Source organism: Levilactobacillus andaensis, from assembly GCF_016861695.1.
Taxonomy (GTDB): domain Bacteria; phylum Bacillota; class Bacilli; order Lactobacillales; family Lactobacillaceae; genus Levilactobacillus; species Levilactobacillus andaensis.
Genome location: NZ_BOLP01000013.1, coordinates 57,672 through 98,543 on the forward strand (window position 1 = coordinate 57,672; position 40,872 = coordinate 98,543).

The window sequence follows — 40,872 nt, forward strand, 5'->3', positions numbered from 1 at the left end:
TTTTGGCTTGGAAATGTAGTTGATGACATCCATCCGGAAACCGTCAACCCCCTTGGCCGCCCACCAATTCATCATGTCGTAGACCGAGTGCCGGACGTTGGGATTTTCCCAATTCAAGTCGGGTTGTTGTGGCGCGAACAAATGCAGGTAGTACTGACCGGTCTGCTCATCTAGCTTCCACGCGGAGCCCGTAAAGGAAGCCCCCCAGTTGTTGGGTGCATGACCGTCCTGACCATCACGCCAAATGTAGTAGTCCCGGTACGGATTATCCTTCCCCTGCCGTGACTGCTTGAACCATTTGTGCTCGTCGGACGTGTGGTTAACGACCAGATCCATCATGATCTTCAAGCCGAGGCTGTGCGCCTTGCTTAACAGCGCATCGAAATCGGCCATGTTGCCGAACTCCGGATTGATGGCGCGATAATCGGAAATATCGTAGCCATTATCGACCTGGGGAGACTGATAAATGGGACTCAGCCAAATAATGTCGGCACCGAGCTTCTTAATGTAGTCTAGACGCTGCGTAATCCCCGGCAAATCGCCGATTCCGTCGCCATTACTATCTTGATAACTCCGCGGATATACCTGATAAACAACTGCATTTTGCCACCATTTTTCCAAGATGAATTCACTCCTTCATGTCTAGTCGCCCTGTGGTCGTTAGCTGCGACCACCAGTCATTTGAATTCCATTTCATGAGTAGCCAGCCCCTAAACCTATTTAGGGACCATTCACTAAGCATATTGATTACACAAACGTTTGTGTGTCTTTAATGTAATCCCTTTCATTTTATTTGTCAACGCACATTACACCCCAATTTTTAACCAGTTAACGCCAAACTAAAAGGGACCCCAGTTACCTAAGGTCCCACGTTTGCTATTCAAGTTCGCCAGTTAAAATAAACTGTTTGATTTCCTTTAACGTTCGTTTAGATTCCGGCAGTTTGGACCACAGAATGTAGTCATGCAACATCGACTTCATTTGATGGGCGCGGAATGGCGTGCCATTTGCCATCTGGAATTTTTGCAACAGGCGCTCATCATCGGCGGCCAACAATTCATTGGTCCCATAATACAGTTGGACTGGCCCGAGGTCATCGAACGTCCCGTAAATTGGGCTCACCACGGGATCGGTCACGGGATGGTCACCGGCGTACTCGAAACCAATCTTCTTCAGTGTTGCCAACGTCAGGTACGGATCGTGTTTCGCCGCTGCCTGAAGGTCGGGATTCATCATACTGAGATCCGTCCACGGGGACACTAGAATGGTCCCGGCCGGTAACGGCTCCTGGTGCAACTTCAACTGTTGAAGCAAGGTCAAGGCCAAGCCGCCGCCAGCCGAATCGCCCATCAGAAAGAATTGGTCATCCGGATACTGCGCGCGCAAGTAACTATAGGCGCGCATCGCAAAGACCACCGTTTCGTCCACGGTCGCCTCGGGCACCAACGGATAATCTACGTAAGTTATCCGCAGATTGGCCTCGTTGATCAACGTTTCCATCAGTTGCCGGTGACTATCGATGCCCTGCATGGTATAAGCGCCGCCGTGAAATAACAACACGTGTTGCGGCAATGGCGCGCCAGAAGCGGCCGTCAATAAGCGGCCACCGAAAACTCGGCGTTCCTCAGTCACAATGTTCGCCGCAAACTTTTCGGGCACGACGGCACGGTTCTGCCGACTAGGCTGTAAAAATGCTTGCTGGATCTGTTGTTTGAGCTGACTGTGTTGGGTCTTGAAAAGTAACCATTTCCCACGCAAACTCACGACTATCACCCTATCTTTTTGCCTTCGTCAAATCCCTGTATTCTCTTAAGCCGCCCTGATTACATGTTTCAAAAGTCGAAACGTATAAAGACAGTATACAGCGTTTGGCGGCAAAACACCTCCCCCAGAATCAATTACTAGGTAATTTCTATGAAAACCGTTAGAATAGAAGACGTGACAGCTGATATTGAAAGGTGGATAAACTGATGACAAATAACCGAATTTTAAACGTGACTGGCGGCCGGAACTTCCGTGAGCTCGGTGGGTACCCAACAGTCGACGGCCACACGGTTAAGTGGCACAAGTTACTGCGGACCGCGGGACTCGCGGACCTCACCCCCACTGATCAACAAAAACTGACCGATTATGGCGTGGTGGCCGACGTAGATTTCCGTTCCAAAGATGAACAGAAACAAGCGCCCGACCGCGTACCAGCAGGGGCCACGTATCATTTCTTGCCAGTGTTCCCCGCTGACGACCAAACGGATGCTTCGGCGACCGAGGACGAACTGGAAAAACGCTTCTCGGCCAATGACCAAGCCGGTCACGACCACATGGTAGAGGTCTACCAACAAATGGTGACGCTACCGTCCGCGCAAAGTGCCTACCATGACTTCTTCGCAACGATGTTGGCGGCCGACCAGCCCGACCAAACGGTACTGTTCCATTGTACGGCCGGCAAAGACCGGACCGGGATGGGCGCCTTCTTTGCGCTGAGTGCGCTGGGCGTTGACCCCCAAGTCATTCGCAAGGACTACTTGCTGACTAACGAAACAACGGCTGATCACGTCAACCAGATCAGTGAGGATGCCCGGAAACAGGGGCATGGCGAAGCATTCGTCACCAACTTGCGGGCACTATATTCCGTGAGCGACGACTACTTTAACGCCGCAACAAAATTGATCAACACCCAGTTTGGTGGCGCACAAGATTACTTACACGATGTCTTGGGCTTATCTCATAGTGATTTAAATAACTTTAAACAACTCTATTTAGACTAACACCCATTGCCAGACTAACCGTTTTAGCGGGTAGCCTGGTTTTTCTAACCCACGAAAGGACCTGATGAGATGAAAAAGAAAACTCTGACTTGGACGCTACCCCTACTAGGAATCGCCGCAACGTCGTTAATTGCCAGCGAGCACCTGTTCAATTTTGCCTTTAAACGGGTCAACTACGTCCCGGAAACTTCCGCGGATAAACAAAAATACGCCGACGCCTATTACGCCTACGTCGACTGGTATCAAAAGATTAATAAGGAAAAATGGTATCTACACGAACACGACCCGAAGAATCGGATGGTGGCGGAATACATCCCTGCCGAAAAGCCGAGCAAGCAGACCGTCATTATTTCTCACGGCTACAAAGGAAACGGCGAAACGATGGCGAACTTTGCCCAGATGTATCATCGTCTAGGCTTCAACGTTCTTCTGCCCGACGACCGGGGCCACGGTGAAAGTGCCGGCAAGTACATCAGCTTCGGCTGGCTCGACCGGCTGGACTACCTGCAATGGATTCAGCAGACCATCGACCGGACCGGTGATGACGTGAAGATTCTAATGTTTGGTGTCAGCATGGGTGGGGCTACGATGGAGATGCTCTCCGGCGAAGACCTGCCATCTCAGGTCAAGGCGATCATTGCCGACTGCGGCTACTCCAGCATTGAGGCCGAACTGACCTACCTGTTGAAGCGTCAATTCCACCTGCCAAAATACCCGATTGAACCGCTGGTCAGCACTATTTCCAAGCGGCGACTTGGCTACTACCTCGGTGATGTGACCGCCACGGACCAACTCAAGAAAAACAAACGACCGATTCTCTTCATCCATGGGGAAAAGGACGTGTACGTCCCAGTTGGCATGGCCTACGAAAACTACGCGGCGACCCATGCGCCTAAACAACTGTGGATCGTGAAAAACGCCTCCCATGCCGAGAGTTTCTGGACGAATCCAGAGCGGTATCAAGCCCATGTGACGGAGTTTTTGCAGACTTACTTTGAATAGAACGTTAGCATAGAATGAAGGAATTAAAGTGAACAAGTTTAGACGGATCCTTTTAGCAATTTTTATCGCCCTCATTGGCTGCGGCTTATCGCTAACTTCGGCTCAGGCGACCAGCGTCAGCCACGAACAAACGGCCATTAAAAAGATTGCTAAACGGGATCTCAAGCCAATGGGCGGTCGCTGGTCCGTCAAAATCACCCGGTTAGGCCATTCACCAGTCAGCGTTCAAACCGGTAACGCTAAGGTTGGACGACAACGTGCCGCCAGTACGATCAAGGTTTATATCATGCTGACAATTTTCCAGCGGGCACAACTGAAGCAGCTCAAGCTTACCTCACAGGACCAGCGCGACTTAAAACTGATGATTCACAATTCAGATAATAACGCCGCTAACCGCTTGATTAAGCGCGCCGGTGGGATGAAGCATGTCAATCAGACCATCAAAGCATCTGGTTTCAAGCAAACGACGCTAAACCGCCATTTACTAGATACGCAGGCTCTACATGCGGGCCACGACAACTATACGTCGGTTCGAGATTTGACTACTTTTTTGACGCGTGTCTATCAGCATCGCTTGTTAGGAAAAAAATACGATCAAAAGATGCTGAACCTACTCAAGGGGTGCCGTAATCACAGTAAGTTGCCGCATCTTGTTAAGCAGGCGACGGTTTACAACAAGACTGGCGAATACCCCGATCTGGGTGTCCAAAACGATAGCGCCCTATTTAAGACCAAACATGGGGTCTACACCATTGTTGTCTTGGCCCAGAGTGGTCATCAGTATCAACAATATCGTGGCATGAATCGTTTAGGCCGAGATGTCGTCACTTATTTTAATCAACATCAATAATTAAAATCGCCGGTCCAGTTCAATTACTGTACCCGCGATTTTTTTAAACTCTGATTAGGTTTGTTGGATAGGAATTTTCGTCTGTCCAACGCGTAATTTCCAGCCGATTTATTCACCGTTTTTCACGAGGCGCCTGCCGGAAACGCCGTTTTATCAGCATTTTCCAACCACGTCTCCCCTTGTACGCCCAATCTTAACCTGACCTGAAATCCCAGGAATCTTCACACATTTAGATTTCCTTTAACAATTTGTCGCAAAGTCATCACAACTTTAGCCCTTTTCTGGTCACAATCTCCGGGTATAGTAATAATCATAGTAATTAGCCAATAACTGTTACTACTCAAATTCTATATCCAATCCCTTTTAGATTCTCTCCCCCTAAGAGAATCATTCCCTAGTTAGGTTCCCTCAAGCCTAACTACTCCTCTAATAATGAATTCACACCCCCTATGTGAATCCACTCCTCATGATAAAAATCGCGCCGCTCTCCTCCCCGAGAGTCGCGCGATTTTTTTGTTGTTCTAACTGCTAGTTAGGCAACCTAGTATGGCCTTCGCCTTACCGGCCGCCAGATATGGGCCGGAACGGCGCGGACACACCTTGAAGCCTCGAAGCCCACGAGTCTACAAGGTTGGTCTTCTGCTAAGCCGGCGGAAAACCACCACCAACTAAGCAGAACGACGCGCCTGAGCCCATATCTGGCGACCCCTCGGCTGACATAATAGTCCTCTGTCAGCTAAGAATATGATTGTAAAATCGTTATCCGTCAGGCCAAAAATGTCGAGTCTACAAAACTTTTAACATTTTTCGTGGCAAAACACAATCAAAGCCGGAGGAGGCCAGGGATGTAGCCAGCCGTGACAACGATGTTAGTCGGGGGATTTCCGACTTACATCGTGGACGAATTTGAAGACACGTGGTCTTCGTGGCTTCAAATCGAGCGAGAAGACTGGTGGTCTTCCAGTCTGAAGCGTCCCCACGGCAGGCGGAATCCCTGGCAGCCGGAGTGCGACCAATTTAACAATACGTTTTTCAAGCCTTAGCGATTGGGTTACATCAACCCTAACCGCTTAAAGATAAAGTCCACCCGCCGTAAATGGTAATGGTAGTCGAAGGCATCCGCAATCTGGTCTGGCGTCAGGCGACTCGTAATCTTGGCATTGGCTTCCACCAACGGCCGGAATTGAACCTGTTGATCCCAGGCTTGGGCCGTCAAGGGTTGGACCAAATCGTAAGCATCCTCGCGACTCAGACCCGCCTCGATCAACTTCAACAAGAGGCGTTGACTATAGATCAACCCGTACGTCCGGTTCATGTTGGCCTTCATCGTTTCTGGGAACACGTCCAGGTTCGTCAAAATCCGGTTGATGCGGTTCAACATGTAATCCAATAACGTCGTATCTTCCGGTAAAATCATCCGTTCCGCCGACGAATGGGAAATGTCGCGCTCATGCCACAAGCTGACGTCTTCGTACGCCGTGACCATGGTTCCTCGCAGGACACGGGCCAAGCCGGTCACGTTTTCCGAACCGATCGGATTACGCTTATGGGGCATCGCCGACGACCCCTTTTGGCCGGGATTGAAATGTTCTTCGACTTCATGAATTTCCGAGCGCTGTAGACCGCGAATCTCCGTGGCAATGTTTTCCACACTAGTCGCAATCAAAGCCAGCGTTGAAGTGTAGTCGGCATGTAAGTCGCGTGGCAAGACTTGCGTGGCGATTGGTTGGGCGCTGATGCCCAACTGATCACAGACAAAGGCTTCTACCTCTGGTGGCACGTTGGCAAAGGTCCCCACGGCGCCACTGATTTTACCCGTTTCCACTTCGGCAGCGGCCCGGTCAAAGCGATCGAGGTTGCGCTGCATTTCCGCGTAGAACCGCGCAATTTTTAGGCCAAAGGTCGTTGGTTCGGCCTGGACGCCGTGCGTCCGTCCAATCATCACGGTGTCCTTATATTGAAGGGCCATCTTTTTAAGCGTCGCAATCAAGGTTTCCAAGTCCGTCCGTAGAACTGCATTAGCTTGCTTCAAGCGGTAACCCTGCGCCGTATCCACGACATCGGTACTGGTCACGCCAAAGTGAATCCACTTGCGTTCGGCACCTAGCGATTCGGAAACGTTACGCGTGAAGGCCACCATGTCATGGTGAGTCACCGCCTCGATTTCGGCGATCCGGTCGACATCAAAGGTGGCATTGGCCCGAATCTTAGCTGCATCTTCGACGGGAACCTCCCCTAATTTAGCCCAAGCTTCATCAATAGCGATTTCCACAGCCAACCAAGATTGGTATTGATTCTCTAATGACCAAATCTGGCCCATCTCCGGTCGGGTATAGCGTTCTAACATGGCGATTTCCTCCTTGAAAGTCAGTAAAACACGAACATTATTTTAATATTTCGGAATTGCTTCACTATTTATCATAACATAGATTGTCCTAATTTTACTAGTCATTTCCGTGTCATGACGGGATTTATTAGTTGTGGGGCAACATTAAAAAGAACAATAATTAAGACAATTTGAAAAATAGTTCGCTTTTTAGTTGATTTCCATTCCCGAACTTGATACAATGATTCTTGCTGGGTGTTCGGCCTAGTAAAAAATAACGATGAGGTGTTTGCGATGTCATCAACAGTAGTAGTTGGTAGTCAATGGGGCGATGAAGGTAAAGGAAAGATCACGGATTTTCTAAGTGAGAAGGCTGATGTCATTGCCCGCTACCAAGGTGGTGACAACGCCGGCCACACCATTGTCTTCAATGGTCAAACGTTTAAATTACGGTTGATTCCATCCGGTATCTTTTATGCCGACAAGCTGAGTGTGATCGGTAACGGGGTCGTTGTGAACCCGAAGTCCTTGATTGAAGAACTCACTTACCTCCACGATAACGGCGTTTCCACGGATAACTTACGGATCTCCGACCGGGCCCACGTGATTCTGCCTTACCATATCTTATTGGACCAAGCCCAAGAAAAAGCTAAGGAAAACAAGATTGGCACCACGAACAAGGGTATCGGGCCGGCCTACATGGACAAAGCCGAACGAATCGGGATTCGTATCGCCGATTTGCTCGACCACGACATCTTTGCCGACAAGCTCCGGCAAAACTTAATTGAAAAGAATAACGTTTTAACCAAACTATATAATGTAGAACCACTCGATTTTGATACGATTTTCAACGACTACTATGCGCTTGGTCAACGGATCAAAGGCCACGTGACTGACACGTCCGTTGTCATCAACGACGCCATCGATGCCGGTAAGAACGTGCTGTTCGAAGGTGCCCAAGGCGTCATGCTCGACATCGACCACGGGACTTACCCCTTCGTCACGTCTTCTAACCCCGTTGCTGGTGGCGTAACCATCGGTGCCGGCGTTGGCCCAACCAAGATCGACCACGTTGTCGGCGTCTGCAAGGCCTACACATCACGGGTCGGCGATGGCCCATTCCCAACCGAACTCTTCGATGAGATTGGCGACACGATTCGCGAAACCGGCCACGAATACGGCACGGTAACCCATCGCCCTCGCCGAATCGGTTGGTTTGACAGTGTTGTTCTCCGCCACGCCAAGCGGGTTTCTGGACTGACAAGCCTCTCACTGAACTGTTTAGACGTTCTGACAGGCTTGGAGACCGTTAAGATCTGCAAGGCCTACGAACTAAACGGCGAGACCATTTACCACTATCCCGCTAGTCTGGTCGACTTGGACGCCTGCCAACCCGTTTACGACGAGCTGCCAGGTTGGACGGAAGATATTACCCACTGCCATTCCGTCGAAGAATTACCCGTTAACGCCCAAAATTATGTGAAACGTTTAGCCGAACTGGTTGGTGTGGAAATCGCCACACTTTCCGTCGGCCCCGACCGCGAACAGACGAACATTTTACACGACGTCTGGAACGCCTAACCTTAATAAGGAGTGACTGTCCATGCATCCTGCCGAAGTATTTGACTATGAAGATATTCAACTGATTCCTAACAAATGCGTGATTGAAAGCCGGAGCGAGGCCGATACCAGTGTTCAATTTGGCCCCCACCGCTTCAAGATTCCCGTGGTTCCCGCCAACATGGAAACCGTCATCAACGAACCGTTAGCCGTTTGGCTGGCAAAGCGCGACTATTTCTACGTGATGCACCGTTTCCAACCCGAAGAACGCCGGGGTTTCATCGAACGGATGCACGAGAAGTCACTCTTTGCTTCCATTAGTGTTGGCGTCAAGGCCGACGAGCACGCCTTCATTGACGAACTCGCGGCCGCTAACCTGGTTCCGGAATACATTACCATCGATATTGCCCACGGCCATAGCGAAGCGGTCATCCGAATGATCAAGCAGATCAAGGAAAAATTACCGGATAGTTTTGTCATTGCCGGTAACGTTGGGACGCCCGAAGCCGTTCGTGAACTGGAAAACGCCGGTGCGGACGCCACCAAGGTCGGTATCGGCCCAGGGAAGGCATGCATCACCAAGCTCAAGACTGGTTTTGGGACCGGCGGCTGGCAACTCGCTGCCGTGCGGCTCTGTGCCAAGGCAGCCCGGAAACCAATCATCGCTGACGGTGGGATTCGCTACAACGGCGACATTGCCAAGTCGATTCGTTTCGGCGCAACTATGGTCATGATCGGCTCCATGTTGGCCGGTCATGAGCAGTCCCCTGGTAGCCTGTTGACTATCGACGGGCGGACCTTCAAGCAATACTGGGGATCTGCCTCCGAGAAGCAAAAGGGGGCCTACCGTAACGTTGAGGGCAAGCAAATGCTGGTCCCTTACCGCGGCGATATTGCCAACACGCTGAACGCCATGGAAGAAGACTTACAATCCTCCATTTCGTACGCGGGTGGCCGCAACCTGATGGACATTCGCACGGTAGATTACGTCATCGTGAAGAGCTCCATTATGAATGGCGATAGTTACTAAACAGCTTAAATACACAAAACACGCAGGCTTCCATTGGAGGAGGTCTGCGTGTTTTGGTGTGTTTAAGTTCGGGATCACAATGCCCTTTTGATTTTTAAGTGACACTATCTTAGTTAATTAACGCCATCCATAAACGACTCAAATTCTAAACCGTTCCACAACTTCAGCACGCTTCGAACGCCGCAGCAAAATTAGGGCAACCACACCGTAAATGACCAACGGAATCAGCCCACTCCAAGCGGGGATATTTCCCTTGGATATGAGTCCACTCCGAGCCAGTACCTGCGTGTCAAACATAAAATGCAACAGGATTGGCCAAATCAAGCTTCCCGAACGCAAATAAGTTGCGCTTTGCAGGAGACCAAAGCCAAACGCCATCAATACTTGGCTAATGGTGATTGAAACCGACTGATGCGATAGATTAATCAAATGGCTCGCCGCAAACAACGTGCTACTCAGTAAAACCGCCAGCCACACAGAGTTTCCCCGACCAATTCGTTGGAGAAACCCAACTAGCAGGACTCCCCGGAAGAGAGATTCCTCAAAAATGGCTACTAACAGGGCCACTACAGCCATCACCAGCACGTGCTTCACGCTTTTTCCGTGTGCTAACTGTGCTTCCAAGAACGCCAATAGGAACACTACTAAAAATAACGAAAACGCATTGACCCTGAGTTGCGCGCCAAACGACAAGTCCGTTCGCAACTGAATGCGGACCTTCAGCCAGTAGTGATTCAGTAACCAAACCACCAACAGTACCGTAACCTCTTCTAAGAGCGCCGATACGGTAATTGAAAATCTCAACCGCTCAAATAGTGTCCCCACACCATTCATCACAGCCAATACCACAATCCACGCAACCACCAAATAATAGACTGGCTGTTGCTTTCCCCTATTGAAATCCACGAAAACTACCCCTTCGTATGTTTGACATGAATTTAGTATACCGCTAAATCACCTGCTGCCTCGCTAGTTTATGGGGCAAAGTTTCTTTGCGACCATGCTAGGCCACCAAACCAACAGAAAAGCCGGCTAATCTCTCAGCCGGCTTCCCCATTTTTTCACATGACATACAGGTCACTTTATATAGTAACAAATTTTTCGACTTCTGGCTTCTTTTCAGCCTCACCGAACGACCAGTACCGAGATGGGCGCGTACTTGGCCATGTAGGCGGCTTGACTGCCGAAGTGCCGACTGACGCCCTTCTTTGCGAGCGACCCCACCACCAACAGATCCGGGTGAACCTCTGGAATCACATCCTTCACGATAGTTTCGCCGGGTTCACCCTCGGTCACGATCGTCCGGACGTGTTCAACGCCAGCGGCTTGGGCCTTTTCCTGATACGTTTGGACGTGTGCGACCAAGTCATCGTATTCGCCGTGAACAAAATCCGTATTCATCACCTGATAGACGTTCATCGCCGCATTTTCCAAAACGGAGACAATGACCAACTCGGCATCATCGCGCTTAGCTTGTTCGATGGCGTAATCAAACGCCAACAGCGCATCCGCCGAATCGTCGACCCCTACCAGAATCCGTTTAAATGTTGTGGTCGTCATCTTAACGACCTCCTTCCGTCGTTTCTGCTGCCTTGGCTTCGGCGGCCCGAGCAATCGCTAGCCGCTTATTGCCGCGGTGTAATTCAACGATCGTCCATGCCAGCAAGGCCAAGACCGCAAAGATCAAAACGTAAGCAATATCATTGGCCAAGGCTAATTTAGCACCAGTCACGTTACTCCCGAAGAAGCCTTGGACTTGTCCTGGCATCCCCTCAAGGTTCAGCCCGGTCAGCGCGATTACAGAAATCCAGCCTAACACCTTGAGCCACCAGGAGTTTTTGAACCGTTCGCCCATTTCCAGCTTGCTGTCGGTCATCATCAACAGTGGCAACATGGAAAATGGCAGAGCAAACGCCAGGAAGACTTGCGAATTGTTCATCAAATCATTCAGGGCAACGTGTTCGTCAATGGCACTCTTGCCGCTGGTCAACATGACGCAGACCAGTACGGGAATGACGGACAGCACCCGGGTAACCAAGCGTCGCAGCCACAATGGCATCCGTAAATGAACGAAGCCTTCCATGACGACTTGCCCGGACAGCGTCCCGGTAATCGTCGAGTTTTGACCTGAAGCGAGTAAGGCAACGGCGAACAGCGTGGAGAGAATCCCCGTCCGCGCCACGCTACTCAACAGGCCATTGCTCATCGTCGACGTGTTAGATAAGGCTTGGAACAGGCCGAAGAATGAAGGGTCCTTGACGGCGCCGGTCTTGAAGACGGCCACCCCCATGATCAACAGCAACGCATTGACGAAAAAGGCAAACGTCAGTTGAATGTTGGAGTCCAAACCGGCAAATTTGACCGTCCGCGCCACATCTTCCTCATCGTTGTGGTCGATCGACCGTGTCTGGGCAATCGCCGAGTGGAGGTACAGGTTATGTGGCATGACCGTCGCCCCAATGATCCCCAGGGCACCATTTAACGGCGTCATCCCCGCAACGCTAGTTCCCGTCGAGAAGGTCTTGCTCGTTGGAATCAGGCCCTTGAACACGCCGACCCAATCGGGATTGGACAGTGCTACTTGGTAAACGAAGACCAATAGAATGACCATGATGAGGCAAACGACGATAGCTTCAATCTTCCGAAAGCCAACCTTGGTGAGTAATAAGAGCAGTAACACATCAAAAACCGTGATGAACACCGCAATGACTAACGGAATATGGAACAGGAGGAACAGTGCAATCGCCGCCCCAATGACTTCGGCAATGTCGGTCGCCATAATGGCCAATTCGGTCAACAGCCATAACACGATGCCTAGTGACTTGCTGGTCCGCGCGCGAATCGCTTGGGCCAGATCCATCTGACTCACGATGCCAAGTTTAGCTGCCATGTATTGCAATAACATCGCAATCAAACTTGACATCAAGATGACAGACATCAACAGGTACTGAAAGTTCTGACCACCGGTGATCGACGTCGACCAGTTGCCGGGATCCATGTACCCCACTGCGACCAACGCACCAGGCCCTGAGTAGGCGAAAAGTGTCCGCCAGAATCCGATATTCTTGGGAACCTTGACCGTCCCGTTGATTTCTTCCAACGAACGGCCGTTGGCATATTCAATCAACTTATGTTTCTTTTCCATGTTGCTCCCCTCCCTTTAGGATTAGGCCAAGTGTACGGCAAAATCGGCGTTAGCGACGCTTTTTTTAACCGTCCCTAAAAATAAATATGTAAGCGTTAACTTAAACTCAACAAAAAAGCCGGCCGTGTCGCATTAACGACACTTCCGGCTTGGGAAAGTTTACTTGACTATCTGACGACCATGACGGAAATTGGTGCGTGTTTCGCCATGTACGCCGCTTGACTCCCAAAGTAACGACTAACGCCTTTCTTGGCAATCGACCCAATCACTAACAGGTCCGGTTGCACGTGTGGAATCACACTCTTAACAATGGTCTCCCCCGGTTCGCCTTCTGCAATGACCATTCGGACATCGGCAACACCAGCGGCTTCCGCCTGTTGCTGATAACGTTGGACGTGTTCTTTCAGCTCATCACGTTCCCCGTGGACGTAATCGCTATCCAATGCCTGATAGACATTCATGTCATCGTGTTCCAGCACGGAAACAATGATCAGCTCCGCGGTATCCCGTTTAGCTTGATGAATGGCATAGTCAAATGCCAGTAAAGCATCAGCCGAGTCATCGACCCCAACTAGAATTCGTTTAAACGTTTTAGCCATGGTCTACGCCTCCTCATTATCGACAGATTTGTTTTCCTTGTCAGCAGCCAGCGTGGCAACCAATCGCTTGTTCCCTTTATGCAACTCAAGAATCATCCAGGCTAAGAGGATGACGATGGCGGCATCTAGAACGTAAGCAATCAAATTGGCTGTCTGTGTTTGGCTAGCGGTAATCGCGTTACCGTAGAAGCCTTGAATGGAAGCCGGCATGTTGATCAAGTTTAAATAGGTCAATGCCAATACGGAAATCCAGCCCAACCATTTGATCCACCAGGAGTTCTTGAACCGTTTTCCCATTTCAACCACGCTATCCGTCATCATCAACAACGGTAACATCGAAAATGGTAAGGCAAAGGCCAAGAAGACTTGTGAGTTGTTCATTAAATCGTTCAATGCCTCATGTTCGTCGATGGCACTCTTCCCACTGGTCAACATGACACAGATCAGAACAGGAATCACGGACAATAGCCGGGTTACCAAACGCCGCAACCACAGTGGCATCCGCATGTGAACAAAGCCTTCCATGATGACCTGCCCGGACAACGTCCCAGTAATCGTGGAATTTTGACCAGAAGCCAGTAAAGCCACCGCAAACAAAGTAGAGAGAATTCCAGTCCGTGCCACACCGGCCAACACACCGTTACTCATGGTGCTGGTATCGGATAAGGCTTGGAACAACCCGAAGAACGATGGGTCTTTGACGGAACCACTCTTGAAGACGGCAACCCCCATGATCAACAGCAAAGCGTTAACGAAGAACGCTAAGGTTAGTTGGATGTTGGAGTCCCAGCTGGTGAATTTCACCGTGCGGGCCACGTCTTCTTCATCGTTGTGGTCAATTTCCCGCGTCTGCGAAATCGCTGAATGCAGGTACAGGTTATGGGGCATGACCGTTGCTCCAATGATTCCCAAGGCCCCACTGATTGGCGTTTGACCACCAATTTTTGGTGTAGAGGCTACGGTCTTCATGCTAGGGACTAAACCGCCAAAGACACCGCCCCAATCAGGGTTGGATAAGGCGACTTCGTAAGCAAAGACCACCAAGATGACCAGAATCAAGCAGACCACAATGGCTTCGATCTTCCGGAAACCAATCTTGGTCAGTAACAGTAGCAGTAGCACATCAAGCACCGTAATGAACACGGCAATGACTAATGGGATGTGGAACAATAAGTACAACGCAATCGCCGCCCCAATAACTTCGGCAATATCCGTCGCCATAATAGCAAATTCAGTTAAAATCCATAACACGATGCCTAGTGACTTGCTGGTCCGGGCACGAATCGCCTGAGCTAAGTCCATTTGGCTCACGATACCAAGTTTAGCCGCCATGTATTGCAGTAACATCGCGATCAAACTTGAAATCAAGATAATCGACATCAATAAGTATTGGAAATTTTGACCACCGGTAATCGACGTTGACCAGTTACCAGGATCCATGTACCCCACTGCGACCAATGCACCAGGCCCGGAATACATGAACAATGTTTTCCAGAACCCTTTCCCCTTCGGTACTTTAACGGTACCGTTAATCTCTTCGAGCGACCGCCCATTGGCATATTCAATGAGTTTATGTTTCTTCGGTGTATCACTCAAAATCAAGACCCCCTTCTGTTTCCTACAAAACCCATTGTACCCTAAAATTTGATTAGTTCAATATCTTTTTTAGGGTCGCTTAACTTTATAATCTAAATTAGTTAATTAATTGTTATTGGTTGTATGCGGTTTCATTACTGGAAAACCGGGATATATTTTTACTGTTTTCCAGCAAACTTATAACGTTAAAATTTATTTATTTATTTTTATAAATGCCTATAATTGGGCATTTCATCAGTCATTTACAGTCTTTTCCCAGTCATCAGCTGATAAAAATTTGCAACATTTCCTATTGTCGGTTAAAATTTTAGTCGTTGAATATTATTTTTAGGGGAACATAAATTTTAGTAACTTTTCTAGCTGAATCGTCACCACTAGCTAGATTTACTTGGGGAGTGAGTCACGTGTTAAATCATCAAAACACTTATCTTAAGATCATCGCGGAGTGCAGCTTTGCCCGCCCCCGCGTCAGTAATAAGCAGATCATCCATTTTGCCAACGTTTCACCGGCCACGGTCACCGAAACGACCCGCATTTTACAGAAGAAGGGACTCGTGAATCGGCACCGCTATACCGGTGTGACCCTCACAGCACTGGGAGAACAGCTCGCCTGCCGGTTACTCTACAACTACCGGCTCTGCGAGGCCTTCTTGGCCGAACACCTGCGACTACCCTTAAATGCCGTGCCCGCTCAGGCCTGGGATGTCGCCGCCAACCTGACTCCAGCAACGGCGACGGCCCTAAATGACTACCTGGATCATCCCCAGCAGAGCCCATTTGGCGGTACCCTCGATCCGACCCAAATGCTGGCAGACACGGACGTCACGCGACTAAGCGATGTCACCGCACCCGCCACGATTACGCTCGCTAGCTACTTGGAAACGCCAGGCCTCATCGACTACCTCCAGCACCTCCAGTTGCCGCTCGGGGTCACTCTAAGCGTCCGCAAGCGGGATTCGGCCCTGAACCTGATCTACCTAGAAACGGCCCAGCAGCGAGAGATCACGGTCAACATGAGTGCTGCCGACTACATCTACACAACGCCCGCAGAAACACCAGTCATCGATTCGGTGGTCGCCAACCAAGCCATCGGCGAAAACTAGGCGCACAAAAAGCGTCAATGAACGTTCGCACCACCCTAGCCCACACTAGTCAGTTGGTACAACGTTCATTGACGCCTTTTGATTCTATTCAATTTAGAAATTAGAAATTTGAGTTTAAGTTGCCGATTACATTTGATTGGACAGCGTCAGCTTAAGCCAGCAAGTTCATCGAACACGCCACTGGCCAGTTCACGGCTCAGGTCCCTAAACGACCGTTGCCATCATGCACAATATGAGCCGAAGGAGGCCAGGGATGTAGCCAGCCGTGGTAATGACCTTGGCTGGCGTCCTTTGCTAGCCTAGGTCATGGGCGATTTGAAGACACACGGTTCAAAGTGTGGCTTCAAATCGAGCGAGAAGCCCGCCTTTTGGCTGAAGCGTCCCCACAGCAGGCGGAATCCCTGGCAGCCGCAGTGCGGCCATTTCCAGCACATATAACTACCGGCCGTTAGCAGCCATGGTAGCGGAGGTGGCGCTGCTGTCGTCCGTAGAAGGCAGGCGCTTCAACCCAATCCCGGTGAACCCACTGAGAATGGAGAAGACTGGTGAGAAGAGACTGAAGAAACAGAATGGCAGGTAAGCCAGCGTCGACACGCCCAGCGTGTTGGCAGCGAAGACGGCCGCAACCCCCCAAGGAACCAAGTAGTTGATGACAGTCCCACCATCTTCAAGGACCCGGCTCAAGGCCAAGTTGTCGAGACCTTTCTCGTTAAAGGTTTGCTTGAAGGCTTTCCCAGGCAGGATAACGGAGAGGTATTGTTCCCCAACGAAGATGTTGACGCCGATTCCGGAAAGAATAGCGGCAGTAACCAATGAACCATTGCCCTTAAGGCGCTTAGCCAAAGGCACCATGGCCGTTTGGATAATGTTAAATTTCATCAACAGACCACCTAACGTTAACGTCAGAATGATCAGGGAGACCGTCGCCATCATGGCGCTGATCCCACCACGACTCAGCAAGGCATCAACACTGCCGTTACCGGTCTTGGAAACGAAACCCGACTCGATCATCGTTGCCACACTGCTCAATGACGTTGAAGGCTTTTCGATAAAGAGCATCAGGATCCCCAACCCCACGTTTAACAGCAACGTTTCAATGGCTGGAATCTTCCGCCAAGCACAGACGAACATCACGATGATAGGTAAAGCGGCCCACCAAGTAATGGAGAAGTTGGCGTTTAACGTCGCGACCGTCGAATTGATTTTACCCATTGCATTGGCATCGGAAGAACCGGTACCCAGGATGAAGTAGAGGACGAGGGAAACCACGAAGGCCGGAATCGTCGACCACATTAAGTTTTTAATATGCGCAAATAATTCGGATTCAGCAATCGCAGACGCCAGGTTGGTCGAGTCGGACAGTGGTGACGTCTTGTCGCCGAAGATGGCCCCGGAGATGATGGCCCCAGCAACTAAGGCTGGGTTGAAGCCCATCGTGGTTCCCATCCCGAACAAGGCGATCCCAATCGTGGAGATGATGGTGAACGCACTCCCGATGGAGGTCCCGACGATGGCGCAGACCAGGAAGACGGATGGCACGAACCACTGAGCAGAGATCAAATGGAACCCGAAGACCATCATGGATGGAATGATCCCAGCGGCGATCCAGACACTGATCAACGCTCCAATCAGTAGGAAGATGAAGATGGGAATGATCCCGGTCTTAATCCCCTCAACAATCCCTTCATGAATCGTGTCCCAGTCGGCCCCACGAACCTTGGCCCACAGAATGACCAACGCGATGACCAACAACACTGGGGTAGTTGGGGATAAGCCAAACTTGATGACCCCGGTACCCATAATAATTAACATTAACAGTAAAACAATAATTGCTTCGCCAAATTTAACTGGCTTGATCGCTTTCTCTTCATTTTTCATGTGAATCGCTCCTCTTTTATGCCAAAATTTATGTAGAAAAAAATCGTCCCCGTTGCATGTTCTGCAACAGGGACGATTTGATTTAAACCGTGGTACCACCCAGCTTGAGCCACTGGTTCTAGACCCAGTCACTCCACTCACTAGAAGGTAACGGCTCTAGTTATTCTCCGCCTGGCGTACCAGGACGTTCCACTGTATTTCGACGTGATCACCCTGATCGGTTCGCAGCAACCACCGACTTTCTGACACACAGATGACACGCTACTTGGTAATGGAATTTAGCGTTCGTTATTCGATTGACATTGATAATAGCACGATGAGAAAATGCCGTCAACCTCTAATTTAATTTTTATTATTCAGTTATTCTGACCGCTCTTCCGTAAAATCACCGGTGCGACGGCATTAATAGCCCCATCACCAAACGCAATTAACGGTCAAAAAAATTAATTGGCATGGAATGCGCTGGGATATTCAATCATCCCACCAACGTTGGCTAAGGCACCAGGCGTCAACGGTTTGATCAGGTTACTCCCCATCGGGATCGGCAGGCTATTATGAATGGCGAAGTCTTCGGCCATCACATAGCCCCGCGCGCCGTAGAAGTTCATGTCGCCAACAACACTGATGGCGGAGAAGCCGGCTAACCGGGCGCGGGTTTCTAACTCGCTCAACAGCTCGCTGCCCACACCCTTGCCTTGCCAATCGGGCGCAACGGCCAACGGTGCTAAGGCTAAAATCGTAGTGGTGTGACGATTACCGCGAATCGTGACCGGCGTTAACAGCCCGTAGCCAATGACTTCGGCTTCCGTGTGCTTCGCAACGACTTCCAAACTGGGTTGGTAATCGTACGTCTTCCGGAGGTCATGAATCAAAGGGACCTCATCGCCATGGCTCTCTTCGACGGGCGCAAAAGCTGCCGTAACCAGCGTGTCGACTTGGTAATAATCTGGTCGCTGAATCGTTTCAAAACTTAAACTCACTTCATTACCTCTCATTTCTCAAACCGTTAACTGTCTTGACCTTCATGGAACGATGGAACGATTGTTGTTACTGGCAAACGATTAGCTGATTGCCTACTTAGGCGGCTATTTGTTAGCTACCATTCAGATGATGATTACTAACCATTTTGTCAATAATGTTTATGCTACAAATATTCACAACTATTGGGGATTACTATGGAGCGGACATAACAACGATATTAGTGTTATATCAGGTCCGGTTGCTCACTAACAGCCACAATAATGGCCATCACGATTATCAACAAATCTTAGGTGATAGTCTATTTTAACGATTATTATGGCCGAACACCAATCGGAGCCGGAGGAGGCCAGGGACGGAGCCAGCCGTGATAATGGCATTGGCTGGCGTCCTTTGCTAGCCTAGGCCATGGGCGATTTGAAGACGCGTGAATTTTGCGGCTTCAAATCGAGCGAGAAGACTGGTGGTTTCCCAGGCTGAAGCGTCCCCACAGCAGGCGGAGTCCCTGGCAGCCGCAGCGCGGCCAGCTCACACTATTCTATACTTAATAATGTGTTATTATACACGACTGAAATCAGATTGCGAGAAATTGCTAGACCATTTTAAGAAATCGCTTGAATTTACCCCACGTAACCCCGTACACTAGTAACAACCTTACTACAGAATCGAGGGACTTCATTTGACGCATAAACAGCGTTGGGCCGCCATTTCAATCGCGATTTACGTGATCTTTGTTATCGCCGCCGTGGTGATTGGCTTCTTAGACCCCAGCCAGATTGGGCTGGAGTGGACCATCTTCTGGTACTTTGTCATGGCCGGATTGTGCTACTACTTTTACTTTAAGAATGTGAGTTACCGTGAAGTGGTCTATTACGCAAAACAACTAGGCCTTCATAAGGAAGACCTAGTTGCTTTAATACCACATTTAAAGGAGACCCAGGACGTTCCCGACCCGGATCGACCGAACTTTCTAAGTCCCTTTGCGAAGATCCCAATTTCTGTGGTCAATCAACTGACCGACCAACTGGAACCACGCGCAAAGGAACAGGACATCGCACCCTACCGCTAGATTACTTCTTGCGGCTAGTGTAACTTTGGGATTGTTTTAACCAGGCTTCATCGTCTGGATTAGGACCCACACGTTTGCCGGCGTCGAGGGCAGCAATGGCCTTCATCTCGTCTTCATCCAAACCAAAGGCAAAGATGTCGCGGTTTTGTTGGACACGAGCTTCGTGAATCGACTTTGGAATCACGATTTCTTCGCGTTGAACGTGCCAGCGTAAAATGATTTGGGCGGCACTCACGTCATGGGCTGCTGCTAATTCGCTGATGACGGGGTCGCTAAGCGCGTTGTTGTTGCCACCGCCAAGTGGACTCCAGGCTTCATGCAAGATTCCTTTGCTTTCCAAGTAGGCGTGCATCTCGTCTTGCTGGAAGTACGGATGCGTTTCGATTTGGTCAACAACGGGCTTAACCGTGCCGTGGGCCAAGACATCGTCCATCTGCTTTTGATTAAAGTTGGAGACACCGATGTTCTTGATCTTACCTTCCTTGTACAGGTCTTCCATGGCCCGCCAGCTTTCGAGGTACCCAGGTGCTGGCCAGTGGATCAGGTACATGTCAAGGTAGTCTAAACCGAGCTTGTCCAAAGTTTCTTGGAAGGCTGCCTTGGTTTCATCATAGCCCCGCACAGCGTTCCAGAGTTTGGAGGTCACGAAGATGTCTTCACGCTTAACGTCGCTCTCGCGGATGGCCTCGCCGACCCATTGTTCGTTGCCGTAATATGCGGCGGTGTCAATGTGGCGATAACCCGCAGCTAACGCCCATTTGATAGAGTTCTTCGTGTCTTCAGCGTTATCGACTTGGAACACACCGAGACCTAATTGGGGAATCCGGTTGCCATTGTTTAATGGTAAATCGGGAATATCATTATGCACTATAAAAACCACCTTTCAAACTTTGTTTCACCCTCTATCATACAATATCCAAGCGAATTTCGCGGTGCGAATGATTGAAAAATGGTCGAAATCAGTGTTAAAATTTTCTTCTACTAGCGTTTTGCGGTACTATGGAGAGTGTGGTAGTTTGTCGTCTTGGCGGCAAACTTGTTTTTTCACACCGTTCTGGACATGGAGGTTTTTCAGTTGAACAACCAAGAACCAAAATCACGCGTACAACGGTATAACTTTAATCAGGGTGATCAACCCACGCGACGCCAGCCAAAAAAGCCGCGTCGTTGGTGGCCGTGGATTATGACCCTATTAACGCTGGCCATCGCTATCTTGCTGGTCTTAGCCATTACGCATCACAACGATTCCGCTTCAAATACTGCCGCCTCATCGAGTACCAGCGCTTCCGTCGTCGCCAAATCATCGTCGGCCTCGGAACAAGCTGCCTACGATAGTTTTAAACAGCAGGTCGCTCAGGCCAATGATAACGGAATAACTGTCACGCAAAAACAAAAGCTACAAAATATCATTAACGATGAATCTAACGACGCCGTCCAAGACCGCGAACAAAAGCTACTGGATAAGACGCAAGTCAAGAAGAGCGCCACCACTAGCAGTAGTTCGTCTGCCGATAACACGAGCAACGCGTCAAACAGCACCTTTGCCAGCACCCACACCTTCTCGTCGGTCAACGACGCACAGAACTGGGCACAGGCTTCCAAACAACAGTGGTTGGCCGCGGGTTACACGACCTACACCATCACTTCGGACGGCCAGGGCAACTACACCCTGCAGTTCGTCCGGTAGTCCTTATACGCTAACGCATGGCCTTTCTGGCTGTGCGTTAGCGTTTTTTGTTCGGTTACATTGTTTATGAATGGCCGCGCTCCGGCTGCCAGGGATTCCGCCTGCTGTGGGGACGCTTCGGACTAAGGGGCGGTCCTCTCGCTCGCCTTTAAGCCGCGTGGGTCATGCGTCTTAAAAGTCGCCCATAGTGGTCGCTTACAGCGACCACTATTCCCACGGCTGGCTGCATCCCTGACCTCCTCCGGATCTGATTGATTGTTGCCATAACTTACGTTTGGGGACCGAAATTTTTAACGTTAGTCTACTGGCATACGTAGCTGCGGCAAAGTCTCGTGTTTTCTCCGTGCCAAATTGTCAGGTGGTGTCTCTAGCGACAACTTTATGCAGCCCAAATCACCAACTACCAATCCCAATGGCTTTCGTTTCCAATGACACTACCGTTTCGACGACCTCTTATTCAGCCGCTCGACCTGTTCCTGTAACTGGTCGACCTTACCCGTTAGCGTGTCGATTTTCGCCAAGAGTTCGCGGACGTTGGCTTGTTCCTGGGTGTCTTGTGGGGTGACTGCCTTTTCTGTCCGGTTGGTGATAAATCCGGTAATCGTACTGGTCAGCAAACCAATAAAGCCAATTCCACCGAACATGAGGACGCTGGCGATAATTTTACCGAAGGCGGTGTGCGGCGTCTCGTCCCCGTATCCCACCGTTGTTGCCGTGGTGACCGCCCACCACAGGGAGTTGGCGAGGCTTTGCTTTTCAGTCAGCGAAAAAAGAAATGCGCTGACCACGATAATCGCCACGCTGATTGAAAAGAGATAGATGAACCCTGTTTGGTAAATGAACCGATGATAGGCCTTGGTCCATTTGCCATCTAGTCCCAGCCGCCAGAAAATATGGTGAAACCGAATCAGGCGCGCTAACCGGGCCAGCCGGAAGAAGGCAAAGACTGGGTGAAGTGGGATGATGCCCAGCAGGTCAAACGCCGACTGAATCAGAAAGGTTTTGCGGTCTTTCGTGATAGCCAGTCGTACGAAATAGTCAATGGCAAAGAACGCGAGTAACCCGTTTGAAATCGCCATTTCTAGCGGGTGACTCCCCAGTTGTAATAACATTAAAATCACGTTTAGGACCGACCCCAACGTTAATAACGTCACGCCCCAATGGTAGCCGACCAATGCGCGTGGTACTCGCTCGTTTTGCATGATACTTCCCCCAAAAACCTATTTTTTAGATGGTGCCCGTCAATCAATTACTTATTAATATAATCAAATTCAACAAGATTACCAGAAATATCTGCGGATTTTAGTCTTTAGTAAGATTTACCCGTTGAATCTCTAACCACACCAAAAAGACCATGCGCGCCCAAAAAGGGGCCGCCATGGCCTTTTCTATAGCTAAATTTTTAATGACAAATCCAAACAATGTGATTCAGGCCAGGAAGTCTTACGATTTTACATCATTTTATATGCCTGCAACTGTTCAAAGAAGGCTGGGACCAAAGCTTCATAAAAGTCGATGGCCTTCAGGTATTCCTGGATGGAAATGTACTCATCGACCTGGTGCGACGTATTGCTGCCAGGACCGATTTCAATGCTGGTAAAGTCGGCCTTGGCCCGCAAAAATTCGGCGCCGTCGTTCGCCCCACCGGACCCGACGATTTTGGTGTCGTGACCACAGATCTTGTCGCTGATCTGCTTGGCTAATTGAACCAATGGCGCGTGCGGGTCACCCGGGATGGCCTCTTCCGGATAGCTGTAGGACAGCTTCAAATCAACGGTCGGTTCCTGATTCAATTTGGCAATCAGGGCCTCTAGTTCATCATAAATAACCTGGTTCGGATAGGCCGGAATCGTCCGCATGTTGGCCATCAACTCTGCGTGGGCGGGAATCGAATTGATCTGCTCGCCCCCGGAAATCAGGTCGACGTTATGCAGCAAGCCGCCCAGTACGGGATCGGTCTTCGTGTGCTGCGCCATGATTGGCCCGACCGCATTATAAAATTTCATCAAATTCGTAATTGCGTTGATGCCCTTTTCTGGACTGGCACTGTGACTCCCTTTGCCCGTGGACACGACCTTGTAGTCAATGACGCCCCGCGCGGTGTAGACCACATTGTCGAGGCCACTCGGTTCAGCGATGACCAAGCCGGCGAGTTCATCGGCATATCCAGCGTCGGTCAACGTGGCCGCACCGTATTCCCCGGTCTCCTCACCGACCGTGGCCAGCAACCGCACGCTGCCTTTTAGCGGCGTCCCTTGTTCGAGAAATTCCAGCATGGTGATGACGATAGCCGCCAAACCACTCTTCATATCCGACGCGCCCCGGCCAAAGAGTTGGTCGCCAACGATTGCCCCACCAAATGGGTCATGACTCCACGCGCTGTGGTCCCCGGGGTCAACAACGTCCATGTGCCCAGACAAACCGATTTGTGGGCCCTCCCCAATCGTTACGACCAGGTTATCCCGGTTCTCAGCAAACGGAACTTTTTCCACCTTGGCTTGAGGATAAGGGGCAAATAAACTCGCAATGTAGTCGGCAACGGCGGTCTCATTATCATTGACCGAAGGAATCTGAATAATGTGCTGTAAAATCTCAATTTTGGTTTGGGGCGTCATGGGCGTCATCCTTTCTCTAATCACTTTCTAATGTTATTAGCATACGCCCTTCTCTCCAAAAAGCAACCATTAATTGCAATTTTATTAGGTTATGTTTAATATATCGTATTTTTATACATTTATAATGAATATACGCGGAAGACGACTCTCCTGCGGTATAATAAAGGTGAACCAACTGACGCGCCAATTTGACAATCATTCATGGTCAAACCACCGGCTGCGCAGTTAATTTGAGGAGGGGTTTTATGCGTATCTTTGTGCCATCCGAAAACGGCTATTTAGCCGACGAATTCAGCAAGCACGCCACGGGCGACGATGTTTATGGCGGTCACCCCGTTAAGTCGTTCCCCATTAGTTTATCCAAAATTCCCAAGAAGACGCAGACACTGGCGCTTAACTTGATTGACTTTGACGCGGTGCCCGTCAGCGGTTTCCCCTGGATTCACTGGGTCGCCGCTAACTTCCCCGGAACGACCAGAGAGATTACCGCGGACGTTTCCCGGACCAACGCCATCCCGCACGTTCACGGCCGCAACAGCAACGCCGGCTCCCTCATTGGCAACACGGACCCCGCTATTTTCCAAAATTACACCGGGCCATTTCCACCCAATGAAGACCACGATTACAGCCTGACCGTTTACGCGTTGAATACCAAGCTCGACTTGGCCGACGGTTTCTGGTTAAACGACCTGCTTCATCAAATCAACGGGCACGTCTTGGACACCGCCACGATTACTCTGCGCGGCCGCGTTTAGGGATGTCCTCCATTAAGAAGGGGTATTATGGAACAGAACTATGAACAGATTCTGGTGCCCGTCGACGGCTCCGTCCAAGCAGAACTGGCGCTAAAAAAGGCCGTTACGGTCGCCCAACAGAACCACGCGCACATCGACTTGCTAAATGTGTTGCGCATTAATCATTACGGGTTTTATGCTAGTGGTTCCATGCCCGGTAGCGTCATTCACGACCTCGCACAGGACGCGACGGCCTACCTGACCTCACTGGTCGATACAACCAAGGCAGCCACGGGCTTTGCCAACATGGACATTCACGTCCGGTTTGGCAATCCCAAGACCGTCATCGCCCATGAGTTCGTGCGGGACCACAAGAACGACCTCATCATGCTGGGCGCCACTGGTCTCAGCGCGGTTGCCCGGATGGTCGAAGGTTCGGTCACGTCTTACGTGAGTCGGATGTCCGCAATCGATGTTTTCGTGGTCCGGACCAACGAAGATGGCAAGCCACTCGACACCAAGCAGGCTGCGGAACAGAACCAAGAACAACCGAAACTTTCTAAATAGACTCGAAACGACCACCGTGGCGCGATGCCACGGCGGTTTTTCGTTGTCCGGTATCTGACTTAACCTTGGTATAACAATGATATTAGCGTAATAATTAGCGACCTAGTATAGCCTTCGCCTTACCGGCCGCCAGATATGGGCTGGAACGGTGCGGACACAACTTGAAGCCTCGAAAAGCACGAGTCTTCAGGCTTGGTCTTCTACTAAGCCGGCGGGAAAACACCGCCAACTAAGTAGAACGACGCGCCTGAGCCCATATCTGGCGACCTCTCGGCTTACACAACAATCCTTTGTCAGTTAAGAGAATGAGCGTAAAGTCGTTATTGACCAAGCCATAAAATTCAGAGTACACACTTTCGACAATTGTCATAGTAAAAATCAACCTAGCAGCCGCAGTGCGCCAAATTTATCTTTCAACCTTCAACCATCACCCCCAAATCGGCGTATACTAAGAAAAACTGGAGGCGATTGGTATGACAGACTTTCCAATTGAATTACGACAACTGGTCGATGCGCCCAACTTAAGCCTTACGGACGACCAAGTCGAGCTGTTACTGGCACATGTCGGTGACCTGGCCCCCACGATTCGTGACGACACGGTCTTCACCCTCTTTGAACGGGGGTTAGCTGAGGATGCGTTCACCCGTGACCAATGCCGGACCATCGCTAAGCACCTGCTGACCAAACGCGGCCTCTTCACCGCCATCGACCAGCCGACTAATGACGCCGTTTTTCAGCGAACATTTACGGCGCTATTGACCGCAGCCGTGCTGGATAACGACGCCCAATATGACTGGCTAACCGCCACCGACCGGGACCAATTTTTCAACGATGCCCTGACCTACCTCGTCCGCGAACATGACCAACGCGGCTGGGTACCGGAGAAAGGCTGGGCCCATGGCGTCGCTCATGGCAGCGACCTGCTAGGCTATGCGTGGCGGCATCCCCAGTTTCCCCTCGACCAAACGCCAACAGCACTGGCGACCATTGCCACGGTGTTCGCCCGCCAGACGACTCCTTTTCAATTTGACGAGGAGCCGCGTCTGGCCATGCCACTGATTCAAGCACTGCGAGTCGACCATCTGACCACAACGCAGCTCAATGACTGGCTAACCGCCACCGACCAGCGCTTGTGGACCAACTTCTCGTTTGACCGTGGCCCCGCCGCACGGCTACACAACTGGCTCAGCTTCCTCCACCACCTGTATTTCTTGTTGCCAGGAGAAAGCGCCACCCAACAACTGATTACGGCATTAAGTCATCACTACTATCAAGCAAATGGTTACATGAACTAAAAAGGTGCCGATACAATCTGATTAAACCAGACTGTGTCAGCACCTTTGCTTTTATTTCCGCCAGAACGTTGTCGTTTCGGCCTTATCGGCAATATTAAATGAAATGATCTGCTTCAACAGATCGTAATCCACATCTTGAGTCCATTTGATGCGACCAAATTTCTTTCCGGGATTATACTTTGCGGCCTGAATGGCATCGGCGAACTGGTCCATCGCCTGACCCTCGGGGGCAAACGCCATGTGGGCCTTGGCCACGCTGAACCCAATAATGAACGTGCCATGGTCGGTAAACATCGGCTGATTCCACGCAAACCGCTGTTCGAGCTGCGGAAAGGTCGTCTGGACCCAATTCAACACGGTTCGCACGCGTTCTTGGTGTTCCGCGTCGTCAATCTTCGCTAAGTAATCTTCAAATTCTGCAATCATAGGTTCACCCCTAAATGGTTTCGTCATGGTCCAGCGACCACGTTAAATTGTTTTTATTGTAGCATGTTTTCTTCTATGTAAGGTGATGTTGTTTGCACTTGATTAGTAGCACTGCCATTATCCAACAAAAGTCGCAAAAAAACGCGACCACCCGGTTTCAACTCACCCGTTAGTCGCGTCCAATTCTATTTCGATTTTTGACTACTATAGATAGCTTCGATCACAAATCCCAGTCCAACGACGCATTCGCCCAAAGTCATCATCCAGCTTCCGCTAAACAACTTAACGGAAAATGCATTGCCGGGTGTGAGGGAAAATAGCGTGGACACAAAAACGACTACGCCTAGCCAAAAAGTCCATTTCCGAAAAAAACTATACTTCACAAGTTTCACCGCCTCAGCTCAAGTTTACCACTGGTTGACCACGATAAATTTACTTTTATTTTCAACTCGTAAAACTACCAGGTGTTGACGACGTGATCATCCTGCCAGTAAAATTCAACCTCAAGTGCCAGATAGAAGTTCTTAGAATACGGATCGTTAGAAGCACCCTCTTGCAAGCTCGCTCCCGGATCAGAGACGACACCAAACCCAAGATTACGCGCATGATGATTCTTAGTGACGTATTGTAGGGAATGCGCAATCTCATCCGCTAGGCCATCCACCAGATAATTTCCACCTTGCGTGTTAGCTGGCAACGACCGCATCCAGCCCAAGTCCATATCTTCAATGGACGTCAATCCACCATCACCAATAAAGTGCTTGTTGCCCTTGATACCAAACTTCGCAGGCTGCCAAACTTTAGAACGGTCCCTCGTTTGACCACTAACCCCATCATCAGCATAAGTCATGTACTGCGCAAACGCCATCATCTGCGGGTTAAAGGTGTACTGACTCGCCAGCTTCTTGGCCACGGCCGCTTGAATCTGTTGATTAGTCATTTTTTGGAAGGCAATATTTTGTTGCGTCTTGAGCGCCTGATTCTTGGCTATTTTGGCACCCACAACTGCCGGCGTTTGGGTGGTCGTCGTTGGCTTCAAGTAGCCCCGCCAAATCCACCCTTTGTGCATCCCCGCAGCAGTTTGAACGTGATAATAGATGGCTGATGTGCCCTTCACCTTGTTGTACAATTTTTCATGGGCATCGGTGAACCAGATCTCATCCGGCTCCTCATACCCCATGGCGTACAACAGGCCCAGATGCTTCGAATAGCGGCCACCCTGCGAACGCGTAAAAGCGTGTTCCTTCATGCTCTTCCGCCAAACTAATTTCACTGATTGTGAGCGACTGGCTGAAGAATATTGTTCGCTAGCAGCCTTCGCCGACGTGCCTGATAAAAAGAACATGCTACCAGCGACTCCGAGAACACTGGCAAACTGAATTAAACGTTTCATATAACCCCTCCTCTATTTCAGAGTAGCACTCTCGCTTGACCAGTTCTAGCCAAAACTGATAATAGGTGGATTAATTACGACCGACATCTATGAAACCTGGCATTCTTTTCACCAACTGCACAAGTCACGGGTGCTCGCTATTTACATGAGGGGGTGGCCTATTTTAAAAGGGACCTGAGACAAAATCCCCCTGTCCCGTTTTACGCTCCGAACATACATAGCGGAAACGTGGGACAAAAGGCAGTCAACTCCGCTTAACCCCGATAGACAAACAATCCAAAACCAGGATTATTTGTCTATCGACGTTAATGCTCATTGACTAACCGCCTTTTGTCCCACTCTCCATTTTAAAAGGGACGCCGTGACCACTACGACGTCCCCGATGTTCCTATTCAACTCAAATTGTTGCTAGTGGAACTGCATCCCACCATCAACTTCCAATGTCTGTCCGGTAATGTAGTTGGAGTCTGGGCCTGCCAAGAAGGCAACCCCGGCCGCAACGTCCTCTGGTTCGGACAGCCGACCCAGAGTAATGTCCTTCGCAAATGTCTGCATGCCCCATTCGTCGTCTTTACCGGCATTTTGACCTACCTTGTGTGCGATGTCAAACATCATTGGCGTCTTCACAATTCCTGGTGCGTAAGCGTTAGCCGTGATACCTTCAGCAGCTAAGTCCCGCGCAACGACTTGGGTAATCCCCCGAATGGCAAACTTGGTGCCACTGTACAGGGCTAAGTTCGGGTTCCCGACAACGCCGGCTTGAGAAGTTGCGTTGATAATCTTCCCGCCGTGACCGAGTTCCTTTAATTTGGCATGCGCTGCTTGGATGCCCCATAGGGTCCCGGCAACGTTGACGTGGTACACTAAATCAAACTGTTCTGGGGTAATCGTGTCGATCGGCGTCGTGGGGCCAAGGCCGGCATTGTTGACGATCACGTCAAACCCGCCGAGCTCGTCAGCAGTCGTGTTGACCGCAGCAAACACACTGTCGCGGTCGGCAACGTCGACTTTAACAGCAACGGCCTTGCCACCATCAGCTTCGATAGCAGCAACGACTTTGTTGGCATTGTCCAAGTTCAAATCAGCAACTGATACAGCAAAACCATCATTGGCTAAACGTTTGGAAATGGCTTCCCCAATTCCTTGTCCGCCGCCAGTAACCATTGCTACTTTACCATTTGATGCCATGTGCCATTCACTCCTTCAGAATAAGTAGATTTCCAGGTACACTCACATTCTACCGGAAACAATGAGGTATTGAAAGCGATTACGCGCGGAACTTTTTTAACGTCTTAGTTGTTCAATTGAACTAATTAGTGGAATTGTTGTTAGCCCAGCATTTCGTTCACCACAGCCCGCTAAGTGTCATCCATGAAACTATTGGCAGAGTAGTGTATCATGGACATAAGTGTTCGGACTCAAAATATTTTAAAGTGAGGTAATGACATGGAAACAACTCAATTAAGCAACGGCGTGACCATCCCCATGCTAGGCTTTGGAACCTATTTGATCGACAGCAAGGACGTCCCAGCAGCAATCAAGACGGCCTTAGACGCTGGTTATCGGCATCTCGACTGCGCCCACATTTACGGTAACGAACCCGCAGTTGGGCAGGCCATCAAGGACTCTGGCGTCGACCGCTCTGACCTGTTTATCACGTCTAAGGTCTGGAACGCTGATCAAGGGTACGATAAGACCCTAGCTGCATTTGACCAAACCTTAGCTGACTTACAGCTGGATTACCTAGACCTCTACTTGATTCACTGGCCAAACGAAAAGAACTTCGACTTAACGTTGGACACTTGGCGCGCCTTTGAAACCTTGTACCAACAAAAGAAGGTCCGGGCCATCGGTGTGTCTAACTTCTCTAAAGACCAACTCGAACAAGTCTTCGCGATGGCCACGGTGAAGCCAATGGTCAACCAAATCGAACGGCACCCCTACAAGGTCCAAGCCGATTTAGGCAAGTTCGATACGGACAACGGTCTGGTCAACGAAGGGTACTCCCCAATCGGCCATGGTCATTTAATCCTAGAAGATCCAGTTATCACCAAGCTGGCTGAAAAATACGGCAAGTCACCCGCTCAAATCGTTTTACGGTGGCAAATTGATACGGGCTTTGTGGTCTTCCCTAAGTCCTCAAAACCAGCGCGGGTTAAGGAAAACTTCGAGATCTCTGGATTTAACTTAACTGCTGCTGAAATTGAAGAAATTAACGGCTTAGACCAAAATAAGCATTTAAACTACGACTAAGCGACTTCGGTTACGCAAGCGAGGTTGGGACAACTAATCCCAACCTCGCTTTTTGTTGCGCCGGAAACAGTTTGGCTAATGGATAAGTTCAGACATGAAAAGAGGCCAGAACTTTTGTCCTAGCCTCCAAATATGACATGGTTAATTTTACTTCTGCGCGGTACTCAGACCAGCAACTTCATCTTCGCCAGCCTTTTCACGTAATGTTGCTTCAATGTCTTCCAGCGAACGGTTCCGCGTTTCGAAGACCATCTTGTGAACGAACCAGATGGAGAGAAAGCACAGCACACCGTAACCGATGAACAAGCTCCCGGTTCCGAAGAAGTCCAGTAGTGATGGGAACGTCAGGGAAACAATCATGTTAGCTGTCCAGTTGATCACACTGGCAAAGGAATTTCCTAAGCCCCGAATGTTCAATGGGAAGACTTCACCAATCATGACCCACATCACAGGGCCCCAAGTTGCGGAGAAGAATGCGATGTAGACGGTCAAGGCAATCACGGAAATGATGGCCGCTGCGTGTGACCCGCCGGAGAACTTCATCCCCATGCTCATGACGAAGAGGGAAATTCCCATCCCAACGGAGCCAATGATCAGCATCTTTTTCCGGTCGATCTTATCCATGATCGTTACGGCAACAGCGGTCACAATCACGTTGAAGACCCCGATTCCGATGTGGGCTAACAGCGCCGCTGAGACCCCAAAACCAACGTCGGTAAAGATGGTTGGTGCGTAGTACAACACGGTGTTACAGCCCATGACCTGTTGGAAGATGGCTAAGCCAACCCCGATGATCAATGAAGGACGCACCATTTTACTAAATAATTCTGGCCAGCCGCCACTCACGACGCCGGCTTGTTCTTTAATTTGATGAATTTCACGGTTAACGATGGTGGTGTCATGGCCATTCATGGTATCTAAAACCTCACGCGCTTCATCAACGCGGCCGGACTTGACCAAGAACCGAGGACTTTCTGGTAAGATCAACCCACCAAAGAAGAGCAGTGCGGCAGGAATTGCGGCAAACCCTAACATCCAACGCCAACCGGTATACAATCCGGAGAAGCTGTAATTAGTGATGTATGCCAACAAGATACCCGACATAACCATCAGTTGAAAGAGACTGGCAACGGTCCCCCGTTTGTCAGCGGGTGCCAACTCAGCAAGGTACGTTGGGATTAACGCTGAAGCAGCCCCGACGGCCATCCCTAAGATGACCCGGAAGATGATCAGCGACCAGAATTCCGGTGAAAATGCGGACCCAATCGCCCCAACCAAGAAGATAATGGCGGAGAGTAGGAGTAACTTACGCCGACCATACCGGTCAGACGACGGCCCAATAATAGCAGCCCCTAGAATCGCCCCTAACAGAACGGAGCTCACGACCCAGCCCTGTTGCCAAGCGCCTAAATGCATTTGTTTTTGAATAAAGAGAATCGCCCCGGAGATAACTCCGGTATCGTAACCAAAGAGCAACCCGCCGAGGGCGCCAAAAAAGTAAATGAATCCGGTCGAAACTTTATGCATCGTTACTGACTTCCTTTGACGGTAAATCACCGTAGAATTTTTTGTAAGTTGGTATTCTACTTGCGGTTAGTTGATTGTTTCAACCAACCATGTGATTACTATAGCACATTTTTACAAATTCTGAAAGCGTTTCCTATACTTTAATAATAGATTGTAACATTTCGACTGATTCTCATAGCTCTCATCTTTGTGTGAAAACGCACATGGATAATCATGAATCTTAATTATTATTTGGTATAAACAAAAAGGCCTCCGTATCTGACGAAGACCCGCTTGTTTATGCAATTATGGACTCTCTGCCGTCCTAGGCGGTAACACCAACCGCTTACCCTGTACACTGGCAGATTGACTATTGCTGTAGTAGAGATCAATCTAAGCCAGAGGAGGCCAGGGACGGAGCCAGCCGTGGTAATCGTGATAGCTGGCAGCTATCACAATGGGCGACTTTTAAGACGCACGATTTTCGCGGCTTAAAAGCGAGCGAGAAGACTGGTGCCCTTCCAGCCTGAAGCGTCCCCACAGCAGGCGCAGTCCCTGGCAGCCGGAGTGCGGCCATTTTTCGTCACAGCAAAAAGGCCTCCACCAGACAGCGAAGACCCTTTCTAACGCCTATAGTTCTTCCTTACGGTAGTCCAGCAGTTGTTCACTGATGGCCTTGGTCTGTTTGTAGACCTGCTTGTAGATGGCATGCATCTTCTCGTACTTCTTCACGTTCTCTGGGTTGGGCTCGTAAGCCTTGCCAAAGTGAACGAAAGTCTGTGCGCAATCCTGTAAGGAATCGAACCAACCTAGACCGGTAGCCGCAATCATTGCAGCTCCCATGCCAGGCCCCTGTTCGTTCTTCAGGCTGACAACTTTACGGTTAAAGATGTCGGCTTGAATCTGCAACCAGAGTGGACTCTTGGCGCCCCCACCGATAGAAACGACCGTGTCAAAGTCGCCACCGTTTTCTTCGTAGATATCAAAGAGATCTCTAAACGAGAAGACGATGCCTTCCAAAACAGCACGGACGAAATCATAACGTTGATGGGTTCCGTCGACCCCAGTAAAGCTCCCCCGGATATCGGCATCCGCGTAAGGTGCCCGTTCACCGACAATGTACGGCGTGTACAGGAGGCCATTAGCCCCAACCGTTGACTTCGCCGCACTCGCAACGAAATCGGTGAAATTCTCTGCAGGAGCGAAGGTCTTTTTGAACCAGCTGAGGGAGTACCCAGCGGCCAAAGTGACCCCCATGGAGTAATATTTATCAGGAATCGCGTGGTCTTCAAATTGAAGGACCCCGTGATAATTAACGTCGGCGTTGTCTTCATATTTCAACACAACACCAGACGTCCCGATACTAGACAGAACCATGTTCGGGTGGAGAATCCCCGCCCCAACTGCACCAGCCGCGTTATCGGCGGCGCCACCAAAGACCTTGGTGGCGGTGGTCAAGCCAGAAAATTCAGCGTAGGCCGGCGTCACCGTCCCCGCAAAATCAACGGACTTGATCAATGGTGGGCACATGCTCATTGGAATGTCGAACGTGTCACAAATCTTCTTGCTCCATTCGCCCTTGGCAACGTCGAGTAAGACGGTCCCAGTGGCATCGGAGTAGTCCATTGCGAGGTTACCAGTCATCCGGTAACGCACGTAGTCTTTAGGTAAGACAAAGTACTTGGCCTTGGCCCAGATGTCGGGTTCGTTTTCCTTGACCCACAATAACTTGGTCAGCGTAAAGCCTTCCAGTGGTTGGTTACGGGTAATGTCAACGAACTCGTCACCGAGCTTCGCTTCAATTTCTTCACGTTGTGGCGTGCTGCGCGTATCGTTCCAGAGAATGGATGGCCGTAAGACCTTCTTGTTCTCATCCAACAGAACTAACCCGTGCATTTGCCCAGAAAAGCTCAAGCCCTCGATTTCTTCGGCCGCTAAATGGTCGGTCAAAATCAAGCGGACAATCGCCACCGTCGTCCCGGAAACCCAGTCTTCAGGATTTTGCTCGTTGTAACCGGGCTTCTTTTGGATTAAATCATAGTCAAAACTTTCTTGGGCGACGATCTGGCCGCTGTGATCTAGCGCTGAAACTTTAACGGCACTAGTCCCCAGGTCAACGCCGAGTACATACTTCCCCATCGGTTATTCCTCCTAGTTTATATCGCGTCATAAAAATGGCGGGCGGACACACGGTCCGTCCGCCATTCTATTGTCAGTTATTTTTCGTAGAGCAAAGGATTACTTGCTCAACGTTTCAACGATGTAGTGGTTGATGGTATCCTTAACTTCTTCCAAGTGGTCGGAGTGGGTAGCAGCAATCAATTCGGATTGTGGCTTGTCGATAGCGTACTTTTCAAGGGACTTGAAGTCAGCCTTGCCGCTTTCGATTTCGGCACCAACACCGGATTCGTATGAGCTGTAACGGTCAGCCTTTAAGGTGTCTAAGAAGCCGTCTTCCTTCATAGCAGCAGCAACACGCAGGCCGGCAGCAAAGCTGTCCATCCCAACAATGTGGCCTAAGAAGAGGTCTTCTGGGGCAAATGATGAACGACGAGGCTTAGCATCGAAGTTCAACCCACCGCGAGGTCCGATGCTGCCGTTTTCGACAACTTCGTACATTGCAGCAGTGGTTTCGTACAAGTTAGATGGGTATTCATCAATATCCCAGCCGATTAACTTGTCACCTTGGTTGGCATCCAATGACCCTAACAAGCCAGCTTCACGAGCAACACGGATTTCGTGTTGGTAAGTATGGCCAGCCAAGTTAGCATGGTTACCTTCCAAGTTCAACTTGAAGTCTTTGTCCAAGTCGTATTCCTTCATGAAGGCAATAGTCGTTGCGGCATCGAAGTCGTATTGGTGCGTCGTTGGTTCCTTTGGCTTTGGTTCGAGCAGCATTTGTGCGTCGAAGCCAATTTCGTTAGCGTAGTCCTTAGCCATATGGAATAACTTAGCAGCATGTTCTTGTTCTTGCTTCATGTTGGTGTTCCAGAGTGATTCGTAACCTTCACGGCCGCCCCAGAAGACATAGTTTTCAGAACCGACACGCTTACCAATTTCCAAACTGTGCTTCAATTGAGCAGCACTGTAGGCAAAGATATCAGCGTATGGAGAAGTACCAGCACCTTCGACGAAACGAGGGTTCGTGAACATGTTCGAAGTGTTCCACAAAACCTTCATGCCAGAAGTCTTTTGGTATTCAACGATCTTGTCAACAACCTTGTCCAAGTTGGCGTTGGTTTCACGTAAAGTGTTGCCTTCTGGTGCCAAGTCGCGGTCATGGAAGCAAAGGTAATCTACACCTAATTTGTTGTAGAATTCGAATGCAGCGTCAACCTTAGCTAAGGCTAAATCCATAGGATCAGTGTACTTGTCGTAAGGACGTTGAGCAGTACCGTCACCAAATGGGTCAACTAAGCGTTGGTCAAATGTGTGCCAGTAAGCTACGGCGAAACGTAACCAATCTTTCATTTTCTTTCCGGCAATAACTTCTTCCGGATTGTAGTATTGGAATCCTAAACCAGATTTCTTATCTTGATGGCCGACATATTGAATCTTGTCGATGCCTTTCCAGTATTCTTCAGTCATAATTTTATAATACCCTCCTAGTTAGTTCGTTGCGACAACCAACTTACAAATACTAGTATACAATCTTTTAAATCGAATGCAAGCGTTTTCGCCAAAAAAGATTCAAAAAATTCAGGGCAATAACAATTTCCGGTCAAACCAACTAAAACCTGGTTCTTTCCTGAACTGTTTCTACTATATTAATGACCTGGTATCGCTGAGCAACAAAAAAGCCCGGGAAAAACTTCCCAGACTTTTGCGTTTGATTTAATTTTCTGCGTCAAGTGGTCGGTCAAAATTCAACTCATAACCCTCAAGACCCAACACTTGATGCGTAATCAGTGAGCAGCCACCTAGAACCGTTGCCAGCCGGGCGTTAGTGGTCAACTCAATGCCCAGATTGGAATCAGACAATTGTTGATAGACTCGCCGAATATCTGCTAATAAATCTGGTAACTCTTCTACTAAAGGTGAGTTAAGGAAGAACGCATCGGGATCGAGCGTCCGCATGGTGTTGTAAATGAGACCAGCGATGGCCGTGGTAAAGGTTTGTAATGCCTTAACGGTTTCCGGGTCCTGGGACTGTGCTAACCGGACAATGTCCTCGCGATCCAGCGTGTCGACCCCTTTTGCCTGCTCGACTTGCCGAATCACGGCGTCTTCGGAGCTGATATCTTCGGCGTGAATGGCGTGGGACTTACCGTTGCCATCGATTTCGATACTAGCAATGGTCCGGCCAATTTCACCGGCATCCCCGTGTTCGCCGCGGAATAGGTCCCGGTGGAGAATGACCCCGGCACCGATCCCCCGGTGAATACTGATGGTGACGGTACTGTTGAGCTGCCGGGCACCGTTGAAGTCGCGTTCGTAAATAGCGGATAAGTTGGCTTCGTTTTCCAAAACGACCGGCACGTCATAGGCCGACGTGAAGACATCTTCGAGGTCAACGCCATCCATATCAATAAATGGTGACGTCTGCACCTTATTATTTAAGACGATCCCATGAATGGAGAAACAAATCCCCAATAGGCCATTACTCGTCTTGTCTTCCGCGTCAATTTGCGCGATATATTGCTTGATTCGGTCAATCATATCGTGGATCGACCGGCCCTTCGTTTCAATACGGTCGTATTTCCATACGTGTCCATTTAGCAGCGTGACCAGCGCATGTAGATGCCGGTACCCCAGGTCAAACGTTAACGTGTAGCCGTAGTTACGGTTAATTTCAACCAACGTCGGTTTGCGCCCACCCGCTGTCGAAGCCTCCCCCAGGCCTAATTCTGTTAAGTAACCGTTGGCCATCAGCGTATTGTAGAGCGATGAGACCGTGGACTTATTCAGGTGAAGCTGGTGAGAAATTTCAATTCGCGAGGTGGGATGGTTGTTAAAAATCTGCTGCAGCACAAACTTCAGGTTCTGGTCGTGTAACTGATTCCGATTCATACTTTGACGAACCATCCAATCTCCTCCTTATAGGTTGTTAATTTTAGTCGATCACTGGGACCTGAAAAATCCCAACTAACTTGGCATCACTAATTCCTTGACTTAATCAAGTTTTGTAACCGGTACCAAAATTACCCTCATGGTTTAGTGAACCAACTAACCTAAGTATTACTCACGCCTTGTGAAAATACAACTGTTTTTCGATAATTATTTCAATTAAACGTCTATTTAACCCCAGCACTTAGTTAATGACTAAAAGAAACCACCCCGCAAATATCGCAGAGTGGCTCCTGGTAACCCTCTATTTTCGTGTGAACTATCCCTAGACTAAGGATTGAATATCGGCAATCAATGAGGTCACGCGACTTTTGATCTCATCGCGCGACTGACGGAAGGTCGTCATGATCTGATCAGGCGTCCCCGTAGCTTGCGCGGGATCGGTCAACGGCCAGTGCAGTCGCGTTACGCTCGACGGTGTGACTGGACATTTATCGCGTGCATCGCCACAGAGCGTGACCACGATATCGCTAGTATTGAGGTAATCGACATCGATCAGCTTAGACGTCTGTTGGGAAATGTCGATGCCGACCTCTTCCATGACTTGAACGGCCAAGGGATTTAAGCCGTGCCGTTCAACGCCGGCACTAGCAATCGTCCAATCCTTGGGTGCTAACTCACGGGCAAACCCTTCTGCCATCTGGCTGCGGCATGAATTACCAGTACATAGAAAATAAAGTTGCGTCATTTGTCTAACCTCCAAAGTAAAGTGACCGTGAAGCGATAAATTCTAGGATACATAATAGGTGATTCTGACTTTCACCTATTATAACGATATTCATCACAGAATACTGCTGTTAATGCCCAGTTTCTCGGAAAAATTTCAACTAGCGATTAATTTATAAATGATAGTTAAATATTAACCACACAATAGCGGATTTACCGCCAAAGCTAAATAAGTCTCGCGATTCCTCTTCAACAAGGATATCATGGGACTACTAGCTTAACAACCGCTAATTTTAATGGCCGTCACTGGAACTATCCGGGGAGTGAATCATATGGAAAACTATCGATCCACCTGTATCAAATGTGGCAAACCGATTCCGTTGGGTGCCAACTTTTGTCAGTATTGTAGCGCCGCACAGAGTTTCGAGGCCCGGTCAACTGTGACGATGCCCTTAGAACCGCTTGATTGCCCCTATAATGAAACCATGCGGCCGAACCTGGTTTCGTCGACTGGTCTCTTTTTTAAGAACCTGACGAATACGTCGAAGTGTCTAGGCCGCGCGGATTACTGGTGGAGTATGGTCGGCATCGGTCTGATCAGTCTATTTATCGGTGTCTTTGGCCTCTTCGCAATCGGTCAACAGCCTGACTGGACCCAACTAACGAATTATTCCCCAGCAACCTGGGCTGCTTTAGTGCCACCAGTTTTGTTGTTGGTGCTCCTCGCTTTCGGCCTCATAACGGCTGAAATCCGCCGACTCCACGATTCAGGTCATAGTGGCAAAATCTCGCTACTCAATCTACTCATCCCATTTGGCGGCATTTTGTTAGCCGTCATCCTCTGCGAACCCTCTAGGCAGCGACAAAATCCGTACACGCCTTAAGGACGGTTGCTATCCACCATTGTCGTTCGCTGACTGGCCAACCGTAGCTTTCCCAGAACCAATCCCAAGGCAAAACCCACGAGCGTTGGGACCAACCACCCCAGCCCGAGACTGGCAAATGGAATCACCTGATGGTAAAACGCGAGTGCCGCGTGAACTGGTGCTAATTGCGTGACGACTTGTGGTGCGCTATTTAGCATGTCCAAAACCGCTGGGACTACCGTAAAGGCAATCGTCATTTTGTAGACGATACCGGCATACGGGCGTTTGGCAACGGTCAATGCCGCTAAAATCAGTGCTAAGGAAAGTGGGTAAAGGAGCATCAAAACTGGCAAGGACCAAGCGATGATCGTGTCTAAACCGGCGTTGGCGACTAGGAAGGATACGAACGTCGTCACCCGGAGCCAAGCCAGATAGCTGACTTTAGGGAAAAGTTTGTGGAAATCTTGGGCAAATGAGGTCACCAATCCGAGCGCCGTGGTAAAGACCCCCAGCGTGACTAAAACACCTAAGAAGAGTGTGCCGAAATTACTGAAATAGTGACCCACGATGGCTGATAAGGCCACAGCACCGTTGTCCGACAGTTTCATCTGACTGAGACTAAAGGCACCGAGTAAAACTAGCCCAAAGTAGATCAAGATTTCCAAAACAATACTAAGGGTGCCGGCCTGGGCTGTCAGCTTAGTCAGCTCGCGGTCATGATAACCGAGGCCACGCACGGCATGGACAAAGGTCACACTCAAAGCCAGCAGCGCAACGGCGTCAACGGTGTTGTATCCTTCGAGGAACCCACTGATGGTCGCGTTGGTTTGATAAGCCGTGGTCGCCGCATGGTTCAGACTTCCCATGGGGTTGAAGAACGCGACCACGAAGATGACCGCCAACATGGCGAGGAAGAAGGCATTGAGGTACTTGCCGACAACCTTGACCAGACTATTTTGATGCGTGGCTAAGACGTAGGCGGCCCCGAAGAATAAGCCGGTAAACAGTAGCATCCCCACGGTCGAAAAACGCTGCGGCAAGAATGGCTGAACGGCCATTTCGTAGGCTGTGGCGGCGGTCCGTGGCGTGCCGAAGAACGGTCCAATCGTCAGGTGAACGAGAATCAGGAACAGCGCCGCATAGTGCCGCCCCACCGGCTTAGCCAGATCAAATAGGCCATCACTCTTCGTCACCACAACGGCGAGAATCGCTAGCAAGGGAAAAAGTGATCCGGAGATGGCGAACCCCAAAGCGGCCGTAAACCAGTGACTCCCGGCCATTTGGCCCAAATGAACAGGAAAAATCAAGTTGCCAGAACCAAAAAACATGCCAAAAATTAATGAGCTCACCACGAGTAATTGTCCCAAATTCCGGTGCGATTTACCGGTTACAGTTTTGTCCATTTTGATTCCTCCACAACTTTTATTTTTACCTAGAACGTCAAAAAGAGCCCCTTCCCACTGCGGGAAAAGGGCTCTACAAGTAGAACGGTACCACCTTTTTGTGACGCAACACGCCACACTCATCGCGGACTAACATCCGCTAGCCAGATAATGGTGGCCACCACGATAACCTACATATCAGTCTCGAACTCGGAAATGATTTTCACACACGCTAGATGGTCACTTTCCACTTACCGTGACTCACTACGCATCGCGACGTGTGCTACTTTTTTCCTCAACGTTTTAAAAGTATTGTCATGATTATAGGCGCCAGTTGGTGAAAAATCAATGGGTAATTTCATTATTTTCTCATTATCGAAAAATGGGCGATTTGAGTGTTAATGGATACCTCAATCGAATTGTAATTGAAAATATAGCGCAAATTACAAGAACAAGTTAGTCACTAGGACTAAATACTGATGTCAAGGGATTCTCATTGGTTGGAGTTTAGTAT

Annotated in this window: 35 protein-coding genes (1 of these 35 cut by a window edge); 13 read left to right on the forward strand and 22 right to left on the reverse strand. The window is 49.7% G+C overall.

Translation table 11 applies throughout. From position 1 onward, the window contains the following. Both JUF10_RS10155 and JUF10_RS10160 read right to left on the reverse strand, forming a co-directional pair. Positions 1-621: the 5' end (the start) of a glycoside hydrolase family 13 protein gene (locus JUF10_RS10155; RefSeq protein ID WP_203642063.1), read on the reverse strand. It extends 1,056 nt beyond the left edge of the window; only the first 621 of its 1,677 coding nucleotides appear in the window; the start codon lies at positions 619-621; its stop codon lies beyond the left edge, outside the window. Between the two features lie 255 nt (positions 622-876). Then, the gene (locus JUF10_RS10160) at positions 877-1,764 is read right to left on the reverse strand and encodes an alpha/beta hydrolase (RefSeq protein ID WP_203642064.1); all 888 of its coding nucleotides are present in this window, start codon (positions 1,762-1,764) and stop codon (positions 877-879) included. Positions 1,765-1,970: 206 nt separating this feature from the next. Here JUF10_RS10160 and JUF10_RS10165 point away from each other — a divergent pair, with 206 nt between their 5' ends. The 3 genes from JUF10_RS10165 to JUF10_RS10175 all read left to right on the forward strand — a co-directional run bounded on the left by JUF10_RS10165 (position 1,971) and on the right by JUF10_RS10175 (position 4,617). Beyond that, a complete protein-coding gene (locus tag JUF10_RS10165; protein WP_203642065.1) occupies positions 1,971-2,765 on the forward strand; it encodes a tyrosine-protein phosphatase in 795 nt (264 codons plus the stop codon). A 69-nt stretch (positions 2,766-2,834) separates the two neighbouring features. Then, on the forward strand, positions 2,835-3,767 hold the full coding sequence (locus JUF10_RS10170; protein ID WP_203642066.1) for an alpha/beta hydrolase: 933 nt from the start codon (positions 2,835-2,837) through the stop codon (positions 3,765-3,767). Positions 3,768-3,795: 28 nt separating this feature from the next. Further along, a complete protein-coding gene (locus tag JUF10_RS10175) occupies positions 3,796-4,617 on the forward strand; it encodes a serine hydrolase (RefSeq protein WP_236008202.1) in 822 nt (273 codons plus the stop codon). Between the two features lie 1,051 nt (positions 4,618-5,668). On the opposite strand, the gene purB is transcribed toward JUF10_RS10175, so the two are convergent. Beyond that, on the reverse strand, positions 5,669-6,964 hold the full coding sequence (gene purB / locus JUF10_RS10180; RefSeq protein ID WP_203642067.1) for an adenylosuccinate lyase: 1,296 nt from the start codon (positions 6,962-6,964) through the stop codon (positions 5,669-5,671). Between the two features lie 273 nt (positions 6,965-7,237). Here purB and JUF10_RS10185 point away from each other — a divergent pair, with 273 nt between their 5' ends. Together JUF10_RS10185 and JUF10_RS10190 are read left to right on the forward strand one after the other, a co-directional pair. After that, positions 7,238-8,524: an adenylosuccinate synthase gene (locus tag JUF10_RS10185; protein WP_203642068.1), complete on the forward strand. Its 1,287-nt coding sequence runs from the start codon at positions 7,238-7,240 to the stop codon at positions 8,522-8,524. A gap of 22 nt (positions 8,525-8,546) precedes the next feature. Continuing rightward, entirely contained in the window at positions 8,547-9,533 is a 987-nt protein-coding gene (locus JUF10_RS10190; RefSeq protein ID WP_203642069.1) for a GMP reductase, read from the forward strand. Between the two features lie 138 nt (positions 9,534-9,671). Here JUF10_RS10190 and JUF10_RS10195 read toward each other — a convergent pair whose 3' ends face one another. The 5 genes from JUF10_RS10195 to JUF10_RS10215 all read right to left on the reverse strand — a co-directional run bounded on the left by JUF10_RS10195 (position 9,672) and on the right by JUF10_RS10215 (position 14,873). After that, positions 9,672-10,439 carry a CPBP family intramembrane glutamic endopeptidase gene (locus JUF10_RS10195; protein ID WP_203642070.1) on the reverse strand — a complete coding sequence of 256 codons (768 nt, stop codon included), beginning with the start codon at positions 10,437-10,439 and terminating at the stop codon, positions 9,672-9,674. Positions 10,440-10,658: 219 nt separating this feature from the next. Beyond that, entirely contained in the window at positions 10,659-11,093 is a 435-nt protein-coding gene (locus JUF10_RS10200; protein ID WP_203642071.1) for a universal stress protein, read from the reverse strand. A gap of 1 nt (position 11,094) precedes the next feature. Beyond that, positions 11,095-12,678, reverse strand: coding sequence for an Nramp family divalent metal transporter (locus tag JUF10_RS10205; RefSeq protein WP_203642072.1), 1,584 nt, complete (start codon positions 12,676-12,678; stop codon positions 11,095-11,097). A gap of 167 nt (positions 12,679-12,845) precedes the next feature. After that, positions 12,846-13,277, reverse strand: a complete 432-nt coding sequence (locus JUF10_RS10210; protein ID WP_203642073.1) for a universal stress protein — start codon at positions 13,275-13,277, stop codon at positions 12,846-12,848. Positions 13,278-13,280: 3 nt separating this feature from the next. After that, positions 13,281-14,873 carry an Nramp family divalent metal transporter gene (locus tag JUF10_RS10215; protein WP_203642074.1) on the reverse strand — a complete coding sequence of 531 codons (1,593 nt, stop codon included), beginning with the start codon at positions 14,871-14,873 and terminating at the stop codon, positions 13,281-13,283. A 404-nt stretch (positions 14,874-15,277) separates the two neighbouring features. On the opposite strand from JUF10_RS10215, the gene JUF10_RS10220 reads away from it, so the two are divergent. Then, positions 15,278-15,976, forward strand: coding sequence for a metal-dependent transcriptional regulator (locus JUF10_RS10220; RefSeq protein ID WP_203642075.1), 699 nt, complete (start codon positions 15,278-15,280; stop codon positions 15,974-15,976). 438 nt (positions 15,977-16,414) lie between these two features. On the opposite strand, the gene nhaC is transcribed toward JUF10_RS10220, so the two are convergent. Further along, complete coding sequence (nhaC, locus tag JUF10_RS10225) at positions 16,415-17,854, reverse strand: Na+/H+ antiporter NhaC (RefSeq protein ID WP_203642076.1); 1,440 nt, start codon at positions 17,852-17,854, stop codon at positions 16,415-16,417. A 443-nt stretch (positions 17,855-18,297) separates the two neighbouring features. Then, complete coding sequence (locus JUF10_RS10230) at positions 18,298-18,834, reverse strand: GNAT family N-acetyltransferase (RefSeq protein WP_203642077.1); 537 nt, start codon at positions 18,832-18,834, stop codon at positions 18,298-18,300. 677 nt (positions 18,835-19,511) lie between these two features. Between JUF10_RS10230 and JUF10_RS10235 the strand changes: the two genes are divergently transcribed. Beyond that, positions 19,512-19,901 carry a hypothetical protein gene (locus JUF10_RS10235; RefSeq protein WP_203642078.1) on the forward strand — a complete coding sequence of 130 codons (390 nt, stop codon included), beginning with the start codon at positions 19,512-19,514 and terminating at the stop codon, positions 19,899-19,901. A 1-nt stretch (position 19,902) separates the two neighbouring features. On the opposite strand, the gene JUF10_RS10240 is transcribed toward JUF10_RS10235, so the two are convergent. Beyond that, positions 19,903-20,769 carry an aldo/keto reductase gene (locus tag JUF10_RS10240; RefSeq protein WP_203642079.1) on the reverse strand — a complete coding sequence of 289 codons (867 nt, stop codon included), beginning with the start codon at positions 20,767-20,769 and terminating at the stop codon, positions 19,903-19,905. Positions 20,770-21,084: 315 nt separating this feature from the next. On the opposite strand from JUF10_RS10240, the gene JUF10_RS10245 reads away from it, so the two are divergent. Next, positions 21,085-21,588 (forward strand): hypothetical protein, encoded by a 504-nt coding sequence (locus JUF10_RS10245; RefSeq protein ID WP_236008203.1) that lies wholly within the window; start codon positions 21,085-21,087, stop codon positions 21,586-21,588. Positions 21,589-22,022: 434 nt separating this feature from the next. On the opposite strand, the gene JUF10_RS10250 is transcribed toward JUF10_RS10245, so the two are convergent. Both JUF10_RS10250 and JUF10_RS10255 read right to left on the reverse strand, forming a co-directional pair. Further along, positions 22,023-22,790 (reverse strand): potassium channel family protein, encoded by a 768-nt coding sequence (locus JUF10_RS10250; RefSeq protein ID WP_203642081.1) that lies wholly within the window; start codon positions 22,788-22,790, stop codon positions 22,023-22,025. A 249-nt stretch (positions 22,791-23,039) separates the two neighbouring features. Continuing rightward, the gene (locus JUF10_RS10255) at positions 23,040-24,203 is read right to left on the reverse strand and encodes an ArgE/DapE family deacylase (RefSeq protein ID WP_203642082.1); all 1,164 of its coding nucleotides are present in this window, start codon (positions 24,201-24,203) and stop codon (positions 23,040-23,042) included. A gap of 245 nt (positions 24,204-24,448) precedes the next feature. Between JUF10_RS10255 and JUF10_RS10260 the strand changes: the two genes are divergently transcribed. The 3 genes from JUF10_RS10260 to JUF10_RS10270 all read left to right on the forward strand — a co-directional run bounded on the left by JUF10_RS10260 (position 24,449) and on the right by JUF10_RS10270 (position 26,799). After that, entirely contained in the window at positions 24,449-24,958 is a 510-nt protein-coding gene (locus JUF10_RS10260; protein ID WP_203642083.1) for a YbhB/YbcL family Raf kinase inhibitor-like protein, read from the forward strand. Positions 24,959-24,985: 27 nt separating this feature from the next. Then, positions 24,986-25,504: a universal stress protein gene (locus tag JUF10_RS10265; protein WP_203642084.1), complete on the forward strand. Its 519-nt coding sequence runs from the start codon at positions 24,986-24,988 to the stop codon at positions 25,502-25,504. 473 nt (positions 25,505-25,977) lie between these two features. Then, the gene (locus JUF10_RS10270) at positions 25,978-26,799 is read left to right on the forward strand and encodes a DUF2785 domain-containing protein (protein ID WP_203642085.1); all 822 of its coding nucleotides are present in this window, start codon (positions 25,978-25,980) and stop codon (positions 26,797-26,799) included. Between the two features lie 51 nt (positions 26,800-26,850). Here JUF10_RS10270 and JUF10_RS10275 read toward each other — a convergent pair whose 3' ends face one another. The 3 genes from JUF10_RS10275 to JUF10_RS10285 form a co-directional block, all read right to left on the reverse strand. Beyond that, positions 26,851-27,225 (reverse strand): iron chaperone, encoded by a 375-nt coding sequence (locus tag JUF10_RS10275; protein ID WP_308440214.1) that lies wholly within the window; start codon positions 27,223-27,225, stop codon positions 26,851-26,853. A 457-nt stretch (positions 27,226-27,682) separates the two neighbouring features. Continuing rightward, positions 27,683-28,618, reverse strand: coding sequence for a hypothetical protein (locus JUF10_RS10280; RefSeq protein ID WP_203642086.1), 936 nt, complete (start codon positions 28,616-28,618; stop codon positions 27,683-27,685). 408 nt (positions 28,619-29,026) lie between these two features. After that, the gene (locus JUF10_RS10285; RefSeq protein ID WP_203642087.1) at positions 29,027-29,806 is read right to left on the reverse strand and encodes a (S)-acetoin forming diacetyl reductase; all 780 of its coding nucleotides are present in this window, start codon (positions 29,804-29,806) and stop codon (positions 29,027-29,029) included. A 258-nt stretch (positions 29,807-30,064) separates the two neighbouring features. Here JUF10_RS10285 and JUF10_RS10290 point away from each other — a divergent pair, with 258 nt between their 5' ends. Next, complete coding sequence (locus JUF10_RS10290) at positions 30,065-30,871, forward strand: aldo/keto reductase (RefSeq protein ID WP_203642088.1); 807 nt, start codon at positions 30,065-30,067, stop codon at positions 30,869-30,871. A gap of 147 nt (positions 30,872-31,018) precedes the next feature. On the opposite strand, the gene JUF10_RS10295 is transcribed toward JUF10_RS10290, so the two are convergent. The 5 genes from JUF10_RS10295 to arsC form a co-directional block, all read right to left on the reverse strand. Continuing rightward, positions 31,019-32,398, reverse strand: a complete 1,380-nt coding sequence (locus JUF10_RS10295; RefSeq protein WP_203642089.1) for a sugar porter family MFS transporter — start codon at positions 32,396-32,398, stop codon at positions 31,019-31,021. A gap of 609 nt (positions 32,399-33,007) precedes the next feature. Next, complete coding sequence (gene xylB / locus JUF10_RS10300; protein ID WP_203642090.1) at positions 33,008-34,516, reverse strand: xylulokinase; 1,509 nt, start codon at positions 34,514-34,516, stop codon at positions 33,008-33,010. A gap of 99 nt (positions 34,517-34,615) precedes the next feature. Beyond that, complete coding sequence (xylA, locus tag JUF10_RS10305) at positions 34,616-35,965, reverse strand: xylose isomerase (RefSeq protein WP_203642091.1); 1,350 nt, start codon at positions 35,963-35,965, stop codon at positions 34,616-34,618. Positions 35,966-36,211: 246 nt separating this feature from the next. Next, entirely contained in the window at positions 36,212-37,402 is a 1,191-nt protein-coding gene (locus JUF10_RS10310; protein ID WP_203642092.1) for an ROK family protein, read from the reverse strand. Between the two features lie 307 nt (positions 37,403-37,709). Further along, positions 37,710-38,132: an arsenate reductase (thioredoxin) gene (arsC, locus tag JUF10_RS10315; protein ID WP_203642093.1), complete on the reverse strand. Its 423-nt coding sequence runs from the start codon at positions 38,130-38,132 to the stop codon at positions 37,710-37,712. Positions 38,133-38,442: 310 nt separating this feature from the next. Between arsC and JUF10_RS10320 the strand changes: the two genes are divergently transcribed. Further along, positions 38,443-38,994 (forward strand): DUF805 domain-containing protein, encoded by a 552-nt coding sequence (locus JUF10_RS10320; RefSeq protein ID WP_203642094.1) that lies wholly within the window; start codon positions 38,443-38,445, stop codon positions 38,992-38,994. Here JUF10_RS10320 and brnQ read toward each other — a convergent pair. Further along, the gene (gene brnQ / locus JUF10_RS10325; RefSeq protein WP_203642095.1) at positions 38,991-40,379 is read right to left on the reverse strand and encodes a branched-chain amino acid transport system II carrier protein; all 1,389 of its coding nucleotides are present in this window, start codon (positions 40,377-40,379) and stop codon (positions 38,991-38,993) included. The two genes, JUF10_RS10320 and brnQ, sit on opposite strands and share 4 nt — an antisense overlap. Positions 40,380-40,872 lie beyond the last annotated feature (493 nt).

Bases quoted from the DNA above. Each gene is read 5' to 3' on its own strand.
- JUF10_RS10165 (WP_203642065.1), top strand. From the start codon at position 1,971: ATGACAAATAACCGAATTTTAAACGTGACTGGCGGCCGGAACTTCCGT.
- JUF10_RS10170 (WP_203642066.1), top strand. From the start codon at position 2,835: ATGAAAAAGAAAACTCTGACTTGGACGCTACCCCTACTAGGAATCGCC.
- purB (WP_203642067.1), bottom strand. From the start codon at position 6,964: ATGTTAGAACGCTATACCCGACCGGAGATGGGCCAGATTTGGTCATTA.
- JUF10_RS10185 (WP_203642068.1), top strand. From the start codon at position 7,238: ATGTCATCAACAGTAGTAGTTGGTAGTCAATGGGGCGATGAAGGTAAA.
- JUF10_RS10190 (WP_203642069.1), top strand. From the start codon at position 8,547: ATGCATCCTGCCGAAGTATTTGACTATGAAGATATTCAACTGATTCCT.
- JUF10_RS10200 (WP_203642071.1), bottom strand. From the start codon at position 11,093: ATGACGACCACAACATTTAAACGGATTCTGGTAGGGGTCGACGATTCG.
- JUF10_RS10205 (WP_203642072.1), bottom strand. From the start codon at position 12,678: ATGGAAAAGAAACATAAGTTGATTGAATATGCCAACGGCCGTTCGTTG.
- JUF10_RS10210 (WP_203642073.1), bottom strand. From the start codon at position 13,277: ATGGCTAAAACGTTTAAACGAATTCTAGTTGGGGTCGATGACTCGGCT.
- nhaC (WP_203642076.1), bottom strand. From the start codon at position 17,854: ATGAAAAATGAAGAGAAAGCGATCAAGCCAGTTAAATTTGGCGAAGCA.
- JUF10_RS10245 (WP_236008203.1), top strand. From the start codon at position 21,085: ATGACCCTATTAACGCTGGCCATCGCTATCTTGCTGGTCTTAGCCATT.
- JUF10_RS10250 (WP_203642081.1), bottom strand. From the start codon at position 22,790: ATGCAAAACGAGCGAGTACCACGCGCATTGGTCGGCTACCATTGGGGC.
- JUF10_RS10255 (WP_203642082.1), bottom strand. From the start codon at position 24,203: ATGACGCCCCAAACCAAAATTGAGATTTTACAGCACATTATTCAGATT.
- JUF10_RS10260 (WP_203642083.1), top strand. From the start codon at position 24,449: ATGCGTATCTTTGTGCCATCCGAAAACGGCTATTTAGCCGACGAATTC.
- JUF10_RS10265 (WP_203642084.1), top strand. From the start codon at position 24,986: ATGGAACAGAACTATGAACAGATTCTGGTGCCCGTCGACGGCTCCGTC.
- JUF10_RS10270 (WP_203642085.1), top strand. From the start codon at position 25,978: ATGACAGACTTTCCAATTGAATTACGACAACTGGTCGATGCGCCCAAC.
- JUF10_RS10275 (WP_308440214.1), bottom strand. From the start codon at position 27,225: ATGATTGCAGAATTTGAAGATTACTTAGCGAAGATTGACGACGCGGAA.
- JUF10_RS10280 (WP_203642086.1), bottom strand. From the start codon at position 28,618: ATGAAACGTTTAATTCAGTTTGCCAGTGTTCTCGGAGTCGCTGGTAGC.
- JUF10_RS10285 (WP_203642087.1), bottom strand. From the start codon at position 29,806: ATGGCATCAAATGGTAAAGTAGCAATGGTTACTGGCGGCGGACAAGGA.
- JUF10_RS10290 (WP_203642088.1), top strand. From the start codon at position 30,065: ATGGAAACAACTCAATTAAGCAACGGCGTGACCATCCCCATGCTAGGC.
- JUF10_RS10295 (WP_203642089.1), bottom strand. From the start codon at position 32,398: ATGCATAAAGTTTCGACCGGATTCATTTACTTTTTTGGCGCCCTCGGC.
- xylB (WP_203642090.1), bottom strand. From the start codon at position 34,516: ATGGGGAAGTATGTACTCGGCGTTGACCTGGGGACTAGTGCCGTTAAA.
- xylA (WP_203642091.1), bottom strand. From the start codon at position 35,965: ATGACTGAAGAATACTGGAAAGGCATCGACAAGATTCAATATGTCGGC.
- JUF10_RS10310 (WP_203642092.1), bottom strand. From the start codon at position 37,402: ATGGTTCGTCAAAGTATGAATCGGAATCAGTTACACGACCAGAACCTG.
- arsC (WP_203642093.1), bottom strand. From the start codon at position 38,132: ATGACGCAACTTTATTTTCTATGTACTGGTAATTCATGCCGCAGCCAG.
- JUF10_RS10320 (WP_203642094.1), top strand. From the start codon at position 38,443: ATGGAAAACTATCGATCCACCTGTATCAAATGTGGCAAACCGATTCCG.
- brnQ (WP_203642095.1), bottom strand. From the start codon at position 40,379: ATGGACAAAACTGTAACCGGTAAATCGCACCGGAATTTGGGACAATTA.